We start from the raw sequence: 57,671 nt of genomic DNA on the forward strand, positions 1-57,671 counted from the left end.
TTCGGCACCCTGGGCTACGCCTTGCCGGCGGCCATCGGCGCCAAGCTGGCGATGCCGGGGCGCCCGGTGCTGGCGCTGGTGGGGGACGGCGGGGCGCAGTTCTCCAGCGCCGAGCTGATCGCGGCCCAGGAGGCCGGGCTGGGAGTGATTCTGGTGCTGTGGAACAACCACTGCTACGGCGAGATTCGCGACTACATGACCGCACGGGATATCGCCCCGCTGGGGGTGGACATCCTGACCCCGGACTTCGCCGCCCTGGCCCGGGCCAGCCACGTGCAATACCACCGCGTGAGTGCACGCGCAGCGCTGGGCGAATTGCTGGCCGGCCTGGCCGATACCCGGCAGCCGGTGCTGATCGAAGTGGACGCCCAAGCCTTTCTCTCGGCCTGACCCAACAGCCGCGAAACCACCTGGAGTTGTGTGCATGTCTCCCTACAAGCAATTTGCCCTCGATTGGGTCGAACGCCATCGCCAGCAGCTGTCGGACTGGCATCAGATCATCTGGCATTACGCCGAGCCGGCGTTTCGCGAATACAAGTCCTGCGCCTGGTACGTGCAGTTGCTGGAAGCCGAAGGCTTCACCGTGGAGCACAACAGCGGCGGCATGCCCACCGCCTTCTGCGCCACCTTCACCCAGGGCACGGGCCCGGTGCTGGCGACCTACGCCGAGTACGACGCAGTGCCCGGCAACTGCCAGGCGGCGACCACCCGCAAAATGCCCCGTGACGGCCTGTCGCGTTTTGCCCCGGGGCATACCGACCCGCATTCGGCCCTGGGCATCAGCGCCCTGGGCGGGGCCTTGGCGGCAAAAGCGGCGATGCTCGAATTCGGCCTGCAGGGCACCATCAAGTTCTTCGGCGAGCCGGCGGAAAAACTCCGCGCCTCCAAGCCGGTGCACGCGGCCAAGGGTTACTACGATGACCTGGACGCGGCCATCAGCTTTCACCCGACCTACATGCTGCCGCTGAACAACACCACCACCTGGAATACCCATTGCGGTATTGCCTACGCCTACATCTACAGCTTCACCTGCGACGACCCGCAAAACTGGATCGCCGCCGATCGCTACAGCCCGATCCCGCAAAACCACCTGGCCGCCCGGGCGCCGGGGGCCAACGACGCCCTGGTGCACTTCTACACCCTGAACGAAAGCCTGCGCCGTTCGACCCTGCCGTTCACCGGCCTGTGGAGCTACAACGAGGCCATCCTCACCGCCGGCCAGGCCACCGCCGACAACCTGCCGCCGCACCTGTCGCAGATCCAGTACCTGCTGCGCTGCGACTCCATCGAGCAGGCCGAAACCATCTCCCAGGTGATGGACAACAACGCCGCTGCGGCCGCCATGGCCACCGGTTGCCAATGGAAAAAAACCTGGGTCTGCAAGTCCCGCGGCGGGCTGCCCAACCATGTGCTGGCCCAGTCCACCTACGACAACCTGGCCGCCATCGGCGCGCCACGCTGGGATGAAGAGGCCTGTGCCATTGCCCGCGAGATCCAGGTCAACCTGGGCCTTGCGCCGATGGACAAACCCTTCCTGCCGGCCATCGAGGAATTGATCGACCCCCAGGAATGCGAGCGCCAGCTGCGCCTGCAAATGCCGGCCTGGCAGAACTACCTGACCTCCGACGACTACCCGGAATACACCTGGCACTGCCCCACCGTGCGCTTGCTGGTGGCCCGGCCGATGCTCGCCGCGCCGCCGGGCACGGTCTACCCGGACTGGGTTTCCAACGCCCTGGGCGGGATTGCCCAGACCATCGACCCGATGATCGATGTCGCGGCCAAGACCATTGCCTGCACCTTGCTCGACCTGTTCGGCGACGCCGACCTGCTGGGCGCGGCCAAGGCCGAGTTCGAACAGCGCACCGGCGGCGGGATTGGCGGCAGCCGCTGGCAGGCGCCGTTGCTGCCGGCGGACTTCAAGGCCCCGCACCGCTTCCGCTGGCCGGAGTACATCCGCACCGCGCGGGGCGAAGAGTGGTGGATTCCCGCCCGCGATGACGAATGACGGCGGGCTTGCGCCGCGCAAACAGAGCAACCAGGGGAGACACAGACGTGCCTGCAGCAGTGAATAAAAACAGTCCGGACACCCCGGTAGTCGCGATTGACGACTTGCACAAGAGTTATGCCGATCACCATGTCCTGAAGGGGATTTCGCTGCGCGCCAACGAAGGCGAAGTGGTGTCGCTGATCGGCTCCAGCGGCTCGGGAAAAAGCACCTTGCTGCGCTGCATCAACTTGCTGGAAGTGCCGTGCAGCGGCAGCTTGCGCATCAATGGCGAACAGGTGAAGTTGAAGACCAACGCCCGGGGCGTGGCGCAGATTGCCGACGCGCGCCAGGTGGAGCGGTTGCGTACCCGGCTGAGCATGGTGTTCCAGAGCTTCAACCTGTGGCCGCACCGCACGGTGCTGGAAAACGTCATCGAAGCCCCGGTATTTGTCTTGGGCGAAGACCGCAAGGAGGCCATCGCCCACGGCGAGCACCTGCTGGAGAAAGTCGGCCTGATCGACAAGCGCGACGTGTTCCCGGCCTTTCTTTCCGGCGGCCAGCAACAACGGGTGGCCATTGCCCGGGCCCTGGCCATGCGCCCCCAGGTGATGCTGTTCGACGAGCCGACCTCGGCGCTGGACCCGGAGTTGGTGGGCGAGGTACTGCGGGTGATCCAGGGCATTGCCGAAGAGGGCCGGACCATGATCCTGGTCACCCATGAAATGGCGTTTGCCCGGGATGTGTCGAGCAAGGTGGTGTATTTGCATCAGGGCCAGGTGGAAGAGGAAGGGCCACCGGCCCAGGTATTACTGGATCCGCGCAGCGAACGCTGCCGACAATTTGTGATGGCGCAGGACAACCGCTGACCTGGCTCAAACGGCCTGACCCAACAATAACAATCGATAAAACGAGGGTTTCATCATGAAAAAGACACTGTTGCTCCTGCTCCAGGCGTGCGTCCTGACATGCGCCGGCGCACCGGCTTTCGCCGCCGACAAGGTGGTGTTCGGCATCGCCCTGGAACCCTACCCACCGTTCTCCTACAAAAATGGCAGTGGCGCCTGGAGCGGGTTCGAGCCGGACATGATCAGCGCGGTGTGCGCGCAGATGCAGGCCGACTGCAAGCTCAATGAAATGGCCTGGGACGGGCTGATCCCGGCACTCAAGTCACAGCAGGTGGACGTGGTACTCAACTCGCTGTCGATCACCCCGGAGCGCAAGGAGGTGATTGATTTCACCCAGCCGTACTTCTTCACCCGCGCGCTGTGGGTGGCCGACGCCAGCCTCAAGGTCGAACCCACCCCCGAGGGCCTGAAAGGCAAGATCATCGGCGTGCAGGGTTCCACCACCCACTCGGCGTACATCAAGAAGTACTTCGGCGCCCACTCCACCGTGCGCTACTACAACGACCAGGACGACATCCTCGCCGACCTGCGCAGTGGCCGCATCGACATCTTCCTGGCCGATCAACTGGCGGTCGAGCCGCTGCTGGACAGCCCGGACAACGCGATGCTCGCCAGCAAAGGCGTGGCGCCCCTGGACCCACTGTTCGGCGAAGGCGTCGGCGCCGGTGTGCGCAAAGGCAACGATGCCCTGCGCGAGCGCCTGAACCTGGCCTTGCAGGCCCTGCGCGACAATGGCACCTACGAGAAGATTCGCGCCAAGTACTTCAAGACCGATATCTCGTCCCTTGAATAATCACGCTCTACAGGTCCATCCCCGGCAGGTGCGCTTATGACTGTTTCGGAAATCTACCGGCTGTTTTTTGCCGAGGGCTGGCTCCAGGCCCTGGCCCAGGGGATGGTGAAAACCCTGGGTATCTCCCTGGGCGCCTTTATCCTCGGGCTGGCCATCGGCTTGCTGGTGGCCATGGTCAAGCTGCGTGGCCCACGCTGGCTGGTGCTGTGCGCCAACTGCTACACCACGCTGTACCGTGCGGTGCCGGAGCTGCTGCTGATCCTGCTGCTGTATTACGCCGGCACCGACCTGATCAACCTGCTGATGGCCAAGCTGGGGCGGCCGGGGGTGGAGGTCAACGGGTTCATGGCGGCCATCGTGGTGCTGGGGATCGTCCAGGGCGCTTACTCCGGGGAGATCATCCGCGGCGCGATCCAGGCCATTCCCCATGGCCAGATCGAGGCGGCACGGGCCTATGGCATCAACCGCCTGTTGCTGCTGCGGCGCATCGTGCTGCCGAGCATGTTGCCGTTCGCCATCGCCGGGCTGTCGAACCTGTGGCTGGTGCTGGTCAAGGAAAGCGCGCTGATCAGCGTGGTCGGCTACAGCGAGCTGCTGTCGGCGGGGCGCCAGGCGGCGGCGTCGACCAAACACTACCTGCTGTTCTACCTCGCGGTAGCGGCGTTCTATTACCTGATCACGCTGGTCTCCAGCTCGGTGTTCCGGCAGCTCGAAGTGCGCTTCGAACGCTGGATGCCACGACACGTCTAGGAGGCGGGCATGGACTTCAACTGGCTGAACAACTTTTCCAGCGAACTGATCCGTGGCGCCTGGATCACCTTCCAGTTGCTGCTGATTTCCGGCGCCCTGGGGTTTCTGATGGCGGTCGGCGTGGCGTTGGGTCGCTTGTCGCGCAACCCGCTGCTGGCCAACGGGCTGCGTTTCTACACCAGCGTGTTGCGCGGCACGCCGCTGCTGGTGCAGATCTACATCCTCTACTACGGTGTCGGCAGCGTGTTTGCCAGCTTCCCGCTGATTCGCGGCAGCCTGTTCTGGCCGTACCTGCGTGAAGGCTTCTGGTACGTGGCCCTGGCCCTGACCTTGAGCGTGTCGGCCTATGTCGGCGAAGTGCTGCGCGGCGGTCTGCGCGCGGTGCCGCGGGGTGAGCTGGAGGCGGCCCGGGCCTATGGCATGCGGCCCTGGCTGGTGTTGCGTCGGGTGTGGATGCCTCGGGCCTTGCAGATGCTGCGCCCGACCCTGGCCGGGGAAAGCGTGATGCTGCTCAAGGCCACGGCCCTGGCGTCCACCGTGGCGGTCACCGACCTGCTGGGCGCGGCCAACCTGGTGCGTGCCCAGACCCTGCGGGTCTACGAGCCGCTGCTGGTGGTGGCGGTGATCTACATCATTCTGGCGATCGTGATCGAGCAGGCCTTCAACCGCATTGGCAAGACGCCACAGCGCCAGGCCTGAGATCTGAATTCATTTAAGCGTTGGCCGAGGGCCGGCGAGGAGTGGCTAATGCAGTATTCATCCGTGGTCAAACGCATCAGCGGCGAGACCGTCAGTGCCTGGGACATCCACTACGCAGCCTGCGACGCCCAGGAGCGCGGCGAGGATGCGATTGTGCTGAGCATCGGCGATCCGGACTTCGCCACCGACGAGGCGATCTGCGCCGCCGCCGTCCAGGCCCTGAAGGAAGGCGACACCCATTACACCCACGTGGTCGGTCGCCCGGCCCTGCGCGCGGCGATCGCCGCCAAGCAGGCGGCCTTGCTCGACTTGCCGGTGACGGCAGACAACATCGCGGTGGTCGCCGGCGCGCAGAACGGCTTGTATGCCACCGCCATGTGCCTCTTTGAGCAGGGCGACGAGGTTCTGGTGCCAGAGCCGATGTACCTGACCTACGCCGCCAGCATCCAGGCCAGCGGCGCGCGCCTGGTGTCGATCGCGCAGCCGGCGGCGGAGGATTTCCGCCTCAGCGTGGCGGCCCTCGAGGCGCAGATCACCGAGCGCACCCGGGGCATCGCCCTGGCCACGCCGAACAATCCCACCGGCAACGTCTACACCCTCGAAGAACTGGAAGCGGTGGCCCTGGTCGCCCGGCGCCATGACTTGTGGGTGATCAGCGACGAAGTCTATGGCCAGCTCACCTACGACCGGCCCCACCAGAGCGTGGCCACCTTGCCCGGCATGCTGGAGCGCACCGTGGTGCTCAACAGCCTGTCCAAGTCCCATGCCATGACCGGCTGGCGCGTTGGCTGGGTGGTGGCGCCCACCGAGCTGGTCGGGCACCTGGATAACCTGCTGCTGTGCATGCTGTACGGCTTGCCGGGGTTTATCCAGGCGGCGGCGCTGAAGGCGCTGGAGCTGGACGAACAGATTGTCGGCCAGGCCCGTGAGCTGTATCGCCGGCGTCGCGACCTGGTGGTGGCCGGCCTGGGCCAGTTGCCGCTGCTCAAGTGCAAGGTCCCGGAAGCGGGCATGTTCATGTTGGTGGACGTGCGCGGCACCGGGCTGTCGAGCACCGAATTCGCCTGGCAGCTGTTCCGTGCCACCGGTGTCTCGGTGCTCGATGCCAGTGCGTTCGGCGCCAGCACCGCAGGCTTTGTCCGGGTTTCGTTCACGGTTTCCGACACTGCCCTCAGCGAAGCCTGCCGGCGCATCGCACGCTTCGTCGAAAGCCTGGAGGCCGGCCGCTAGAGCCTGCCCCACCCCCGCTGACTGACTTCGTCCAACGGCGCGAAAACGCGCCGCAGGGCCTCCCTTTGCCTAGAAAAAAGCAGGTGCCGCACATGACAGCCATCGACAACTTCACATCGACCCACTCCAGCAGTGGGCTGTTTGCCGACCTGATCCTCGATAACGGAAGGATCCGTACCATGAACCCGGCCCAGCCCTGGGCTGAAAGCGTGGCGATTCGTGGCGGCCGCCTGATTGCGGTGGGCCTGCGCGGCGACGTGCTGCCGTTCAAGGGCCCGCTGACCCGGGTGCATGACCTGCAAGGAGCGTTCTGCATGCCCGGCCTGCACGATATGCACACCCACCCGGACCTGGCGCTGGCCCCGCGCTACAGCGACGACCTGGACGTGGGCATCGAAGACCCGACCCCGGAGCAGCTCAAGCAGGCGATCCTGGCCTATGCCGAGAGTCACCCGGGCGATGGCTGGATTCATGGCCAGTACTGGGTGCGCTACACCTTTCGCGAGGCCGGGCTGACCCCCGGGCGCGCCTGGCTCGACAGCATTCTGCCGGACCGCCCGATCGCGCTGCTCGATCGCATGTGGGGCACCATGATGGTCAACTCCCGGGCCCTGGAGCTGGCGGGCATCGACCGCCATACCAGCGACCCGCGCAACGGCTACCTGGAACGCGACGAACTGACGGGCGAACCCACCGGGCTGATGATCGACGGCGCCTACGCCATGATCCACGCCGCCATGCCGCCGACCCCGGTGGAGGTGCTGCGCCAGGCCTACCGCGATGGCGTGCACTTCCAGAGCGCCCGCGGCGTGACGGCCAGCAAGTACGTGCATGTCTGCGAGCAGCGCCTGCAAGCCCTCAAGGAACTCGACGACCAGGGCCAACTGACGGTCCGTATCGAAGCGGCCATCAGCTGGCAGGACGATATATTCCCGGTGCGCCGGCGCTGGGAGCTGCTCAGCGGCGAGCGGCACTATTACCGTAGCGCGCGGCTCAGTGCCAACGCGGTCAAGTTCCACTTTGATGGCACGGTGGAGCCGCGCTCGTCCTACCTGCTGACCCCCTGGCCGCAGGAAGCGAGCTGGCGCGGCAAGCTCAACCTGACGCCCGAGCACATCACCGACATGGTGGTCGACATGGACCGCCGTGGCCTGCGGGTGATTGCCCACTGCACCGGCGACGGCGCCTCCGACGTGTTCCTCGATGCGGTGGCCGAGGCGCGCCGGCGCAATGGTTTCAGCGGCATTCGCCATCAGTGCGCCCACAGCACCTTGCTGCACCCGGGCAACCTCAAGCGCTTTCGCGAGCTGGAAGTGATTGCCGAGTTTTCCCCGGCGGCCTGGTACCCGACGCCGTTCGCCACCGGCGCCCGTTCCGGCTACGGCCAGGAGCGCCTCAAGCGCATCTATGACTTCAAGGGCGTGCTGGCGGCGGGCGGTATTGCGGTCATGGGCACCGACTGGCCGGTGGCCTCGATCGACCCCTGGCTAGCACTGGAGACCATGGTCACCCGGCAGAACCCATGGAACCAGGAGCCTGACTGCTTCGGCGAACCGATCTCCCTGGAGCAGGCACTGCAAGTGGTGACCAGCAACGGCGCCTACGCCATGGGCCTGGAACACCTGACTGGCAGCCTGGAGGTGGGCAAGTCGGCGGACCTGATCGTGCTCGACCGCGACCTGTTCGCCCAGCCGGCGCGCAACTATATCCACCGCACCCAGGTGCAACTGACCCTGGTGGAAGGCCAACCGGTGTACGACTTGCAGGGGCTGTTCGATGACACCCCGCTGCAAGCCACCTGGCGCGGGAAACCGCCGGTATTGGAAGGAGAGGGGTCATGAACCGTATTGCCGTGACGGTGATCTGCGGCTTTCTCGGCGCCGGCAAGACCACCTTGCTCAACCGCATGGTCCAGCGCGACGACGCGGGGCGCCTGGCGGTGATCGTCAATGATTTTGGCGAGCTCAACATCGATGCGGCGATCATCGCCGAGGTGACCGACGCCGTGTACAGCCTGCAAAACGGCTGTATCTGCTGCACCGTCCAGGAAGACCTGCTGGCCCAGTTGGTCAGCCTCAGCCAGCTGAGCCCGCGCCTTACGCGTATCGTCATCGAATGCAGCGGGGTTTCCGATCCGCAGCGCATCCTGCAAACCCTGGCCTACCCACAGCTGCGCGCCCAGTTGCAGCTCGATGCGGTGCTCACCGTGGTCGACGGGGTCGGTTACAGCAGCCTGGAAGGGGAGTTTGCCCGCCTGTCCCGGGCCCAGGTCGCCTGCGCCGACCTGGTGCTGCTGAACAAGACCGATCTGCTCGCCCCGCAGGAACTGGCCCTGGTACGCAGCAAGCTGGGGGCGAGGGTGCCGGTGATCGAGACGGTGTACGCCGAACTGCCCGACAGCCTGCTGCTCAGCGACCGGGTCGAGGCCGGCTCATTGAAAATGCTCCCGGCCGCCACCCGCCACGACCAACTGTTCGAATCCTGGCTCTGGCAGAGCCCGCAAGCCCTGGACCCGGAGCGCTTTCGCCAGTGGCTGGCGCAGATCCCGCCGCAAGTATTCCGGGTCAAGGGCCTGGTGCACCTGCAAGGCATCCAGGCTCCCCAGTGGCTGCAACATGTCGGCCAGCGCAGCCAGTTCAGCGCCGCGCAAAACAGCGATGCACAGCAGGCGGTGCAACTGGTGTTTATCGCCCGTCGCGGCAGTGAACTGCGCGAAAGCCTGGGGCGCAGCCTGGAGGCGTGTTTGAGTGCGGCGTGAGTGGCAACCGCAGCGGCTGCAAGGGCGCTCGCGCGCCTGCTGTGGCCTTGTCCGGAGCCCTCGGAATTGATCGATTCCGGCGCCAATCGGACGGCGCCGAAATCCAGGCGCCAGGCGCCCATTTTGTTTCCTGAACAAAGCGTCAAGTGCCAACAAAATCTCCTCTTGCTGATGTAATGTGCTGCACCGTGAGTGTTGCCTCACGTGGGTGCAGGGCAGGCATATTTCGATGGTCGGAGGTTGTGTTGGGTATTAGGGATTGGTACTGGAATCGCCAGGTCCGGCGGCATGGTTTCAAGTTTGGCACCGCTGTTTCGACCATCGGCAAGCGAGCCACGCTCAAGCTGGAAGAAGGCGTACGCATGGGCAATGTCGACATCGACGTTCGAGGCGAGCTGTCGATCGGTGCCCATACCTACATCAGAAGTGACAGTTGCCTGCAAATGGTGACCTCGATCGGACGTTTCTGCTCGATCGGTGCCGGTGTGATCCTTGGCCAGGAGAAAAACAACCACCCTGCGGACTGGCTGAGCACCCACCCCTTCCAGTACACCGATACCGCCTGGCAATACGACGCGCACATCGACTTCGGCACCATCGGCAATGACGTCTGGATCGGGCGCGACGCCATGGTCCTGGAGGGCGTCAACGTCGGCACCGGGGCGATCATCGCCACTCGCGCCCTGGTCACTCAGGATGTACCCCCTTACGCCGTGGTGGCCGGGGTGCCGGCCAAGCTGATCCGCTACCGCTATTCAGCGGAAATGATTGATCGCCTGCTGGCTTCAAAGTGGTGGGAGCGGGACATGTCGCAACTCAAGGACCTGCCCCTCAACGACCCGGCCTCCTGCCTCGAGCAACTGCCACAGCTGGCGCCAGCCAACTACCGACAGATCCAGCTGACCTGCAAAGGGTGCAAAGTGCTGCGCTGATGGTGTTGCAAAGACCAATCCCAGAAACACATAGGACCGAACGCGTGACTCTTGACCAGTTGTTTGAGTATTGGCGGGTTGAAGTATCCAACAAGAAGAAAGTGGGCAGCCGGATCGGCCTGATCTCCAACATGCTCCGGCGGGTCAGGCGAGACAACAAACTGCGCTTCCTGTTTTCTTTCCGGCTTGCCCAGTACCTGCATGGACGGGGCGGATTCTGGGCTGCGCGTGCACGTCGGATGCAACAAAAACTCAACCTCAAATACGGGGTCGATATCGATCTGGGCGCAGACATCGGCCCGGGGCTGCGCATTGCGCATCTACCCGGAGTGGTGATTTCCGGCCATGCAAAGATCGGTCGGAATTTCTTTATCCGGCAAAATACGACGGTCGGAATCAAGACCCTCGGCCTCGATCACTACAACCTGAGGATCGGTGACAACGTCAGCGTCGGTGCTAACAGCTGCATCATCGGTGACGAACTGGTGGTGGGGGATAACGCCACCATCGGCGCGATGTCCCTGGTCAACAAAGACGTCCCCGCCAATTGCACCTTTTACAACGAGCGCAAGACCCAGATCCGGCCTTTGCGGTAAATGCGCTGGCATCCGTTGGAATGGGCAGGGGAGCTGGGTGCCGAGTGTTCTGCGAGCTTTGCTGGAAGCACGTTTGAACGCTGGAAACGCAACCTCCAGATACACGAAAGCCGCGCAATGCGCGGCTTTTTATTTGGTGGGCCCACACGGACTTGAACCGTGGACCAAAGGATTATGAGTCCTCTGCTCTAACCAACTGAGCTATAGGCCCTCAGTAGGCGGCGGATTATAACGATGGATTCTCGGCTGTGCTATCCGAAAAATCTGAAACGCCCATCTGCAGAAAGGTCGCGGCGAACTCATCGGCGCATAGCGGCAGGCTGACGATGTAGCCCTGGATCTGTTCGCAGCCTTCGGCGCCGAGGAATGCCTGTTGCTCGTGGCTTTCGACGCCTTCGGCGATCACTGTGAATTGCATGCTGCGGCCCAGGGCGATGATGGCGCGCACGATCGCTACGTCATGGGGGTCGTCCGGCAGGCCACGGACAAACGACTGGTCGATTTTCAGGAAGTCCAGGGGCAGGCGCTTGAGGTAGCTGAGCGAGGAATAACCAGTGCCGAAGTCGTCGATCGCCAACTGGACCCCCAGGCGCTTGAGTTGGTGCAGCACCTCCAGCGCTTCTTCGGTCTGGCTCATGATGAAGTTCTCGGTGATCTCCAGCTGCAGGAAGCCCGGCCGCAGGTGGTTGTCCTTGAGCAGTTGTTCGATGCGCCCCAGCAGGTTGGGCTGGCGCAGCTGGGCGCCGGCCAGGTTCACCGAGAGCGGGCCGAAGGGCGCATAGCGCTCATTCCAGGCCGACATCTGCTGGCAGGCCTGCTCCAGCACCCAATCGCCGATCTGCAGGATCATGCCGTTTTCTTCGGCCAAGGGGATGAAGTGCTCCGGAGGCACGTCGCCAAACGTCGGGTGCCGCCAGCGAAGCAGCGCCTCGGCGCCGACCAGTTCCTGATCGATAAGGCTGATCTTGGGCTGGTAGTATAGGGACAGTTCGTTGCGCTCGATGGCACGGCGCAATTCTTGTTCCAGGGCGACCCGCTCGCTGGCCTGGGCAGTCAGGTCGCGGGTGTACCTTTCCACCCGGTTGCGGCCTTTGGCCTTGGAGCGATACATCGCCGCGTCGGCGTTTTTGATCAGTGTGGCAACGTCGGTGCCGTCCTTGGGGTAGAGGCTGGTGCCGATGCTGGCACTGATGAAGAACTCATGTTCCCCGGCCTGGAAGGGCGCGCTGAAGCAGTTCAGAAGCTTGCCGGCGATATGGTCGGCATCGCTGGCTTGCTGCAGCCCGGGCAGGAGAATGATGAACTCGTCGCCGCCCAGGCGCGCCACGGTATCGATGTCGCGCAGTTGCTCCTTGAGGCGTACGGCAATGCCCTTGAGCAAAAGATCGCCGACCGGATGGCCGAGGCTGTCGTTGATGTGCTTGAAGCGGTCGAGGTCGAGAAACAGCACCGCGCCCTGGCTGCCGTTTTCCTGCTGGCCGTTGAGTGCGGTCAGCAAGCGGCTTTCGAACAGGGTGCGGTTCGGCAGGCCGGTCAGCGGGTCGTGGTGGGCTTGGTAATCGAGCCGTGCCTGGGCGTGCTTGAGGCTGGAGATGTCGGCGAATACTGCGACGAAATGGGTGATCGATTGCTCCTTGTTGCGCACGGCACTGATGGTCAGCCAGCTGGGGTACAGCTCGCCGTTCTTGCGCCGGTTCGAGATCTCGCCCTGCCAGTGCCCTTCTGCCGTCAGCTGGTACCACATGGCGGCGTAGAAGGCGCTGTCGTGCAGGCCGGACGCCAGCAGGCGCGGCGTGTGGCCGAGGGCTTCGGTTTCGCTGTAGCCGGTGATTTCGGTAAATGCCCGATTGACCGCGCTGATGTGTTGCTGGGTGTCGGTGATCAGTACCCCTTCGGCGGTGCTCTCGAAGACGGTGGCGGCTTGCTGGAGCTTTTCCTGCATCAGGTGGCGTTCGGTGATATCGCGGGCGATGGTCAGCATGCAGTCTTCGTTGCCGATGGGCAGGGGGCGGCTGGACAGCTCGCACAAGCGGATCTGCCCGTCGTTGCGCCGGATATGGCAGCTGAAATCCCGCACGTAGCCATCGCGGTTCAGCAGCTCGAGCATGTGTTTGCGCTCGTTGAGGTTGACCCAGATGCCCAGGTCCAGGGTCGAGCGATCCAGGGACATGGCGCTGTTGAATCCGGTGATGCGGCTGAAGCCTTCGTTGACCTCAATCAGCAGCCCGTCGCGCTGGCGGCTCAACAGCAAGCCGTCAGGCGAGGCGTGGAAGGCCTTGGCGAACTTCTCCTCGGAGGTCTGCAGCAATTGCTGGGTCTCCTTGAGCCGACTGATATCGCGCACCACCACTACCAGCGCCGGGGTGGTGTCGAGGTCGAAGGGTTCGGCGGAAATCAGGCCGGTGAACAACTGGCCGTTGTGCCGGCGAAAGGGCATCTCCAGGTTGCGGATACTCCCGGCTTGCAGGCGCAGCAGCAGGCCCGGCCCGACGCCCTGGATGCCCCAGATATTGAGGGTAGAGGCGGTCTGGCCGAGCACCTGTTCGGCGCGCAAGCCGATCTGTTCTTCGAAGGCTTTGTTGACCTCCAGCAGGCAGCCGTCCGACAGCCGCGCGATCACCAGGATGTCCGGGCATTGCTGGAACACCGAGGCGAACTTCTGCTCGGACAGGCGCAAGGCTTCCTCGGTATGCTTGGCTTCGCTGATATCGATCATCAGCCCGCGCATCACCGGTTCGTGGCCATGCTCGATCAGGCTGACGATGTCCCGTACCCACAGGCAGCGGCCATCGGCGGTGATAACCCGGTAGTCGAGGCTGTGATCACGTCCGGCGAGCACTTCGTGGTCGCAGAAGGTCTGGGCCCGGGTCAGGTCGGCGGGGTGGATGATGTTGCGCCAGAATCCCGGAATCAGCCAATGGGACAGCGGGTAGCCCAACAGCGCCTCGGCGTGGGGCGAAACGTAGCTGTAGGTGTAGTCGCTGATCCGTGCTTCCCAGGCAATGGCCGACAGGCTCTCCACCAGGCCGCGGTAGTGGTACTCGCTGCTGCGCAGCTGCTGCTCGAGGGCCACGCGCCGGGAGATCTCAGAGCTCAGGCGGCGGTTGATGCGGATCACCACCGCCAGTATCGCGAACAGCAACAGCACGGTGGGCAGGCCGTAGACCAGCAGGTCTGACCAGAACGACCGGTGATCCAGCACATTGCCCACCCAGTGTTCCTGGATCACGCTGATTTCCGCAGGGGTGAGGTCGGCCAGGACCTTGTCGAGAATGCCGATCAGGATATTTTCATCCCGTGGCGCGCCCATCGCCAGTTGATAGCGGTAGGGGGTTTCTCCGCTGACATACAGCCCATCCAGCTTGAGTTGCCGCAGGCTCCAGATGCTTGAGGCGAGGTCGCTGACGACCGCGTCGACCTGGTCGGTGGCAAGGGCCTGCAGGGCCGAGCTGACATTGGGCAAGGCCACCAGATTCAGGTCCGGATGGTGGGTGCGCAGCAGTTCATGGGGCGCATAGTTTTCCACCACCGCGATCTTCAGGCCGTAGAGCTCCCTGAGGTTGTGGGGCTGGGCGCCACCCTCATGGGCGAGAATCACGATGGGAAAGTCGAGGTAAGGCCGGGTAAAGGCCAGGTAGGTCTGGCGCTCCGGGGTCGACATAATCCCCGGCAACAGGTCCAGCTTGCCCTGTTTCGCCTGTTCGAGAACGGCGGTCCAGCTGACCGGTTCGATCGGGTTGAGTTTTATCTCCAGGCGGCTCTGGATCAGGCTGATGTAGTCAGCGGCCAGGCCCTGGTAGCGCCCGTCCTCGTCGCGATACTCGAACGGCGGCCAGGAGGCGTCGACGCCCAGGCGCAATGTGGGGTGGGCCGCCAGCCAGTCACGCTCTTCATCAGTGAGAGTCAACGCGCCAGCCGTAGCGGTCCAGGCAAGCAGCGACAGCAGAAGCACGGCCGGCAGTCTGGGCATAACCGTCTCGTTATGGCACGGGGAATGTTTCGAGTGTAGACGGCAACGCGAGGCGGGGAGGGGGAGGGAAATTTAATCTGCGTAAAGCAAAACCCCCAGCAGGGCTGGGGGTTTTGGTATCACTCGTCGAGGAAGGAGCGCAGATGCTCGCTTCTCGTCGGGTGGCGCAGCTTGCGCAGCGCCTTGGCTTCGATCTGACGAATCCGCTCACGGGTAACGTCGAACTGTTTACCAACTTCCTCGAGGGTGTGGTCGGTATTCATGTCGATGCCGAAACGCATGCGCAGGACCTTGGCTTCACGGGCAGTGAGGCCGGAGAGTACTTCGCGAGTCGCTTCTTTGAGGCTCTCAACAGTGGCGACATCGATTGGCGACTGCATGGTCGAGTCTTCGATGAAGTCACCCAGATGGGAGTCTTCGTCATCACCGATCGGGGTTTCCATGGAGATCGGCTCTTTAGCGATCTTCAATACCTTGCGGATCTTGTCCTCAGGCATTTCCATGCGTTCGCCCAGCTCTTCCGGGGTCGGTTCGCGACCCATTTCCTGCAGCATCTGCCGGGAAATACGGTTGAGCTTGTTGATGGTCTCGATCATGTGCACCGGAATACGGATGGTGCGGGCCTGGTCGGCGATCGAGCGAGTGATCGCCTGACGGATCCACCAGGTGGCATAAGTCGAGAACTTGTAACCGCGACGGTATTCGAACTTGTCCACAGCCTTCATCAAGCCGATGTTGCCTTCCTGGATCAGATCGAGGAATTGCAGGCCACGGTTGGTGTACTTCTTGGCGATGGAGATCACCAGACGCAAGTTCGCTTCAACCATCTCTTTCTTCGCGCGGCGGGCCTTGGCCTCACCGATCGACATGCGACGGTTGATGTCCTTGATCTCGGCAATCGTCAGACCGGTTTCGGTCTCAAGCGCAGTCAGCTTCTGCTGGCAGCGGATGATATCGGGCTGCAGGCGACCAATGGCTTCGGCGTATTTGCTTTTGCCTTTGGCCAGCGCGTCGGTCCAGCTTTCATCAACTTCGTTGCCCGGGAACTGGCGCAGGAAGTCGGCACGCGGCATGCGTGCATCACGAACGCACAGTTGCATGATCGCGCGCTCTTGTTGACGCAGACGATCCAGGGCACTGCGAACACGCTCGACCAGGCCTTCGAATTGCTTCGGAACCAGTTTGATCGGCATGAACAGCTCAGCCAGGGCCAACATCTCGGCAATTGCCTGCTTGTTTGCGCGGCCGTGCTTTTTCAGCGCCTTGCGGGTGATTTCCATCTGGTCGGCCACGGCGCCAAAGCGCTGTGCAGCGATGACCGGATCAGGACCGCTTTCGGTTTCTTCTTCGTCGTCACTGGCTTCGGCGTCATCTTCTTCGGTGTCATCGTCCGCTTTCGCGGCCTTGGCATCGACAGGCGGTGGCACTTCTGCAGCAGGCGGCGCGATGCCGTCGTCCGGGTCGATATAACCACTGAGGACGTCGGACAGGCGGCCACCTTCGGTGGTGACGCGAGTGTACTCGGAGAGAATGTGATCAACCGTGCCAGGGAAGTGCGCAATCGCGCCCATCACTTCACGGATACCCTCTTCGATACGCTTGGCGATTTCGATTTCGCCTTCACGTGTGAGCAGCTCTACCGTACCCATTTCACGCATATACATGCGCACAGGGTCAGTAGTGCGACCAATGTCGGTCTCAACCGCTGCCAACGCAGCAGCAGCTTCTTCAGCTGCGGCTTCGTCGGTATCGGCGTCGGCCAACATAAGGGCGTCCGCATCCGGAGCACTCTCGTGTACGGGGATCCCCATGTCATTGATCATGCGGATGATGTCTTCCACCTGCTCTGGATCTGAAATATCCTCAGGCAGGTGATCGTTGACCTCTGCGTAAGTCAGATACTTCTGCTCACGACCCAGGGTGATCAACTCTTTGATACGAGACTGCTGTTGCGCTTTTCCGGACATAACACCCTATCCACTGAAGGTCTTGGCGGGCAAAAAACAAGCCGAGGATTATACCTGAGCTATGACCTCACGCGCCAGTTGAGGTCGGGCTTGATGCGGGAACATTGCGTCTTAAAAGCTCAAGTAGTTGGACTTTCTCCTCGCCACTCAAGTCACTTTGACGCGATTTCCTTAGAAGTTGCTCTAAAACACGTTCGCGTTGACGAACCGATAAACTGTTAATGGTGTCGAAAAACTGTTGTTCAAGGTTATCGCCGTCAATCAGCCACTCCTTTTCTGCCAGCGCCTTGAGCAGGCGACCCTGTTCGGTGCCGTGCCAGCGCGCCATGAGTTGATGTATAGAGCGTAGCTTAGGATTTTTCTGTACGGCTTCGATCAGCGCCACCAACAACTGAGTATTGGTGTTGTTGTCATCGGCAAAATGTCCGGCATCTTCAACTTTTTCCGCCAGTTGCGGGTGATGCAACAGCGTACGCAGCGCCGAAAGGGTCGGTGGCTCGACTGCCGCCGGGATGCGCGGACCGCGAGGCTGGTCGCGATCGCCTTGGCGTTTGCCCTTGGCATTCTTGTCCCAGGGCTTGTTTTCCCACTTCTTGCCGCCACCACTCTTTTTCGGGGTCCACTCCTGCTGGGGCGCGTAGGCCTCCTGCGGTTCGTGGTAATCGGCGTAATCGGGCATGGCGTCGTAATTGATGCCGGCGTCGTAGGCAGGCGGCGCTTCTTGCGGCGCGCTATGTACCAATTGGCTCATGGCTTCGTTGTTGAGGCCGGTGATTTCGCTGAGGCGCTGGCGCATCAGGGTGCGCAGATTGGCCCCTGGAACCTTGTCGATCAACGGTGACGCCAGGGTGGCCAAATGGGCCTTGCCTTCAAGCGAGCGCGGATCGGCTTCATCGATCAACTGCTGGAAGAAATAATCGGCCAGCGGCTGGGCGTGCTGATTGATGCGGGCGCGGAAGGCATCCGTGCCCTCGGAACGCACCAGGGTGTCCGGATCTTCGCCTTCGGGCAGGAAAAGAAAGCGCGCGCGGCGCCCATCCTGTAGACACGGCAGCGCCGCTTCGAGTGCGCGCCAGGCGGCCTTGCGCCCGGCCTGGTCGCCGTCGAAGCAGAACAGAACGCTGGGCACCACGCGAAACAGGCGCTTGAGGTGTTCTTCGCTGGTGGCGGTGCCCAGGGTGGCAACGGCATTGCGCAACCCCTGCTGGGCCAGTGCGATCACGTCCATATAGCCCTCGACGACAATGATCTCGTCGAGGTTGCGGTTGTTCTTACGGGCTTCGAACAGGCCGTAGAGTTCCTGTCCCTTGTGGAAGACCGGGGTTTCTGGCGAGTTCAGGTACTTCGGTTTGTCATCGCCCAGCACCCGGCCGCCGAAGGCGATGATCCGGCCACGGCTGTCGCGGATCGGAAACATCACCCGATCGCGGAATCGGTCGTAGCGCTTGCCGGTTTCGGCATTTTCGATCAGCAGCCCGGCATCGATCATGGCCTTTTGCTGCAAGGTGTCGCTGCTCAGGTGCTTGAACAGGTTGTCCCAGCCGGGCGGGGCGAAACCCAGGCCAAAATCGCGGGCGATCTCGCCGGTCAGGCCGCGGCCTTTCAGGTAGTCGACGGCAGCTTTGCGCGCGGGGTGGCTCTTGAGTGCCTGACGATAAAAATCCGCGGCTGCGGTGAGCAGCGGGTACAGCGGCGAGTCAGTCGGTTGCCGCGGTTTGTGCGGCCGACCGCTTTCCTCGCGGGGGATTTCCATGCCGGCGGCTTTGGCCAGTTCTTCGACCGCCTGGGGAAAGTCCAGGTTGTCGTGGTCCATGATGAAGCCGAGGGCATTGCCGCCGGCGCCGCAGCCGAAGCAGTAGTAGAATTGCTTGTCGGGGCTGACGCTGAAGGACGGGGTTTTTTCTTTGTGGAACGGGCAACAGGCCGTGTAATTCTTGCCTGCTTTTTTCATTTGCACGCGCGAGCTGACAACATCGACGATGTCGGTGCGGTTCAGAAGGTCGTCAATAAAGCTCTGGGGAATTAGCCCGGCCATGGCGTTCTCGTCATCACTGCGCGAAAGCGTGAATTGAACCGGCGCGAAGGCGTCGAAACAGGGCCGTCATGAGGCGCAAACGCAGTGCGGCTCGACCATCTGTCGTCGGCTTGATCGCTGTCGGGAAGTGTATCTGCCGAAAGTTCACTGACGTTAGTTCCAATCAGTAATCGACTATTCGAAGATGTTGCTCTGAGTCCGACTGCGGCCCGTGGGAGGCCTCGGATAGCTCATAAGCGGGCGCTGGAGAAGGGCGCCTTGGGCTGATCGTCTGTAGGAAATCAGAAAAAGTGTGCTCGTCAGTAGCCTTGGAAGGCTCGTCAGAAGAGACGTGCACCGCTGGCAAGAAGCCAGGTCTGACGTGGTGAAGCAGGTTGTCTCGGTCGCATGGGCGGCTTTGACAGTGAAGCATCAAGCGATATCCGCAAATGCCATTAGCCCGGCTGAGGGCCGGGCTTGGCAGAAGCTTGCAGCGAACGTCTGTGTATTAGTACAGACGAACGGCGCGGCGCTGTTCGCGCTGAACTTTCTTGGCGTGACGCTTAACAGCGGCTGCTGCTTTACGCTTACGCTCAGAAGTCGGCTTCTCGTAAAATTCGCGGCTACGAACTTCAGCCAGAACACCGGCTTTTTCGCAGGAGCGCTTGAAACGACGCAGAGCTACGTCGAAGGGTTCGTTCTCTTTAACTTTGACGGCTGGCATCCAGAGCTACCTTCATTCATTACCGGGGTCAACGTTCTCGTCGCAAAAATCACGGCTGAGGTCGTCGGTTTTTAAGGGTTGCGGATGTTAACCCCTCATCGCTCGGAATGCAAAGCCTCTGATCGAAAACCGCTGGTCGGGCGCGGGAGTGGCGACTATTATGCGCGCCTTCGAATTTAGCCTCTACAAGGCGCAAACCCATGCTAGTACTGGGATTAGAAACCTCCTGCGACGAGACCGGCGTCGCGCTCTACGACAGTGAGCGCGGGCTTTTGGCCGATGCGCTGTTCAGTCAGATCGACCTGCATCGGGCCTACGGCGGCGTGGTGCCGGAGCTGGCTTCGCGCGATCACGTCAAGCGCATGCTGCCGTTGATTCGCCAGGTGTTGGCGGAAGCCGACTGCGTGCCGACCGAGATCGACGCCATTGCCTACACCGCCGGCCCGGGACTGGTCGGAGCCTTGCTGGTCGGGGCTTCCTGTGCTCAGGCGCTGGCGTTTGCCTGGGGCATTCCGGCCCTGGGTGTGCATCACATGGAAGGCCATTTACTGGCACCGATGCTGGAAGAACAACCGCCGGAGTTTCCGTTCGTCGCTTTGTTGGTTTCCGGTGGGCATACGCAGCTGGTTCGGGTCGATGGGATCGGTCAATACGAACTGCTGGGCGAGACCCTGGACGATGCTGCAGGCGAAGCGTTCGACAAGACGGCAAAGATGATGGGGCTCAATTATCCGGGTGGCCCGGAGATTGCGCGTCTGGCGAATCAGGGCGTGGTCGGACGCTTTGTCTTCCCGCGGCCGATGACCGATCGTCCGGGCCTGGAGTTCAGCTTCAGTGGCTTGAAAACCTCGGCGCTCAATACCTGGCAGCAACGCGTCAGTGCTGGGGACGACGGCGAGCAAACCCGTTGCGACATCGCGCTCGCGTTCCAGCAGGCGGTGGTGGAAACTTTGACCATCAAGTGCAAGCGTGCGTTGAAGCAGACTGGTTTCAAGCGCCTGGTGATCGCCGGCGGCGTGAGTGCCAACAAAGCCCTGCGTGAGTCGCTGGAAAAAATGCTCGGGGATATGAAGGGCCATGTGTATTACGCCCGCCCCGAGTTTTGCACCGATAACGGCGCGATGATCGCTTTTGCCGGCTGTCAGCGGTTGCAGGCCGGGCAGCAGGAAAGCCTGGCGATCAGCGTGCAGGCTCGCTGGCCCATGGAGCAACTGACGCCCTTGTAGGGCGTTAGGGGTGATGCCGGTCAGCGAACTTGAGCGGTTTTCACCGGATGATTCAGAAATGCCGTTCGCGCCCGGCAAACAGGTCGCGTAAATTGCCCCGGTGGCGCCAGACGATCAGCAGTGTGAGCACGCTCATCGGCAGCAGCGCTTCCGGTTCCTGCCAGGCCAGTAACGGCAAGGTCAGGGGCGTGGCGATCAGAGCGGCCAGCGAGCTGGTGCGGGTCAGGTAGAACGCCAGGGCCCACGCGGCCATGGCCAGCAGGGCGGCTGGCGGGTAAAGCCCGAGCAGCATGCCGGCGGCGGTGGCGACACCTTTGCCGCCACGGAAGCGAAAGTACAACGGGAACAAGTGGCCGAGAACGGCGCACAGGCCAATCCAGGCTTGTTGTTGCAGCGAAAGGCCTGCCACGGCGGCGATCAGGACGGGCACGAGCCCTTTGCACAGGTCGCCGAGCAAGGTCAGGACGGCGAGTTTCTTGCCGGCCAGACGCAGCATGTTGGTGGCACCGGCATTGCCCGAGCCACTCATTCGCGGATCGGGGTTGCCCGTCAGGCGGCTGAGCAAAATGGCGAAGGACAGAGAGCCGAGCAGGTAGGCGAGGATCGCCAGTAACCAAAACATGCTAACTATTCCGGGCGAGGACGCCCTGATTCTAACGGCGCATTGCGCCCTTGTCGTGCTGCGGAGAAGAGTGCTTGGACAGAGTGTTTATCGAAGGCCTGGAAGTCGACACCGTGATCGGTGCCTATGACTGGGAGCGCGGCATCCGTCAGTGCCTGCGTCTGGACCTGAGCTTTGCCTGGGATAACCGCCCGGCAGCCGCAGGTGACGACCTGACCCTCGCGCTCGATTACGCAAGCGTCTCGTCGCGCATTCAAGCCTTCGCCGAGCAGGCGCAGTTCCAGCTGGTCGAAACCTTTGCCGAGCGTCTGGCCGAGGTGTTGATGAGCGAGTTTCATATTCCTTGGCTGCGCCTCAAGCTGACCAAGCCCGGCGCAGTTCCCGCCGCCACCGGTGTTGGCGTGGAGATCGAGCGCGGATGTCGCTAACTCAGGTTTTTCTGGGGCTCGGCAGCAATATCGAGCGCGAAACCCATTTGCAGGCCGGGCTCGACGCTTTGGCCGCGTTTCTGCAGGACATGCGCTGCTCGGCGGTGTTCGAGAGCCAGCCGGTGGGGATCAAGAGTGGTCCGTTTTTCAACCTGGTGGTGTCGGCCTTCACGGATTTGCCGCTGAACGAGCTGGATCGCCGTTTGAAATTCATTGAGGCGGATAACGGCCGTTATGCTCCCGATCGCATAGGCCTGCCGCTGGATATAGACGTGCTGCTGTATGGCGATCTGGTCGGCAACTTCGATGGCCTGATCCTGCCCCGTGCAGAAATCCTGAAAAATGCCTTCGTACTCTGGCCGTTGTCGCTGATGGCGCCCGAGCGCCTGCATCCGGTTGCCGGGCAGAGCCTGGGCACGCTTTGGCGGGAGTCGCAGATCAATCAGGCCCTGGCGCCCGTGGCCTTTGAGTGGCGCGGTGTGCAACTGACGCCGCCAGGGCTCTGATCGCCTCTGGCTTGGCGGTGACGGACCTGCTGGCGGGCAGGTCTGCCAGCCCTGTGCTCAGGGCGCGTGTTGTTCCTTGTAGGCTTTCAGGGCTTTGAGGCGTTCCAGTCTCAGGGCTTCCCCCAGCTTCGGCCCCTTGAACCCTTGTTCCAGCAGCGGTTGTACCGCGACCGCGCGTGCGGCATTGGCGGCGCCGCGCAGGTAGTCGGCCTGCGGGTAGGTGCGTGATTCCAGGCCAAGACGCCCTCGGGCGTCCATTTCGCAGGCGGCGATAAACTCCTCGAAGCGCTGCGGGCGGCGGTAGATGTCGAAGCTTTGCAGCAGTTCCAGCAGGGTCGAGGCCCGCAGTTCAAGGGCGCGATGACCATGGGTGTGATATTGGCCGACCAATAGCGCCAGTTCCTGGCAGTCCCGGGGCACCTTGAAGCGCTCATTGATGGCCTTGATCGGCGCCAGCCCCTTTTGCTCATGGGCGATGTGCTGCGGCCACTCATCCTGTGCCGTCAATCCTTTGCCCAGGTCGTGCAACAGGCAGGCCCAGCGCACCGTCAGCGGCTGCTGATGCTGCGCGGCCTGTTGCAGCACGCTCAGTGTATGCACGCCGGTGTCGATTTCCGGGTGATGCGCTTCAGGCTGAGGAACGCCGAACAGGGTGTCGACCTCGGGCATCAGCACCTTGAGGGCGTCGCAATCGCGCAGCACCTGGATAAATACCTGAGGCTGGTTTTCCATCAGGGCGCGGGAGATCTCCTTCCAGCTGCGTTCAGCGGTCAGGGCTTGGAGCTCGCCTGAGGCGCTCAGTTGGCGCATCAGTTCCAGGGTCTCTGGCGCAACGGTGAAACCCAGGTCGGCGTAGCGCGCAGCGAAGCGGGCAACTCGCAATACCCTGAGGGGATCTTCGGCGAACGCGGAGGAAACATGACGCAACAGGCGGGCTTCCAGATCCTGTTGGCCATGATAGGGGTCGGTCAGCACGCCCTGGGCATCCTCTGCCATGGCGTTGATGGTCAGGTCGCGCCGAATCAGGTCTTCTTCGAGGGTGACTTCGGGGCTGGCATGAAAGGTAAAGCCGCCGTAGCCGCGGCCGCTTTTGCGCTCGGTGCGCGCCAGGGCATATTCTTCGCCGCTTTTAGGGTGCAGGAATACCGGAAAGTCAGCCCCGACCGGGCGAAAGCCCTGGGCCAGCATTTCTTCGGTTGTCGCGCCTACCACCACCCAGTCGATATCGGTGACCGGTTTGCCGAGCAGGCGATCGCGCACTGCGCCGCCGACCTTGTAAATCTGCATAAAAAACCTCCGTTAGCCCGACAGGATAACCCTTGCGTCGAACTTCCGGAGGTCTGATCTCGGCTTAAAGATGGATGACGGCCAAGTCCAAGCGGCCGTAGTCACCTTCGCTGTGCTCGCTCCTGGGCGGTACGTGGTGGGTTTTCATGACCTGGTCGCCCTGCAGGGTTTCCAGGTGAATGTCGAACCCCCAGAGACGGTGCAGATGCTTGAGCACCTCATCCGTGGAGTCGCCCAGCGGCTTGCGGTCATGTTGCTGGTGACGCAGGGTCAGCGAGCGGTCGCCGCGGCGGTCGATGCTCCAGATCTGCACGTTGGGCTCGCGATTACCCAGGTTGTATTGCGCGGCCAGGGTTTCGCGGATGGTCCGATAGCCCCCTTCATCGTGGATGGCCGGCACCAGCAGGTCATCCTTCTGGTCATCATCGAGGATGCTGAACAGTTTCAGGTCACGGATCACCTTCGGTGACAGGTACTGCAGGATAAAACTTTCGTCCTTGAAGCTGCTCATGGCGAACTTGATGCTCGACAGCCAATCGGTCCCGGCCAGGTCCGGGAACCAGTGACGGTCCTCGTCGGTGGGTTCCTCGCACATACGGCGAATATCGCGATACATAGCGAAGCCCAGGGCGTAGGGGTTGATGCCGCTGTAGTAGGGGCTGTCGAAGCCGGGCTGCATGACCACGCTGGTGTGCGAGGTCAGAAACTCCATCATGAAACCGTCGGTCACCAGGCCTTCGTCATACAGGTCGTTCATCAAGGTGTAGTGCCAGAAAGTCGCCCAGCCTTCGTTCATCACCTGGGTCTGGCGTTGCGGGTAGAAGTACTGGGCGATCTTGCGCACGATGCGCACGATTTCCCGCTGCCAAGGCTCCAGCAGTGGCGCATGTTTTTCGATGAAATAGAGGATGTTTTCCTGAGGTTCGGCGGGGAAGCGCGCATTGTCCTTGTCGCTGTATTTGTCCGCGCCTTTGGGAATGGTGCGCCACAGGTCGTTGATCTGCTTCTGCAGGTGTTCTTCACGGTCCTTCTGCCGCCGCCGTTCCTCTTCGGCAGAAATCGGGTACGGGCGTTTGTAGCGGTCGACGCCGTAATTCATCAGGGCGTGGCAGGAGTCCAGCAGGTCTTCCACTGCGTCGATGCCGTGCCGCTCCTCGCACTGCATGATGTACTGCTTGGCGAACACCAGGTAATCGATGATCGAACTGGCGTCGGTCCAGGTGCGGAACAGGTAGTTGCCCTTGAAAAAGCTGTTGTGGCCATAGCAGGCGTGCGCCACCACCAGGGCTTGCATGCAGATGGTGTTTTCTTCCATCAGGTAGGCGATGCAGGGGTCCGAGTTGATCACGATCTCGTAGGCCAGCCCCATCTGGCCGCGGCTGTAGGATTTTTCGGTGCTGAGGAAGTGTTTGCCGTAGGACCAATGGTGATAACCCAGGGGCATGCCGACCGACGCATAGGCGTCCATCATCTGCTCGGCGGTGATGACCTCGATCTGGTTGGGGTAGGTATCCAGGGCATAGCGGTCCGCGATACGGCTGATTTCGCGGTCGTAGGCCTGGATCAGCTCGAACGTCCATTCGGAGCCGGTAGAGATGGGCTGACGTTTCTGCTCTCTGGCGGTCATGTCACTAACCTGCGCTGGAAGAGTTCACGGAAGACCGGATAGATATCTCCGGCCGAGACCAATTGCTGCTGGGCGAAGGTGTCAGAAAAGGCGTCGGCGATTCGCTCGTATTCGAACCACAGGGCCTGGTGTTCACGTGGGGTTATTTCCACGTAGGTGTAGTACTGCACGAAGGGCATGATCTGATTGATCAGGATATCCCGGCAGATCGGTGAGTCATCGTTCCAGTTATCGCCGTCCGACGCCTGGGCTGCGTAGATGTTCCACTCGTTGCTCGGATAGCGCTCGGCCATGATCTCCTGCATCAGCTTCAGGGCGCTGGAAACGATAGTGCCGCCGGTTTCCCGGGAGTAGAAGAACTCCTCCTCGTCGACTTCCCTGGCGCTGGTGTGGTGACGAATGAACACGACGTCGATCTTGTCGTAGTTCCGCTTGAGGAACAGGTACAACAGGATGAAAAAGCGCTTGGCGATGTCCTTGGTCGCCTGGGTCATGGAGCCGGAGACGTCCATCAGGCAGAACATGACAGCCTTGGAACTGGGGTTGGGTTGCTTGACCAGCAGGTTGTACTTCAAGTCGAAGGTGTCGAGGAACGGTACGCGATGGATGCGCGCGCTGAGTTTCTCGATTTCCGCTTCCAGTTCCTGGATATCGCCGAAGTTGTCCGGCTCTTCCCGCTTTAGTCGGGCCAACTCCTCCTTTGCTTCCCGTAGCTTGGCGCGGCTGCTGCCGGACAGGGCGATGCGCCGTGCGTGGGCCGAGCGCAGGGTGCGGATGATGTTGATGCGCGACGGGTTGCCTTCGTTGCTGATGCCGGCGCGTACGGTCTTGAAGGTGTCAGTGCCGGTCAGGTTGCGTTTGACCAGGTTGGGCAGTTCCAGGTCCTCGAACATGAACTCGAGGAACTCCTCCTGGGTAATCTGGAACACGAACTCGTCCATGCCTTCGCCGGAGTTGCCGGCCTTGCCCGGACCTTTGCCGCCGCCGCCCCCTTGCGGGCGGGCGATATGCTCGCCGCTGGTGAATTCCTTGTTGCCGGGATGCACCACGGTCTGTTTGCCGCCGCGGCCATGGTGAAGCACCGGCTCGTCGATATCGCGACCGGGAATGCTGATTTGTTCGCCATGCTCCATGTCGGTAATGGAGCGGCGGCTGACGGCCTCTTCGACGGCCTTTTTGATGTGGTCACGGTAGCGCCGCAGGAAACGCTGGCGGTTTACCGTGCTCTTGTTCTTGCCATTGAGACGTCGGTCTATCACATAGCTCATGGTGGCCCTCCGGGCAGCTTCAAGTTGTGAGCTGCAAGCTGCAAGCAGAAGCGACTACCGGATGTCCGGTTCACACACTTCTTTCTTACAGCTTGTAGCTAGAAGCTTGCAGCTGCGTCACTGCGACTTCCGGACCCGTAGGTACCATTCGGAAAGAAGCCGTACCTGTTTGTCGGTGTAGCCGCGCTCGACCATGCGTGTGACGAAGTCGTTGTGTTTCTGCTGGTCCTCTTTGCTGGCCTTGGCGTTGAAACTGATGACCGGGAGCAGGTCTTCGGTGTTGGAGAACATTTTCTTCTCGATAACCACCCGCAGTTTTTCGTAGCTGAGCCAAGTCGGGTTTTTGCCATTGTTGTTGGCGCGGGCCCGCAGTACGAAGTTGACGATCTCGTTGCGGAAATCCTTCGGATTGCTGATGCCCGCCGGTTTTTCGATTTTTTCCAGTTCTTCGTTCAGTGCCACGCGATTGAGAATCTCGCCGGTTTCCGGGTCGCGATACTCTTGGTCCTGGATCCAGAAGTCGGCGTAGAGCACATAGCGGTCGAAGATGTTCTGTCCGTACTCGCTGTAGGACTCGAGGTAGGCGGTCTGGATTTCCTTGCCGATGAATTCGATGTAGCGCGGTGCCAGGTATTCCTTGAGGAAGCGCAGGTAGCGTTCCCGGGTTTCGGCCTGGAATTGCTCCTGTTCGATCTGCTGTTCCAGCACGTACAGCAGATGCACCGGGTTGGCGGCGATTTCATGGGGGTCGAAGTTGAACACCTTGGACAGGATCTTGAAGGCGAAGCGGGTCGAGAGCCCGTTCATCCCTTCATCCACCCCGGCGTTATCCCGGTATTCCTGGATCGACTTGGCCTTGGGATCGGTGTCCTTGAGGTTTTCCCCGTCGTAGACCCGCATTTTGGAGTAAATGTTGGAGTTTTCCGGCTCCTTGAGGCGCGAGAGCACGGTGAACTGCGCCAGCATCTTCAAGGTGTCGGGCGCGCAATGAGCCTTGGCCAGGGAGCTGTTGAACAGCAGTTTGTCGTAGATCTTGATTTCATCGCTGACCCGCAGGCAGTACGGCACCTTGACGATGTAGATCCGGTCGATGAAGGCTTCGTTGTTCTTGTTGTTGCGGAAGGTGTGCCACTCCGATTCGTTGGAGTGGGCCAGCAGGATCCCGGTGAACGGGATCGCTCCCAGGCCTTCGGTACTGTTGTAGTTGCCTTCCTGGGTGGCGGTCAGCAGTGGGTGCAGCACCTTGATCGGTGCCTTGAACATCTCCACGAACTCCATCAGGCCCTGGTTGGCCCGGCACAGGGCGCCAGAGTAGCTGTAGGCGTCGGCGTCGTTCTGGGGGAATTCTTCCAGCTTGCGGATATCGACCTTGCCCACCAGTGCCGAGATGTCCTGGTTGTTTTCATCACCGGGCTCGGTCTTGGCCACGGCGATCTGGTTGAGGATCGACGGATAGAGTTTGACCACCCGGAACTGGCTGATATCACCGCCGAACTCGGCGAGCCGCTTGGTGGCCCAGGGCGACATGATGGTGTTGAGGTAGCGCCGAGGAATGCCGAAGTCTTCTTCGAGGATGGCGCCGTCTTCAGTAGCGTTGAACAGCCCCAGGGGCGACTCGAAGACCGGTGAGCCCTTGATCGCGTAGAAGGGCACCTTCTCGATCAGTTGTTTGAGTTTTTCCGCCAGGGATGACTTGCCGCCGCCCACCGGGCCGAGGAGGTAGAGGATCTGTTTCTTCTCTTCCAGGCCCTGAGCGGCATGGCGGAAGTAGGAGACGATCTGATCGATGCATTCTTCCATTCCGTGGAAGTCTTCAAAGGCCGGATAGCGGCGGATCACCTTGTTGGAAAAGATCCTCGACAACCTCGAATTGGTCGACGTGTCGAGCAGTTCGGGCTCGCCAATGGCCAATAGCAGGCGCTCGGCGGCGGAGGCATAGGCGCTTCGGTCCTTTTTGCATAGCTCCAGGTATTCCTGCAGCGAGAACTCTTCCTGGCGTGTGGATTCGAAGCGTTGTTGGAAGTGGCTAAAAATACTCATGACGTCACCTCGCTCGATACGTGGAGCCGTCGCCGGATCAGTCAGTCAAGTGCTGGCATGCAACTGAAAGTCCAGTTGCTGTTTACCCCCCAGAACACTTTCAAAGCTATCTACCTTGAAAGCTAGTACCGATGACCCGTGCGCCGGTGTACCGGCTCTCCCCTGATTTGGATGGCCTGAGGCTAAGGATAGTTCGGAATCCGGGAGGTAAAGGCGAGATGAGTAATTAGTTGCGACTGACCGTTCGTCTGCCGCTGCCCAGCCCGCGTAGCACGCGGGCTAGAGCCTGGAAAAAAATTATTCGGCTTGGCCTTGGGCGGTTTCGGCCGGGTAGGTGGTGCGCCACAGCTCGAAGCCGCCGTCCAGGCTGTAGACGTCGGAGAAACCCTGGCTGACCAGGTAGGCCGCGGCGCTCTGGCTGGAGTTGCCGTGATAGCAGACCACGACCAGTGGGGCGTCGAGATCGGCGCCACGGATAAACTCACTGATGGAGTGGTTATCCAGGTGCTGTGAGCCACTGATGTGGCTCAGGGCGTAGGTCTGTGGATCGCGGATATCGACCACGACCGCGCCCTGTTCGCGCAGCGACTGGGCCTGATCGGGGGGGATGCGTTTGAATTCACTCATGGCGGGCTCCTGGGGCCTGAACAAAGGCGCGGTCTAGTGCTTGGCCGTGACCGGCTGTGGCGCTATCGGGTTGGGGGGTGAGGGCTGCTGGCTGGCATGGCCCTGGGTATCGCAGGCGCATTGCAGGCGGGCGCCGGTGTCGACATTGAGCAGTGTCATGGCGCCGCCCCAGACGCAGCCGGTGTCGAGGGCAAAGATGCCGGGCTCGTCGCATTTGCCTTCCAGGGCTGCCCAGTGTCCGAAAATGATTTTCGTGTCTTTGCTCTTGCGCTCTTTATAGCTGAACCAGGGGGCGTAGCCGGGAGGCGCGGTATCCACACCTTCCTTGCCTTTGAGGTCGAGCTTGCCCTCGCTGGTGCAGAAACGCATCCGGGTGAAGTAGTTGGTAATCACCCGCAGCCGGGTCACGCCGTGCAGGTCGCTGTCCCATTTCGCTGGCTCGTTGCCGTACATGCCATCCAGATAAGGCTGGAACAGGTTGTCGTCACGCAGTGCCTCTTCGACTTCTGCGGCGCACTTGAGGGCTTTCTTGATTGACCACTGTGGCGCAATGCCTGCGTGGACCAGGGCAATGTTGCGCTGTTCGTCGTAGTGCATCAGCTTTTGCTGGCGCAGCCACTGCATCAGCTCCGGGCAATCGGGGGCTTCGAGGATCGGACGCAGGGTGTCGGATTTTTTCAGGCGCTCGATATTGCGCCACGCCGCCAGTAAATGCAGGTCGTGATTGCCCAGTACACAGACCAGCGACTCACGCATGCCATACAGAAAGCGCAGGGTTTCCAGGGATTGCGGGCCACGGTTGACCAGGTCTCCCACCAGCCACAGGCGGTCCCGGGTTGGGTCGAAGGCCACCTGTTCAAGCAGGCATTTCAGCGGTTCGAGGCAGCCTTGCAGGTCGCCAACGGCGTAAGTCGCCATCAGTGCAAGGCTCCGGGCACCGCCAGGCGAAAGGGCGCGATGACAGCATCAAAGTGTTGCCCGTCGTCGGCGAGCATTTGATAGGTGCCCTGCATGGCGCCGACCCGGGTGGTCATCACCGTGCCACTGCTGTAGGTGTGGCTTTGGCCCGGGGCGATCAGCGGCTGCTGGCCGACGACGCCGGCGCCGCGAACTTCCTCGACATGGCCATCGCCATCAGTGATGACCCAGTGCCGCGAGAGCAGCTTGGCTGCCAGCAGCCCATGGTTCTCGACGGTGATGGTATAGGCGAAGGCAAAGCGATTTTGCTCGGGTTGGGATTGTTCTGCCAGAAAGCGGGTGACGACGCTGACGTCGACCTGATAGCGAGGATCGGACATGCAAGAGGCCTTAAAAGCAAGCGGGGCGCGGGACAAGACGGATGAGACTCAGTCTAGGCCAAGTATCGGGTAGTAAACCAGACATCGCGCCTGGCGTCCTACCCGATAACGCTCATGGCGTGTCAGCTGGCGCTTGGGTTATCCACAGGCTGCTCGCTGAGCTTGTCGGCCAGGCGCACGAACGCGGCCAGGTCGAGCTGCTCCGGACGCAGGCTGCCGTCGACGCCGGCGGCTTCGATTTCGGCGCTGGTCAGCAGGGCCTTGAGGGTGTTGCGCAAGGTTTTGCGGCGCTGGTTGAAGGCTTCGCGGACGATGCGCTCCAGCAGGCGGTGATCCTTGGCCGGGTGCGGTAGCACGGCGTGGGGCACCAGGCGCACGATCGCCGAGTCGACTTTCGGTGGCGGGTTGAACGCGCCCGGACCGACGTTGAACAGGTGCTCCACGCGGCAGTGGTACTGAACCATGATCGACAGCCGTCCCCAATCACCGCCACCCGGGCCGGCAGCGAGGCGCTCCACCACTTCTTTTTGCAGCATGAAGTGCATGTCGCGAATCAGGCTGGCGTTCTGCAGCAGGTGGAAGATCAGCGGGGTGGAGATGTTGTAGGGCAGGTTGCCGACTACCCGCAGGCTGTTGGGCTCGGCGCCCAGGGACTTGAAGTCGAACTTCAGCGCATCGCCCTGATGCAGGCTGAAATTGCTCTTGCCGGCGAATTGCTGGTTGAGGATCGGGATCAGGTCCTTGTCCAGTTCAACCACGTCCAGTTGCGCGCCGCTGTTGAGCAGGCCTTCGGTCAGTGCCCCTTGGCCCGGGCCGATTTCCAGCAGGCGGTCGTCGGGCTTGGCATGAATCGAACGCAGGATGCGATCGATGACGCCAGCGTCGTGCAGGAAGTTCTGGCCGAAACGCTTGCGCGCCCGGTGTTGGTAATGCTCGGTCATATACGGGTCTCGGCCATCTGGTAGGCGGTTTCCAGGGCGACCTGCAGGCTGCCGGTGTCGATCCTGCCGCTGCCGGCCAGGTCCAGGGCGGTGCCGTGGTCGACCGAGGTGCGGATGATCGGCAGGCCGAGGGTCACATTGACTGCCGCGCCGAAGCCTTTGTACTTCAGCACAGGCAGGCCCTGGTCGTGGTACATCGCCAGCACTGCGTCGCAATGCTCCAGATATTTGGGGGTAAACAGAGTGTCGGCGGGCAACGGACCACGCAGGTCCATGCCTTCGGTGCGCAAGCGCTCTAAGGTGGGTTCGATAATGTCTATTTCTTCATGGCCCAGATGCCCGCCTTCGCCGGCATGAGGGTTGAGCCCGCAGACAAGAATGCGTGGCTGGGCGATGCCAAACTTGTGGCGCAGGTCGGCATGCAGAATTCGGGTGACCCGTTCCAGGCGTTCGCTGGTGATGGCGTCGGCAATCTCGCGCAGCGGCAGATGGGTGGTCACCAGGGCTACGCGCAGGCCGTGGGTCGCAAGCATCATCACCACTTGTTCGGTGTGGGTCAGGTCGGCCAGAAACTCGGTATGCCCGGAAAACGCAATGCCGGAGTCGTTGATCACGCCTTTGTGTACGGGGGCGGTGATCATCCCGGCAAAATGCCCGTCCAGGCAGCCTTGGCCCGCGCGGGTCAGGGTCTCCAGGACGAACGCGGCGTTGGCCTGGTCCAGTTGGCCGGCAACCACCTTGTTTTGCAGTGGCGTGTCCCAGACATACAGGCTGTTGGCCGGAGCCGGGACGTCTGGCAGGTTCGCCAGGGTGACCGGCAACAGGTCGACAGCCACACCCAGCTGCGCGGCCCGCTCAAGGAGCAGGTCGCGGCTGGTAATGGCGATCAGGGGGTGCGGCTGGGGTTGCGAGGCGAGCAGCAGGCACAGGTCAGGACCAATGCCGGCCGGCTCGCCGGGTGTCACAGCGAAACGCTGGGGTTTCACTGTGCAGCCTGGTCGGCGCCAGGGAGTTTGATCTCGACGTAGGCTTCGTCACGGATCTGACGCAGCCAGGTCTGCAGCTCTTCGTCGTATTTGCGGTTACGCAGTACGGTCATCGCTTGCTGCTCACGGGCCTGGCTGGTGCTGTCGGTGGCGCGACGGCCAAGGACTTCCAGTACGTGCCAGCCATAGGGGCTCTTGAACGGCTTCGACAGCTGACCTTGTGGGGTCTTGGCCATCACTTCACGGAACTCTGGAACCAGGGCGTTCGGGTCGATCCAGTTCAGATCGCCACCGTTGAGTGCCGATCCCGGGTCTTCCGAATAGCTTTTTGCCAGTTCGGCGAAGTCTTCACCGGCTTCGATCCGCTCGTAGAGCTTCTGCGCCAGGCGCTTGGTCTCTTCTTCACTGCGAATTTCGCTTGGCTTGATCAGGATGTGGCGCACGTGCACTTCATCGCGCACCTGGTTGCCGCCACCGCGTTTTTCCAGGAGCTTCAGGATAATGAAGCCGCCAGGTGTGCGTGCGGGTTGGGTGATGTCGCCCACAGCCATGCTGCTCAGCTCACGGTCGAACGGAGGCGGCAGTTGCGCCGCCTTGCGCCAGCCCATGTCGCCGCCTTCCAGAGCGTTGTCGCTGCCGGATTTGGCAATTGCCAATTGGGCGAAGTCTGCGCCTTGCTTGAGTTGCTGATAAACATCCATCGCCTGGCGCGCAGCATTCTGAATGGCTTCAGAGTTGGCGCTTTCCGGGGTCGCAATCAGGATGTTGGCCAGGTGCAGCTCTTCGGAGAGTTGCATCTTGCCCAGGTCCGATGCCAGGAAGTTTTTCACTTCCTGTTCGGAAACCTGGATGCGCTCGGCTACCCGGCGTTGGCGAACACGGCTGATGATCATTTCGCGACGAACCTGGTCACGGGCGTCTTCATAAGACAAGCCATCGTGAGCCAGTGCGGCGCGGAACTGATCGATCGTCATGTTGTTGCGTTGGGCGATGGTGCCGATGGCCTGGTTCAGCTCTTCATCGGTAATGCGGATGCCCGAACGTTCGCCGATCTGCAGTTGCAGGTTTTCGACGATCAGGCGTTCCAGTACCTGTTGTTCCAATACGCTGGTCGGCGGCAGGCCGGCGCCACGCTTGGCGATGGTCTGCTGCACTTCATGAACCCGCTGGTCCAGCTGGCTTTGCATGACCACGTCGTTATCAACGATGGCCACGACCTTGTCGATGGATTGCACCGCGGCGTTGGCCGCGGTACCCAGGAACAGCGCGCCCAGCATCAGCGGGCGCAGACAATCAGAAAGCTTGGTCTTCACGTTCACGATAACCTTGGATGCCTTTGTCGAGGAAGCTCTCTACCTTGGTACCAGTCAGCCCGCCCAGCCCTTTGAGGACAATTTGCAGGAAGAGGCCGTGGTCGCCTTTTTCGTTGAGAGGAGCGATCTGCGTGTATTCGTCGTTGGAAACCCAGTAGCGATTGATCAGGCGCAGTTTCCAGCAGCAGTTGTCGTACTCGAAACCACCGAAGGCTTCCAGGGTACGGTTGCGGGCATAGTCGTACTGCCAGCGGCTGATGAGGTTCCACTGCGGGACGATCGGCCACATGACGGAGAAGTCATGTTGCTGGATCTTGTAGTAGTCCTTCACGAAGTTCTCTTCGCCCGGGGTACCGTAGTCGCCACCGAATTGCCATTTGCCGGTCAACTGGTTGTAAACCACCTGGTCGTTGCGATAGCGATAGCCGGCGTTGATGACCTTGTTCGGGTTGTCTTCGGGCTGGTAGTGGAACATCGCGCTGCCCGAGCGTGGGCTGTGGCTGTCCGGGTCCCAGTTGTAGTCGGCGGTTGCGCGCCAGTCGCGGTTGAAACGGAACTCGTAGTCCATGGCGATAGGCGACACATTGGACTGCGCGTCGGCGCGATCCTTGGCGACCACACCCGGCAATTGAACTTCGCGGTCCTTGAAGTACAGGGCCTGGCCGACGGATACCCGTTGACGTTGGAAGCCGTTTTCTTCGATCCAGCGGCTGGTCACGCCCAGCGACAGTTTGTTCTCGTCGCCGATGCGGTCGGAGCCGGCGAAACGGTTGTCACGAAACAGCGAGGCATAGTTGAAGCTGTATTCGCTGGTGTCGAACACCGGAATATCGTCCTGGTCCTTCTCGGGAACATAGAGATAGAACAGGCGTGGTTCCAGGGTCTGGTTGTAGGTCTTGCCGAACAACTGGGTGTTGCGATCGAAATAAAGGCCGCTGTCGACACTGGCGATCGGGATCGCACGGTCTTGGGAACTTTTGAATTTCTGGCCCGCGGTGGCCATTTGCGACTTGCCTGTGCCATCCAGGTCAAGGTCGTACTTGGTGTACTGGTACTTGAGCTTCGGCGTGACATAGCCGTAGGTCCAGTTCAGCGGCAGTTCGACGCTAGGAGACGCATTCAAACGCGTACCGTTGGCGCGAGTCAGGCCCGTGACATAGGTATCCAGGCGACGAGTGGAGAGGCCGCCTTCGTCGGTGAACATGCCATTTTGCAGGTCACGTTCAAACCGGACCGCTTCAGTTTCATAAGCGAAGTTCACCCCGCCTGGGTGGTAAGGCAATGCACCAGTGAAGGTGATTTGCGGCAGACGATTGTAAGGCGTGATCTGGGAAACGGTGGCCAGCTCATAAGCCTGGGCATTGACGCGCGCGGTGTAGTTATCGCCGCGGTAGGTCACTGCGCCCTGCTGATTCACGAAGCTTTGACTTTCGACGCCGATCTGGTCGGTCTGCAGATCCTGGAAGTAATACGGATCGCTGATCTTGGTGTAGTCGACCTCGGTCAGGACGCGAGAGTCCAGGCCACCCTTGTGCTGCCAGTTGAGCATGTAGCGCGTCTTCTCGTAATCGGACTGCTGGCTACGCTCGTTGTTGTCGTCGTTGAGGTAGGCACCACCGAACTGTCCTTCGCTGGACTTGGTCAGGTAGCGGAACTCGCCTTCCATCAACATGCCGCGCTTGCTCATGTAGCGCGGGTACAACGTGGCATCGTAGTTGGGTGCCAGGTTGAAGTAGTACGGCGTGACCAGGGTAAATCCGCTTTCACCGCCGCTGCTGAAGCTTGGCGGCAGGAAGCCGGACTGGCGACGGTCATCGATCGGGAAGTAAATGTACGGCGTGTACAGGACCGGGATGTCTCTGACGCGCAGGGTCACGTTGGTCGCGGTGCCGAAGCCGGTGGCCGGGTTCAAGGTGATGTTGTTGCCCTTGAGCTGCCAGGCGTTGCTGTTCGGCTCGCACGTCGTGTACGTACCATCCTTGAGGCGGATGATGGCGTTTTCCGCACGCTTGGCGTACAGCGCGTTACCGCGAACCCGCGATTTGTGCAGCACGTATTCGGCGTTGTCGACCTTGGCTTCACCGGTGTCGAGCTGGACTTCAGCGTGATCGCCGACCAGCAGCGCGCCGTTGTCGCGTACCCGAACGTTGCCGTTCAGTTCGCCACGGTTCTCGGCTTGATACAGGCTGGCTTCGTCAGCCTCGGCCTGCATGTTGCCCTGGCGCATGACCACGTCACCGGCGAGGGTGGCAACCTGCTCATCCTGCTGATAACGCGATGCCTTGGCGCCGATAAAGGTCGGGGCGTCACTTTTATTCGTCTTGTCATTCATGCCAGGACGAATTGGTTCGATATAGCTACCAGAGCAGTAAGGACCGGTCTCAGCCAATTGGGCAGGGGTCAGCTTCTCCCGCGGTACCCAGTCGAGGTGACTGTAGTCGGCGCTGCGAGCCTTGAGGCCACGGCCTTTGGCTTCGGTAACCAGCACCGGCTTGTCACCGGCTTCTGCGGTGGAGCCGCTGTCCGTCGGGGTCGGGCTGCTGGAGCTGACCGAGCTGGCGTCATGCACCGGCCGCGGCGGCAACTGGGCCGAGTTGGTTTTCGGCGCACAGTCCCAGGCACCGGAAGCAGAGACTGAGCAGTCATACTGTTCCGCGGCGACCACGAATGAAGTGGCTAGAGGTTGCAGGGCCAGCAAACTGCCGGTAACCAACAACGGAAATTTTTTACGAAACGCGGGGGATTTCAATGCCATCTTATTAGTCCGGGCTTCCTGCGTGCCATCTGCCCGCGGTGTGGGCCGCACGCCTCTCGATGGTCTGAAAAAGATGCTGGATAATAAAGCATGACCCGCTTGACGGCTAGCGCCGTCGGAGACCCTTGCAATGCCTGACCAAGATGTACGCTTGCAACACCTGAAAGTTTGGCTCGATGAGCAGTTGGCGATCGTTTATGCCGCCCATGGCTGGGGTGCCGTACCCCCGGCCACATTGACTGCAGCCAGCAGCGACGCGAGTTTCCGCCGGTATTTCCGCTGGCAGGGGGAGGGGCGCAGCTTTGTGGTGATGGATGCGCCGCCGCCCCAGGAAAACTGCAAACCCTTCGTGGATATTGCTCATTTGCTGGCCACATCCGGCATAAATGTGCCGAAAATTTATGCCGAGGATTTACCGCGCGGTTTTCTTTTGCTCAATGACCTGGGTCATCAGACCTACCTGGACGTGATCAACGAAGAGAATGCCGACGCCTTGTTCAAGGATGCGCTGGCGGCATTGCTGGCTTTTCAGCAGCTGCCGATGGAGGCGCCGTTGCCCAGCTACGATGTCGCCTTGTTGCGCCGCGAGCTGCAATTGTTCCCCGAGTGGTACGTGGGGCGCGAGCTGGCGGTGGAGCTGGACCCGCAGCAGCAAGCGCAGTGGCAGCGGGTCAGCCAGGTGCTGATCGACAGTGCCCTGGCCCAGCCCAAGGTCCTGGTGCATCGCGACTATATGCCGCGCAACCTGATGCTGAGCCAGCCAAATCCCGGCGTGCTGGACTTCCAGGACGCGGTCTACGGCCCCGTGACCTACGATGTCACCTGCCTGTTCAAGGACGCCTTCCTCAGTTGGCCTGAGGCCCGGGTGCGTGGCTGGCTCGAAGACTATTGGCAGCAAGCCGGTCGTGCCGGAATCCCGGTGCACGCCGTTTTTGAAGACTTCCTGCGCGCCAGCGACCTGATGGGCGTACAGCGTCACCTCAAGGTGATCGGGATTTTCGCGCGGATCTGCCATCGCGATGGCAAGCCGCGCTACCTGGCCGATGTGCCGCGCTTCTTCGCTTATATAGAAGCGGTGGTGGCGCGTCGGCCTGAACTGGCGGAACTGGGCCAGTTGTTGGCCAGCCTGGGGCGTTCGCCTGGAGCCGCGCAATGAAGGCAATGATTCTTGCGGCCGGCAAAGGCGAGCGCATGCGCCCGTTGACGCTGACTACCCCCAAGCCCCTGATTCGCGTGGCCGGTGTGCCGCTGATCGAGTATCACCTGCGGGCGTTGGCCGCGGCAGGTTTTACCCAGGTCGTGATCAACCATGCCTGGCTGGGGCAACAGATCGAAGACCACCTGGGCGATGGCTCGGCGTTCGGGCTGAGCATTGCCTATTCGCCAGAGGCCGAGGCCCTGGAGACCGGCGGCGGAATCTTCCGCGCCCTGCCGTTGCTGGGGACTGAGCCGTTCCTGGTGGTCAATGGCGACATCTGGACTGACTATGACTTTGCCACCTTGCGCCAGCCGCGTCCCGGCCTGGCTCACCTGGTGATGGTGGACAACCCGCCCCATCACCCGGGAGGCGGTGATTTCTGCCTGGAAAACGGCCTGCTGCATGACGCGACGCCCGGCGCCGAAGCCCTGACCTTCAGTGGTATTTCGGTGCTGCACCCCGAGCTGTTCGCCGACTGCGTGCCCGGTCCGTTCAAGCTGGCGCCGTTGCTGCGCCAGGCCATGGCCCGCGGCCAGGTCAGCGGCGAGCACATGCAGGGCCGCTGGGTCGATGTCGGCACCGTCGAGCGCCTGGCACAGGTGGAACAATTGCTAGAAGCGAGTCGCTGATATGTGGTGGCCAGGGACTCTGATCGGAGCCGGAGCGGGCTATGCCATAGCCAGTATTCCGGGGGCCATATTGGGTGCGCTGTTGGGCCAGGCGCTGGACCGGCGCCTGCAACTGCACAGCTGGGCGCAACTGCGTGAGCGCCTGGGCGGGCGCCCGGCGCTGCGCAACGATGAACTGCTGTTTGTCTTGCTCGGGCGCCTGGCCAAGAGCGATGGCCAGGTGGTGGATGGCCATATCCAGCAGGCGCGCCAGGAAATGCGCGCGCTGGACATGAACGAGTCGGCGCAGCGCCGGGCCATTGCCGCGTTCAACCGGGGCAAGTCGGGCAACGACTCCCTGCGCGGCTACCTGCGGCGCCTGAGCGCGCAGCCGCATGCCACCGAGGGCGTGTTGCGAGCTTGTTGGCGCATGGTCTGGGCTGACGCGCGGGCCAGCAGCGCCGAGCGCGAGTTGATTCAACTCTGGGGCAAGTGGCTGGGGTGGACGCCGCAGCAGGTGCAGGCACTGGCGGCAGATTACGAGCCGGCCAGAAAGCCTGCGCTGAGCAGCGCCGGGGCGTATCAGGAAGCGCTGCGGTTACTCGGCGTATCGACCACCAGTGAACCGGCCCAGATCAAGCGCGCTTACCGGCGCCTGCTCAGTCGCCACCATCCGGACAAGATTGCCGGCAGCGGCGCCGGACCGGCCCAGGTACGTGAAGCCACGGAGAAAACCCGTGAATTGCACAGTGCCTATACGCTGATCCGTGAACGTCGGGACTTCCGCTGAAGCAATCGCCATCGCGGCCGCGATGGCGCCAGGCTCAGTCGGCGACGGGCTGCGGGCTCAGCCAGCCGCGGATGCGGCGAAAGAGCTGCTCCTGCTGCGCCGCGCTGTTGCCGGGCAGGGCCTTGAGGGCGATCTGGGTAAAGGCCGAAGTCTTCTGCCGTTTGCTGGCCTGGAGTCGCTCGAGGGCGGCTTTTTGCGCCAGGGCCGTGTCTTTATAGAAGAAGTCTGCGGTCGCCAGCTTCAGGGTCGGGGTCAGCTCGGCCAACTGCGGCTTGGCGTTGCTCGGCACCTGGGCGGCGACCATGACGAATTTCTGCACCTGGGAGGGCTGCTTTTCACTGAGGTAGCGCGCGGCCCAGTAGGCGCCCGTACCGTGTCCGAGGAGGACGATGCTGCGGGCATTCTGCTGCTCGGCAAAGGCCAGGGCGGCATCGATCCGGGCGAAGATCCGCTCGGCATCGGCCTTGCTTTGTTCTTCGCTGCTTTCGGCCACCGCGCGATCGGCGATATCGGCTTCACCGCCAGCGGCCTGCTCGATCGGCTTGGCCTCGGTGCTGGCGTCCTTGCTGCTGGTGTCCTTGGTCGGCGGCGCCGGCGCGGCTTCGACGATGCGCGGCGTGCTGGCCTCGCTCGACAGGTCTGGCAGGGTCAGGCTCAGGCTGGACCATTGGACATCCGGCAATTTGTTGCGCAGCGGAGCGATTGCTTGCGGCCAGTCAGCCGTTTCGCCGGCGCCCGGGACGATAATCACCGCGCCCTGGGGCTCGCTGGTGTTGGCCGGTTTCCACAGGGCGAGGAAGGTGTCGCCGCCGGCCTGCAGTTGCTGTTGTTCCTGTTGCGGAATACGGCGCTCCAGGGCGAGCGCATCTTCCTGGCTACGCTCCAGCAAGGGTTGGCGTTCGGCGGGTTTTTCCTGGGCCGCCTTGTCGCCGGCAGCAGGCGCCGGATCGGCAGCCTGGACGGAAAGGGCACAAGGCAACAGCAGCGACAGGCACAATGCGTTCAGTGCCGAGCGGTAAACGAAGGGCATCGGAGATTCCAGGCCAGAAGTAATTCCGGCAGCCTAATGGGTTGGTCAGTATTTGTCAGTGTGCGAGAGTTCGGATGATGCTTTTTCGCTGTCTGTTGGTTATCGGCTGGCTGAGTTTTCCCTTGATGGGCGGGGCGGCTCCTGCGCCCCATGTGCCTGCGGCCAACCTGAGTGCCGGGCAGCGCGAATGGCTGGTCCAGCACCCTGAGCTGCGGGTCGGCGTGGTGTTGCAGGCGCCCTTCGCTCAATACGACCGGCGCTTGCAGCGGTTGTCCGGGGTCAACGTCGAGTTGATGCAGTGGGTGGGCCGGGCGCTGCAGGTCGAGCTGAGCTGGCGCAACTTCCCGGATCAGGCGCAGTTGGAGAGGGCGTTGCGCGAAGGCGAGGTGGACCTCGCGCCAGGCCTGACCCAAACCCCCGCCGGCCTGCGCCTGTGGCAATTCAGCGACCCTTATATGCGGGTCCCGCAATTGGTGGTCGGCGAACGCCAGGGCGCCGGCGCGGTGGAACTGGAGAAACTCGACGCCCAATCACGGGTCGCTGTGCGCATGCCCGGTGCCGTGGCCGACTACCTGCGGGCCACTTATCCCAACCTGAATCTGCAAGGGGTGCCGCTGGAGCGCCAGGCCTTGCAACTGCTGTTGAGTCAGCAGGCGCGCTATGCGGTGATCGATGAGGCCCAACTCAGCCGCTTGTCCAGCGAGCCGGAGTTCGCCGGCCTGGCGGTGGTCGGTGATATCGGTTTGCCGCAATTGCTGCGGGTCGCCACGCGCCGGGACTGGCCGGAGCTGGCCGGCATTATCGAGCGCGCGCTGCATGCCATTCCCGCCCGGGACATCGAGCAGTTGCACAATCGCTGGCTGCAGCCGCAATACCCACGGCTGGCCGAGTCCCCGGGGTTCTGGCAGAACCTCAGCCTGTTGTTCGCGCTGCTGTTTTTCACCTGCCTGGGGATCCTGTTCTGGCAGCGGCGCCAACAGCGTGGGCTGGAGCAGCGCCTGCTGGCAGCCCGGGCCGACATCGCCCTGCGTGAAACAGCCGAAGAGGCGCTGCGCCTGACCCAGTTTTCCATCGACCAGAGCACCGTGGGCATTCTCTGGGTCAATTGGGACAGCCACGTTCGCTATGCCAACCGGGCCGCCGAAGACATGCTCGGCTACCCTGCCGGCGGGGTCATCGACCGCCCGCTGATCGACTTCGAGCCCACCCTGCACATGGACCGTTGGCTCGGCTTGTGGAAGCGTGCCCGGGCCAGCGAAGGGGCTGCGCAAAGTTTTGAAACCCGCTGCGTGCGTGCCGATGGCAGCATCCTGCCGGCCGATGTGTCCCTGAGCTTCCTGCGTTTTCGCGACAGCGAGTACCTGGTGGTTTACCTCAACGACGTCACCGAGCGCCGTCGGGCCTTGGCCGCGTTGCAGGAAAGCGAGGCGCGGCTGCAAGGCATCGCCGCCAATGTGCCGGGGCTGGTGTTCCGCCTGGAGCGGGCGCCGGTCACCGGGCAGATCGATTTTGCCTACATCAGCGAAGGCAGCGAGAGCCTGGTGGGTTACGCCCCAGCGGTACTCAGCCAGCGCGATACCGGATTGCGCAGCCTGGTCCATCCGGACGACAAGGCCAGCTACCACCGGACCCAGGACCTGGCCCTGGACACCGACAGCGACTGGTCCTGGCAGGGGCGGATTCTTACGCGTCAGGGCGAGCAGCGCTGGGCCGAGATCAAGGCTGTGACCCGGCGCCTCGACGATGGCGCCTTTGTCTGGGACGGCATCGTCTGGGACATCAGCGAAAGCAAGCGCATCGAACTGGAGCTGGCCGCCTCTCGCGAACAACTGCGGGAGCTGTCGGCGCACCTGGAAAGCGTGCGCGAAGAGGAAAAGGCCCGTATTGCCCGTGAGGTGCATGACGAGCTGGGGCAGATGCTGACGGTGCTCAAGCTGGAAACCTCGATGTGCGAGCTGGCCTATGCCCAGCTCGATCCTGGCCTGCATGAGCGTCTCAACAGCATGAAGCGCCTGATCGCCCAGTTGTTCCAATTGGTCCGCGATGTGGCCACGGCCCTGCGCCCGCCGATCCTCGACGCCGGCATTGCCTCGGCTATCGAATGGCAGGCCCGGCGTTTCGAGGCGCGCACCCAGATCCCGTGCCTGGTGCAGGTGCCGGATAACCTGCCCTTGCTCAGCGATGCCAAGGCCATCGGTTTGTTTCGGATCCTGCAAGAGGCCCTGACCAATGTCATGCGCCATGCCCAGGCGCATACTGTCGAACTGAGCCTGGTGCTTGAGGGCAACGAGTTGTGCATGAGCATCAGTGATGACGGCCAGGGTTTCGTGGTCGACTCCGGCCGCCCCACGTCCTTCGGGTTGGTGGGCATGCGTGAACGGGTGTTGATCATGGGCGGCAGCCTGGACTTGCACAGCGAGCAGGGCGAGGGCACGTCCCTCACCGTTCGCGTGCCGCTGGACCCATAGGCCGTGACGCCTGCAACGATCGCCCTGATAAAGAGGAGAAACGAGTGATCCGTGTACTGGTAGCCGAAGACCACACCATCGTGCGTGAGGGCATCAAGCAACTGATCGGCCTGGCCAAGGACCTGACGGTGGTGGGGGAGGCGAGCAACGGCGAGCAATTGCTCGAAACCCTGCGCCACGTTCCCTGCGAGGTGGTGCTGCTGGATATCTCCATGCCCGGGGTCAACGGCCTGGAAGCGATTCCGCGGATTCGCGCGTTGCACAATCCACCGGCGATCCTGGTGTTGTCGATGCATGACGAAGCGCAAATGGCGGCTCGCGCCCTTAAAGTCGGCGCCGCCGGCTATGCCACCAAGGACAGCGATCCTGCGCTGCTGCTGACCGCCATTCGCAAAGTCGCGGCGGGCGGGCGTTACATCGACCCGGACCTGGCCGACCGCATGGTCTTCGAAGTCGGCCTGACCGATTCCCGGCCCCTGCATTCGCTGCTCTCGGAGCGCGAGTTTTCAGTGTTCGAACGCCTGGCCCAGGGCGCCAACGTCAACGACATCGCCCAGCAACTGGCCCTGAGCAGCAAGACCATCAGCACCCACAAGGCGCGGCTGATGCAAAAACTCAACATCACCTCCCTCGCCGAACTGGTGAAATACGCCATGGAGCACAAACTGCTCTGACGAGCCCCTCGCCGCCCCAAAGGGCGACATACCCATTTGCGACATCCCCGCCTCAGGGCTTTTGCCTGTTCTTGCCGCTTACAGCGTGTCGCTAACCGCTGCGCTTACCTATCCCCGCCATCCTTGTAGGGCAATCCCTACAAGGAACCTTCCAGGCACCTGAGGCCAATCTCTCCTACCCCCCGATTTGCGGGGCCTGTGGCCTCCACTAGGCTTAGTCCACAGCAGTCCTATATATGAAGAACACAAAGGTGCGGGTATGAGCGAGGTCGATTCAAGCGCTGGGGCGAGTGATGTTCTGGTCAGCTTTCGTGGAGTGCAAAAGAGCTACGACGGCGAGAACCTGATCGTCAAAGACCTCAACCTGGAGATTCGCAAAGGCGAATTCCTCACCTTGCTCGGGCCTTCCGGCTCCGGCAAGACCACCAGCCTGATGATGCTGGCCGGTTTCGAGACCCCGACCGCCGGCGAGATCCAGCTGGCCGGTCGCTCCATCAACAACGTGCCGCCGCACAAGCGCGACATCGGCATGGTGTTCCAGAACTACGCGCTGTTCCCGCACATGACCGTGGCCGAGAACCTGGCTTTCCCGCTCTCGGTGCGTGGCCTCAGTAAGACCGACGTCAGCGAACGGGTCAAACGCGTGCTGAGCATGGTCCAGCTCGATGCCTTCGCCCAGCGCTACCCGGCGCAACTCTCCGGTGGCCAGCAACAGCGGGTGGCCCTGGCCCGGGCGCTGGTGTTCGAGCCGCAACTGGTGCTGATGGACGAACCCCTGGGGGCGCTGGACAAACAGCTGCGTGAACACATGCAGATGGAGATCAAGCACCTGCACCAGCGCCTCGGCGTGACCGTGGTCTACGTGACCCATGACCAGGGCGAAGCCTTGACCATGTCCGACCGGGTGGCGGTGTTCCATCAAGGCGAGATCCAGCAGATCGCCCCGCCGCGCACGCTTTATGAAGAGCCGAAGAACACCTTCGTCGCCAACTTCATCGGTGAAAACAACCGCCTCAATGGCCGCCTGCACAGCCACACCGGTGATCGCTGCGTGGTCGAGCTGGGCCGTGGCGAGAAGGTCGAGGCGCTGGCGGTCAACGTCGGCCAGATCGGCGGCCCGGTCACCCTGTCCATCCGCCCGGAGCGCGTGAGCCTCAACGGCTCCAGCGAAAGTTGCGTTAACCGCTTCTCGGGAAGGGTGGCGGAATTCATCTATCTGGGCGACCACGTCCGGGTTCGCCTGGAAGTCTGCGGCAAGACCGACTTCTTTGTGAAACAGCCGATTGCCGAGCTCGATCCTGCGCTGGCGGTGGGCGATGTGGTTCCGCTTGGCTGGCAGGTCGAGCACGTTCGCGCGCTCGACCCACTTCTAGAGGCGCATTGATCGCCCCCTTGCTTCACCAACCCTGCACGTGGAGAACACAATAAATGTTGAGATCCCTGAAATTCACCGCCCTGACCCTGGGCTTGATGGGTGCGGCAAACGCGATGGCGGCAGGTCCGGACCTGACCGTGGTGTCCTTTGGCGGCGCGAACAAGGCGGCCCAGGTCAAAGCCTTCTACGCCCCGTGGGAAGCGGCAGGTCACGGCAAGATCGTGGCGGGCGAATACAACGGCGAGATGGCCAAGGTCAAAGCCATGGTCGACACCAAAAGCGTGTCCTGGGACCTGGTCGAGGTTGAGTCGCCTGAACTGTCCCGTGGTTGCGACGAGGACATGTTCGAGCAACTGGACCCGGCGCTGTTCGGCAAGTCTGAAGACTACGTCAAAGGCGCGATTCAGCCGTGCGGCGTGGGTTTCTTCGTTTGGTCCACCGTGCTCGCCTACAACGCCGACAAGCTGAAGACCGCGCCCACCAGCTGGGCGGATTTCTGGGACACCAAGCAGTTCCCGGGCAAGCGTGGCCTGCGCAAAGGCGCCAAGTACACCCTGGAATTCGCCTTGATGGCCGACGGCGTGGCGCCCAAGGACGTCTACAAAGTGCTGGCCGGCAAAGATGGCCAGGACCGTGCCTTCAAGAAACTCGACGAACTCAAGCCGAGCATCCAATGGTGGGAAGCCGGTGCCCAGCCACCGCAATACCTGGCCTCGGGTGACGTGGTCATGAGCTCGGCCTACAACGGTCGGATCGCCGCGGTACAGAAAGAAAGCAACCTCAAGGTGGTGTGGAACGGCGGCATCTACGACTTCGACGCCTGGGCCATTCCACGTGGCCTGGACAAGGCCCGTGCAGAAGCGGCGAAGAAATTCATCGCGTTCTCGGTCATGCCGCAGCAGCAGAAGACCTACTCGGAAAACATCGCCTACGGCCCGGCCAACACCCAGGCCGTGCCGTTGCTGCCCAAGGACGTGCTGAAAGACATGCCGACCACCCCGGAAAACATCGCCAACCAGGTGCAGATCGACGTCAGCTTCTGGGCTGACAACGGCGAGCAGCTGGAACAGCGCTTCAACGCCTGGGCGGCCAAGTAAGGCACCGTGCAAACGCGGCGTCACCCCAGGGTGACGTCGCCATTGTTTAAAGATTTGCGGAGTTTGTCATGGCCATCACCGTTCCCCTGAACGAGGTCACCAGCCCCACCTTGAAGCAGCGCCTGGCACGTGCCGAGCGGGTCAATCGCTGGAAGGCGCAGGCCCTGATCGCGCCCCTGGTGCTGTTTCTGCTGCTGGTGTTCCTGGTGCCGATTGTGGCGCTGCTGTACAAAAGCGTCGGTAACCCGGAAGTGGTCGGTGGCATGCCGCGTACCGTGGCCGCGGTGACCAGTTGGGATGGTCGCGGCCTGCCGGCCGAGCCGGTGTACCAGGCCTTGAGTGAAGACCTGGCTGAGGCCCGCAAGAATCAAACCCTGGGCGATCTGTCCAAGCGCCTGAACATGGAACTGGCCGGCTATCGCAGCCTGCTGACCAAAACCGCCCGCGCCTTGCCGTTCAAGGAGCAGCCGGCTTCCTACAAGGAAGCCCTGGAAGCCCTGGACGAGCGTTGGGGCGACCCGGCCTACTGGCAGGCGATCCGCCGCAACACCAGTAGCCTGACACCGTATTACCTGCTGGCGGCCGTCGACCATCGGATCGACGACCTCGGCGAAGTGGCTCCGGCGACCCCGGACCAGTCGATCTACCTCGATATTTTTGCCCGCACCTTCTGGATGGGCCTGGTGATCACCGCCATCTGCCTGGTGCTGGCTTATCCCCTGGCGTACCTGCTGGCCAACCTGCCGGCGCGCAAGAGCAACCTGTTGATGATCCTGGTGCTGCTGCCGTTCTGGACCTCGATCCTGGTACGGGTGGCGGCCTGGATCGTGCTGCTGCAATCGGGCGGGCTGATCAATGGCGCCCTGCTGGCTATGGGCGTGATCGATAAACCGCTGGAGCTGGTGTTCAATCGCACCGGGGTCTACATCTCCATGGTGCACATCCTGCTGCCGTTCATGATTCTGCCGATCTACAGCGTGATGAAAGGCATCTCGCCGACCTACATGCGGGCGGCGATCTCCCTGGGCTGCCATCCGTTCGCCAGCTTCTGGCGGGTGTATTTCCCGCAGACCTATGCCGGTGTCGGCGCCGGTTGCCTGCTGGTGTTCATCCTGGCCATCGGCTACTACATCACCCCGGCGCTGCTGGGCAGCCCGAACGATCAGATGGTCAGCTACTTCGTCGCCTTCTACACCAACACCAGCATCAACTGGGGCATGGCGACCGCACTGGGTGGGCTGCTGCTGTTGGCGACCATCGTGCTCTATCTGATTTACAGCTGGCTGGTAGGCGCCAGTCGCCTGCGCCTGAGCTAAGGAGAGAATCGAAATGCTGAGCCCTTACATGTCGCCCGTCGAGCGGGTCTGGTTCTACAGCTTGCGCATTCTCTGCGGGCTGATCCTGCTGTTCCTGATTCTGCCGGTGCTGGTGATCATCCCGCTGTCGTTCAACTCGGGGAGCTTTCTGGTGTACCCGTTGCAGGGTTTTTCGCTGCACTGGTACCAGGACTTCTTCGCCTCCGCCGAATGGATGCGCGCCCTGAAAAACAGCATCATCGTCGCCCCGGCGGCCACGGTGCTGGCGATGATTTTCGGCACCCTGGCAGCCATCGGCCTGACCCGCGGCGACTTCCCGGGCAAGGCGCTGGTGATGGCGCTGGTGATCTCACCGATGGTGGTGCCGGTGGTGATCATCGGTGTTGCCAGCTACCTGTTCTTCGCGCCGCTGGGCATGGGCAATAGCTTCTTCTCGCTGATCGTGGTGCACGCGGTGCTGGGCGTGCCCTTTGTGATCATCACCGTGTCGGCCACCTTGCAGGGGTTCAACCACAACCTGGTGCGGGCGGCGGCCAGCTTGGGTGCATCGCCGCTAACGGCGTTTCGCCGGGTGACCTTGCCACTGATCGCGCCGGGGGTGATCAGCGGGGCCCTGTTCGCTTTTGCCACCTCGTTCGATGAAGTGGTGGTGACTCTGTTTCTCGCCGGCCCGGAACAAGCCACCCTGCCACGGCAGATGTTCAGCGGCATCCGCGAAAACCTCAGCCCGACCATCGCCGCGGCGGCAACGCTGCTGATCGCCTTCTCGGTGGTGCTGTTGCTGACCCTGGAATGGCTGCGCGGGCGCAGTGAGAAGCTGCGTACCGCACAAGTCTGACCCGCTCGGCGGCCTTGGACCAAGGTCGGGGCCGCCACGCAACACCTGCCTGCCGATCAGCCGTAAACTTCGCGTCCCACAAGCCGACCGCGGAGTCCCGGGTGAACTTCAACGATGCCAGTTTCGAAGAACTGCTCAATGCCCTGCATGACGGTGTCTACATCACCGACGGCCAGGGCAAGACCCTCAAGGTCAACCAGGCCTACGAACGGCTGACCGGCTTGAGCGGCGCCGAGTTGCTCGGGCGGCAGATGCAGGAACTGGTCAAGTCCGGGCTGATTTCCCAGTCGGCCTCGTTACGCGTGTTGCAGGACGGCAAGCCGACGTCGGTGATGCAGAGCCTGAGCCAGGGCAAAAAACTGTTGGTCAGTGCCACGCCGATCCTGGCGGCCGACCAGAGCATCCGCTACGTGGTCAGCACCGTGCGCGACATGACCGAACTGTTGCGCATGAAGCGCGAGCGCGACGAGTTGCAACAGCTCAAGCAACTGCGCAACAGCACCGCCCGGTTGCACGCCGGCCAGCGCGACAACCTGCTGCAATCCCCCTTGATGGCCGACCAGGAAGTCTCCGGGCGGGTGTTCGCCCTGGCGCGGCAGGTGGCCGACTGCGATGTGAAGGTGTTGCTCCAGGGCGAGACCGGTGTCGGCAAGACCCTGGTGGCGCAATACATTCACAACGCCAGCGGGCGCGCCCGCGAACCCTTCCTGGCCCTCAATTGCGGGGCCCTGCCGGAAAACCTGATCGAGGCCGAGCTGTTCGGCTACGCCCCGGGGGCCTTTACCGGTGCCGGCAGCAAGGGTAAGCGCGGGCTGCTGGAGTTGGCGCACAACGGCACGTTGTTTCTCGATGAAATCGGCGACCTGCCGCTGGCGGTGCAGGTCAAGCTGCTCAAGGTGATCGAGGAAAACCGCTTTATCCCGGTGGGCGGCCTGGAACTCAAGGAAGTCGATGTGCGCATCATCAGCGCCACCCATCACGACCTCAAGCAACGGGTGGCCGAGGGCAAGTTCCGCGCCGACCTGTACTACCGGTTGAATGTGGTGCCGATCATGATTCCGGCATTGCGCGAGCGCAGCGAGGAGGTCGGGCCCTTGCTCGAGTACTACCTGCAGCACTTCAACCAGCGTTATCAGCGCCAGGCGCAATGGAGCCTGGAAGCCCTCGACCTGCTGGGGGAATACGCCTGGCCGGGCAATATCCGCGAGCTGATCAACGTGGTCGAGCGCCTGGTGGTGACCTGCAGCAACCCGCTGATCGAAGCCCTGGACCTGCCCGAGGAAATCATCGATGTGCAGGCGCGCAACACCGATGACAGTCGCTTGCCGCTGCGCAAGGTGCTGGAGAACGCCGAGCGCCAGGCCATACGTTCAGCCTTGCAGCTGCACAAGACCACTCGCCTGGCGGCCAAGGCGCTGGGGGTGAGCCAGGCCACGGTGGTGCAGAAGATGAAGCGCTGGGAGCGCTCTGATTAGATTGCTGATCAAAGGCCCTGCGGTTGATTAGAAAACCAATCGCAAGCGCCCGGTCATTTGCCCATCGCACCGCCGCAGGCCTTGATCTACAAGGCCTGCGACATCTTGGCACAGCTTTCGCTCTATAGCGTTCGAGCCCTTCGGAGAGCCGCCCCTGCGCGGCTCTTGCCACAACAATTAATCAAGGCCGAGCTGATGAGTATTTCCGCGTTCAAAATTGCCAACAAACTGATTACCGGCCAGGGCGCCATCGAGCAACTGGCCGGCGAACTGACGCGCCTCAAGATCAACCATCCGTTGATCGTCACCGATGCGATCCTGGTCAAGTCCGGCACCGTCGACCTGGCCCTGGCCCAGTTGGGCGGGCGCCAATACGGGATTTTCGATGAGGTCAAACCCGAGCCCGAGATCGCCATCGTCGAAGACTGTGCCCGGGCCTATCGGGCTGGCGCCCACGATGGCCTGATCGGCGTGGGCGGCGGCAGCGCCATCGACATCGCCAAGGCGGTGGCGGCCTTTGTCGGCCATGACGGCCCGCTGGAGGCGCTGTTTGGCGTCGACCAGGTGCCGCGCAAGGGGCCGCCGCTGATTGCCATTCCCACCACGGCCGGCACCGGTTCCGAGGTCACCAATGTGGCGATCCTCTCCGACAAGGCGGCGCAACTGAAAAAAGGCATCGTCAGCGACTACCTGCTGCCGGACGTGGCCCTGGTCAGCCCGCAGATGACCTTGAGCTGCCCGCGCAGCGTAACCGCCGCCAGCGGGGTGGATGCCCTGGTGCATGCCATCGAGTCCTACCTGTCGGTGAATGCCTCGCCGATCACCGATTCCCTGGCCCTGGGGGCGATCCGCCTGATAGTCAAGGCGCTGCCCAAGGCCTACGCCAACCCGGCCAACCTACAGGCCCGGGAAGACATGGCCACCGCCAGCCTGATGGCCGGCATGGCCTTCGGCAATGCCGGGGTCGGCGCGGTACATGCCCTGGCCTACCCGCTGGGCGGGCGTTTCAATATCGCCCACGGCGTGAGCAATGCCTTGCTGCTGCCCTATGTCATGGCCTGGAACAAAATGGCCTGCGTCGAGCGCTTTCGCGATATCGCCGAGGCCATGGGCGTGCCCCTGGCGGGCCTGAGCGAGCAGCAGGCGGCCAGCCTGGCGGTGGAGGCGATGGCCGAGTTGTGCGCCGCCGTGGATATCCCCACAGGCATGCGCAGCTTCGGCGTGCCCGAAGAGGCGATCCCGGCCATGGCCCAGGAAGCCGCCGGCATCGAGCGCCTGATGCGCAACAACCCGCGCCAGCTCAGCGCCGCCGATATCGAGCAGATCTACCGCGCCGCGTACTGATCGACCCACGCCCGTGGCGGTCCGTGCCGCTGCGGGCGGTTTTACACCGCAACCAATACCAATAAGACAGGTGCAGTTGATGCCAACCCCTTCCGATACGCGGCACGAGTCGCCGTACATACCCCTTGGCCCGTTCAAGGTGCGTTTACCCTTCATCCACTACAAGTTCGAACTGCCGGATTACCTGCAAGGCCTGTTGATGTGCGCCGTCGACCTGGCGGCCATTCCGCTGATGACCGAATTTCTCGGCATGCCGTTCGAAATCGCCCTGGCCGTGGTGATGCTCAATGGCCTGCTGTACCTGGCCCACCACCTGCTGGGCGACCCCGTGGTGCCGGGCTGGATCACCCCGGCGGTGCCGTTGTTGATGGCCTACTGTGCGCAGTTCCCCATGGGCCCGGAGCGTGTCCATGCCTTGATTGCCTTCCAATTGATGCTCGGGGTGTTTTCCATTGCCCTGGGGGCCACCGGCATGGCGCGCAAGGTGGTGGGGTTCGTGCCCTCGGCGATCAAGTCGGGGATCATCGTCGGCGCCGGCATCAGCGCGGTCACGGCGGTGTTCCAGGTGGGCGGCAAGTTCGACAGCCTGCCCTGGACCATTTCCATCGCCATCGGCATTGCCTTCTACCTGATCTTTTCCCAGCACTTTGCCCAGCTCAAGCTGCGCAACCGCTTCTGGTGGAACTTCGCCAAGCTCGGCATCCTGCCGATCATTCTGCTGGCGGTGGTGATTGCGCCGCTGTTTGGCGAGGCGCCGTGGCCGACTATCCAATGGGGCTTCAGCAAGCCGGACTTCATGGGCCTGTGGAGCAACTACACGGTGTTCGGCCTGGGCATGCCGCCGCTGTCGATGTTCATCACCGCGCTGCCGACCATGCTGGCGGTGTACATCATCGTGTTCGGCGACGTGCTCAGTGCCAAGGTGCTGCTGGACGAGGCCGAGCAGATCCGCAAGGACGAGAAAATCGATTACGACCCGGACCGCTCGCACCTGATCTTCGGTGGGCGTAACGCCTTCATGAGTATTTTTGGCCCGGACATCGCCATGTGCGGCCCGAAGTGGGCGGCGATGCTGGTGGTGGTCATCGAGCGCTTCAAGGGCGGGCCCAAGGCCATGAAGTCGATCTATGGCGGTATGGGTTCGTTCCGCTGGGGCACCAATACCGGCCTGCTGTTGCTGCCGGTGGTGACCCTGGTGCAGCCGATTCTTGGCGTGGCCCTGGCCTTGACCTTGCTGATCCAGGGCTATGTCAGCGTGCGCCTGGGGATTCTCGAAGCGCGCAGCCAGCGTGACCTGGGGATTGCCGGGGTGATCGGCGCAGTCCTGGCGATCAAGGGCGCCAGCTGGGGGTTTGCGATTGGCGTGGTGCTGTGCCTGCTGATCTACGGCAAGAACTTCTTCAAGGGCGAAAACGACAAGACCTTCAGCAAGGACCTGAACAGCGCCGATGCGCCGCCAGCGACCGGCGAGCCTACGGCCAGCGCAGCCGCGGTGCAACGCCAGGCGGCCCGCGAACCGGTCTAGGTGACGGTGCGGCTCGCCCCGTGACCGGCATTAGCCGGCAGCATGGCGAGCCGAACTGACAAACCCCGATCCCCAGCTACTCTTTGTGCCAGCTCCCATCGTTATAAGAGGCTGCGCCCATGAGTCTTTCCTCGTTCAAAATCGCTCACAAACTGCTCACCGGCGCTGGCGCCATCGAGCAGTTGTCCGCCGAACTGACCCGCCTGGATGTGGATAACCCGCTGATCGTCACCGACGCCGCACTGGTCAAGTCCGGCACGGTGCAGCTGGCGCTGGCGCAATTGGGCGAGCGCAGCTACGAAATCTTCGACCGGGTGCAACCGGACCCGGAAGTCGCCATCGTCGAAGACTGCATGCGGGTCTACCGCGAGGGCGGGCATGACGGCCTGATCGGCCTGGGCGGCGGCAGTGCGATTGATATCGCCAAAAGCGTCGCGGCGTATGCCGGTTATCACGGCGCCCTGGCGGACCTGTTCGGCGTGGACCAGGTGCCGCGCAAGGGGCCGCCGCTGATTGCGATCCCGACCACGGCCGGCACCGGTTCCGAGGTGACCAATGTGGCGATTCTCTCCGACAAGGCGGCGCAACTGAAAAAGGGCATCGTCAGTGATTACCTGCTGCCGGACGTGGCCCTGGTCAGCCCGCAGATGACCCTGACCTGCCCGCGCAGCGTGACCGCCGCCAGCGGGGTGGATGCCCTGGTGCATGCGGTGGAGGCCTACCTGTCGCTGAACGCCTCATCGATCACCGACGCCCTGGCCATCGGTGCTATCAAATTGATTGCCAAGGCGCTGCCCAAGGCCTACGCCCACCCGGCCAACCTGCAGGCCCGGGAAGACATGGCCACGGCCAGCCTCATGGCCGGCATGGCGTTCGGCAATGCCGGGGTCGGCGCGGTGCACGCACTGGCGTATCCGTTGGGCGGGCGTTTCAATATCGCTCACGGCGTCAGCAACGCCTTGCTCCTGCCCTATGTCATGACCTGGAACAAAATGGCCTGTGTCGAGCGTATGCAGGATATCGCCGAAGCCATGGGGGTGAAGACCGCCCACCTGAGCGCCCTGGAGGCTGCCGACAGCGCGGTGGCGGCGATGACCCAATTGTGCGCGGCGGTGGAGATTCCCCTGGGGTTGCGCAGTTTCGGCGTGCCGCAAGAGGCGATCCCGGCCATGGCCCAGGAAGCGGCGGGCATCGAGCGTCTGATGCGCAATAATCCTCGCCAACTGAGCCCTGCCGATATCGAGAAGATCTATCGCGCAGCCTACTGATCATCGCGGCCACGGTGTGCGCCCCAAAGCATGAGGTATACAATGCGCGCCACCGTGATTCTGCTCAAAAAAGGTGCGTCATGCAGCCCTTCGTAATTGCTCCGTCGATTCTCTCCGCCGATTTCGCCCGCCTGGGTGAGGAAGTGGACAACGTTCTCGCCGCCGGCGCCGACTTCGTGCACTTCGATGTCATGGACAACCACTATGTGCCGAACCTGACGATCGGCCCGATGGTGTGCGCCGCCCTGCGCAAGTACGGCGTTACCGCGCCGATCGATGTGCACCTGATGGTCAGCCCGGTGGATCGCATCATCGGCGACTTCATCGAGGCCGGTGCGACCTACATCACCTTCCACCCGGAAGCCACGCTGCACATCGACCGTTCCCTGCAGATGATCCGCGAAGGCGGTTGCAAGGCAGGCCTGGTGTTCAACCCGGCCACTTCGCTGGATGCACTCAAGTACGTGATGGACAAGGTCGACATGGTCCTGCTGATGAGCGTCAACCCGGGCTTCGGCGGGCAGAAGTTCATCCCCGGCACCCTCGACAAGCTGCGCGAAGCGCGGGCCTTGATCGATGCCTCCGGACGCGACATCCGCCTGGAGATCGACGGCGGGGTCAACGTCAATAACATCCGTGAAATTGCCGCCGCTGGCGCTGATACCTTTGTGGCCGGATCGGCGATCTTCAACACGCCGAACTATCAGGAAGTGATCGACAAGATGCGCTCCGAACTGGCGTTGGCTCGTTCATGAGCGGATTTGAGCAGTTGTTCCCCGGGCGCCTGCCACGGCTGGTGATGTTCGACCTCGATGGCACCCTGGTCGATTCGGTGCCTGACCTGGCGGCGGCCTTGGACGACATGCTGCTCAAACTGGGGCGCCCGCCCGCCGGCATCGATTCGGTGCGCGAGTGGGTCGGCAACGGCGTGCAGATGCTGGTACGCCGGGCCCTGGCCAACAGCCTGGATCCCGAAGGCGTCGATGACGTCGAAGCCGAACACGCCCTGGAGCTGTTCAATGTGGCCTATGAGGATGGGCATGCGTTGACCGTGGTCTATCCCGGCGCGCGGGAAACCCTCAAGTGGCTGCACAAGCAGGGCGTGGAGATGGCGCTCATCACCAACAAGCCGGAGCGTTTTGTCGCGCCGCTGCTGGATCAGATGAAGATCGGCCGGTATTTCCGCTGGATCATCGGCGGCGATACCCTGCCGCAGAAGAAGCCTGACCCGGCGGCGCTGTTTTTCGTGATGAAGATGGCCAGTGTCCCGGCGTCGCAATCGCTGTTTGTCGGGGATTCGCGCAGCGATGTGCTGGCTGCCAAGGCCGCCGGGGTCAAGTGCGTGGCCTTGAGTTACGGCTACAACCATGGCCGGCCGATTGCCGAAGAGTCGCCAGCGCTGGTGATCGACGACCTGCGCCAGCTAATTCCCGGTTGCCTGGATCCTGCCGCTGAGATAACGTTGCCCGACGCTGTTCCATCCCCTCCTGGAAACTCCATCGTGGTGGTCACTCGCAAACTCTGGATGAAAGTCATCAAGGCCCTGGCCCGCTGGCGTTGGCGCGCCTGACTTTTTCTGGCCGGCTCTTCGCCGGCACGTTTGCATACCTGACTGTTAGACCCTCAAGCCACGAGGCACCTCATGATCCGTGAAGAATTCTTGCGTTTGGCCGCTGCCGGCTACAACCGCATTCCGCTTGCCTGCGAAACCCTGGCCGACTTCGATACGCCGCTGTCGATCTACCTGAAACTGGCCGACCAGCCCAACTCCTACCTGTTGGAGTCGGTGCAGGGCGGCGAGAAGTGGGGGCGTTACTCGATCATTGGCCTGCCGTGCCGCACCGTGTTGCGGGTGCATGACCACCAGGTCAGCGTGACCCACGACGGCGTCGAGATCGAAAGCCTCGAAGTGGCCGACCCGCTGGCCTTCGTCGAAGAATTCAAGGCGCGCTACAACGTGCCGACCATCGCCGGCCTGCCGCGTTTCAACGGCGGCCTGGTGGGGTATTTCGGTTATGACTGCGTGCGTTATGTGGAGCGGCGTCTGGGCAAGTGCCCGAACCCGGATCCGCTGGGGGTGCCGGACATTCTGCTGATGGTGTCCGACGCCGTGGTGGTGTTCGACAACCTGGCAGGCAAGATGCACGCGATCGTGCTGGCCGACCCGGCCCAGGACGATGCCTACGAGAAGGGCCAGGCTCGCCTGCAGGAATTGCTGGCGCAATTGCGCCAGCCGATCACGCCGCGTCGCGGCCTGGACTTCAGCCAGCAACAGGCGGCTGATCCGGTGTTCCGCTCCAGTTTTACCCAGGGCGATTACGAGCGTGCGGTCGACGCCATCAAGGAATACATCCTGGCCGGTGACTGCATGCAGGTGGTGCCGTCGCAACGCATGTCCATCGACTTCACGTCGGCGCCGATCGATCTGTATCGCGCGCTGCGCTGCTTCAACCCGACGCCTTATATGTACTTCTTCAATTTCGGCGACTTCCACGTGGTGGGCAGTTCGCCGGAAGTGCTGGTGCGGGTCGAAGACAACCTGATCACCGTGCGACCGATTGCTGGCACCCGCCCGCGTGGCGCCACTGAAGAGGCGGACCTGGCGCTGGAAGAGGACCTGCTGTCTGACGACAAGGAAATCGCCGAGCACCTGATGCTGATCGACCTGGGCCGCAACGACACCGGTCGGGTCTCCGAGATCGGTTCGGTGAAGCTCACCGAGAAGATGGTGATCGAGCGCTATTCCAACGTGATGCACATTGTTTCCAACGTCACCGGGCAACTGAAAGCCGGGCTGACCGCCATGGATGCGCTGCGGGCGATTCTGCCGGCGGGCACCCTGTCCGGGGCGCCGAAGATTCGCGCGATGGAAATCATCGACGAACTGGAGCCGGTCAAGCGTGGCGTCTATGGTGGCGCGGTGGGTTATTTCGCCTGGAACGGCAACATGGACACCGCGATTGCGATTCGCACGGCGGTGATCAAGGACGGTGAACTGCATGTTCAAGCCGGGGGCGGCATTGTCGCCGACTCGGTGCCGGCATTGGAGTGGGAAGAGACGCTGAACAAGCGCCGCGCGATGTTTCGCGCCGTTGCGCTCGCTGCACAATCCCCCGCGTCCGATGCCTGAGGAGCTTTTACTATGTTGCTGATGATCGATAATTACGACTCCTTCACCTATAACGTCGTGCAGTACCTCGGCGAGTTGGGGGCGCAAGTCAAAGTGGTGCGCAACGACGAACTGACCGTGGCGCAGATTGAAGCGCTCAAGCCCGAGCGGATCGTGGTGTCTCCAGGCCCGTGCACGCCGACCGAGGCTGGCGTGTCCATCGAGGCCATCAAGTATTTCGCCGGCAAACTGCCGATTCTCGGGGTGTGCCTGGGCCACCAGTCCATCGGCCAGGCCTTTGGCGGTGACGTGGTACGGGCCCGGCAAGTGATGCACGGCAAGACCAGCCCGGTGTTCCACAAGGATCAGGGTGTCTTCCGCGGCCTGAACAATCCGCTGACCGTGACCCGCTACCACTCGCTGGTGGTCAAGCGCGAAACCTTGCCCGACTGCCTCGAGCTGACGGCCTGGACACAACTGGAAGACGGCTCCGTCGACGAGATCATGGGGTTGCGCCACAAGACGCTGAATATCGAGGGTGTGCAATTTCACCCCGAGTCTATTCTCACCGAGCAGGGCCACGAGCTGTTCGCCAACTTTCTTAAACAGAGCGGCGGCACGCGCTAAGGACTTTCCATGGATATCAAGACTGCCCTGAGCCGTATCGTCGGCCATCTGGACCTGAGCACGGACGAAATGCGCGATGTCATGCGCGAAATCATGACCGGTCAATGCACCGATGCGCAGATTGGCGCCTTCATGATGGCCATGCGCATGAAAAGCGAGAGCATCGACGAAATCGTCGGCGCGGTCTCGGTCATGCGTGAGCTGGCAGACAAGGTCGAACTGAAAACCCTCGACGGTGTGGTCGACGTGGTCGGCACCGGCGGCGATGGGGCCAATATCTTCAACGTCTCCACCGCGTCCTCGTTTGTGGTCGCCGCCGCCGGTTGCACCGTGGCCAAGCACGGTAATCGTGCAGTTTCCGGCAAGAGCGGCAGTGCCGACCTGCTGGAAGCGGCCGGGATCTACCTGAACCTGACCCCGGTCCAGGTGGCGCGCTGCATCGATAACGTCGGTATCGGCTTTATGTTCGCCCAGTCGCACCACGGTGCGATGAAGCACGCCGCCGGGCCGCGCCGCGACCTGGGGCTGCGTACCCTGTTCAATATGCTCGGCCCGCTTACGAATCCGGCCGGGGTCAAGCACCAGGTGGTCGGGGTGTTCAGCCAGGCCTTGTGCCGTCCGTTGGCCGAAGTCTTGCAGCGTCTGGGCAGCAAGCATGTGCTGGTGGTGCATTCCCA

General features: G+C 62.4%; 49 protein-coding genes and 1 tRNA gene (1 of these 50 running past the window's edge). 32 read left to right on the plus strand and 18 right to left on the minus strand.

All coding sequences use genetic code 11. The features are described 5' to 3' along the window. The 11 genes from CF161_RS04815 to CF161_RS04865 all read left to right on the plus strand — a co-directional run. The coding region (locus CF161_RS04815; protein WP_020295441.1) for a thiamine pyrophosphate-dependent enzyme at nucleotides 1-390 on the plus strand (390 nt) is incomplete at its 5' end. A gap of 34 nt (nucleotides 391-424) precedes the next feature. Continuing rightward, nucleotides 425-2,008, plus strand: coding sequence for a hypothetical protein (locus tag CF161_RS04820; RefSeq protein WP_020295442.1), 1,584 nt, complete (start codon nucleotides 425-427; stop codon nucleotides 2,006-2,008). A 59-nt stretch (nucleotides 2,009-2,067) separates the two neighbouring features. Beyond that, nucleotides 2,068-2,856, plus strand: a complete 789-nt coding sequence (locus CF161_RS04825) for an ABC transporter ATP-binding protein (protein ID WP_020295443.1) — start codon at nucleotides 2,068-2,070, stop codon at nucleotides 2,854-2,856. A 55-nt stretch (nucleotides 2,857-2,911) separates the two neighbouring features. Next, nucleotides 2,912-3,688 (plus strand): transporter substrate-binding domain-containing protein, encoded by a 777-nt coding sequence (locus tag CF161_RS04830; RefSeq protein ID WP_020295444.1) that lies wholly within the window; start codon nucleotides 2,912-2,914, stop codon nucleotides 3,686-3,688. A gap of 36 nt (nucleotides 3,689-3,724) precedes the next feature. After that, complete coding sequence (locus tag CF161_RS04835; protein WP_020295445.1) at nucleotides 3,725-4,438, plus strand: ABC transporter permease; 714 nt, start codon at nucleotides 3,725-3,727, stop codon at nucleotides 4,436-4,438. 9 nt (nucleotides 4,439-4,447) lie between these two features. Then, the gene (locus CF161_RS04840) at nucleotides 4,448-5,137 is read left to right on the plus strand and encodes an ABC transporter permease (protein WP_020295446.1); all 690 of its coding nucleotides are present in this window, start codon (nucleotides 4,448-4,450) and stop codon (nucleotides 5,135-5,137) included. A gap of 48 nt (nucleotides 5,138-5,185) precedes the next feature. Then, complete coding sequence (locus CF161_RS04845; protein WP_020295447.1) at nucleotides 5,186-6,367, plus strand: pyridoxal phosphate-dependent aminotransferase; 1,182 nt, start codon at nucleotides 5,186-5,188, stop codon at nucleotides 6,365-6,367. A gap of 92 nt (nucleotides 6,368-6,459) precedes the next feature. Beyond that, nucleotides 6,460-8,208, plus strand: coding sequence for an amidohydrolase (locus tag CF161_RS04850; RefSeq protein WP_020295448.1), 1,749 nt, complete (start codon nucleotides 6,460-6,462; stop codon nucleotides 8,206-8,208). Continuing rightward, nucleotides 8,205-9,125 (plus strand): GTP-binding protein, encoded by a 921-nt coding sequence (locus tag CF161_RS04855; RefSeq protein ID WP_020295449.1) that lies wholly within the window; start codon nucleotides 8,205-8,207, stop codon nucleotides 9,123-9,125. Before CF161_RS04850 ends, CF161_RS04855 begins: the two co-directional genes overlap by 4 nt. 245 nt (nucleotides 9,126-9,370) lie before the next feature. Further along, entirely contained in the window at nucleotides 9,371-10,057 is a 687-nt protein-coding gene (locus CF161_RS04860; RefSeq protein WP_043228658.1) for a CatB-related O-acetyltransferase, read from the plus strand. 44 nt (nucleotides 10,058-10,101) lie between these two features. After that, entirely contained in the window at nucleotides 10,102-10,653 is a 552-nt protein-coding gene (locus CF161_RS04865) for a serine acetyltransferase (protein WP_020295451.1), read from the plus strand. Between the two features lie 134 nt (nucleotides 10,654-10,787). On the opposite strand, the gene CF161_RS04870 is transcribed toward CF161_RS04865, so the two are convergent. From CF161_RS04870 to rpsU, 5 genes are all read right to left on the minus strand, one after another. Next, nucleotides 10,788-10,864: transfer RNA gene (locus CF161_RS04870), tRNA-Ile, on the minus strand. Nucleotides 10,865-10,879: 15 nt separating this feature from the next. Next, entirely contained in the window at nucleotides 10,880-14,623 is a 3,744-nt protein-coding gene (locus CF161_RS04875; protein ID WP_020295452.1) for an EAL domain-containing protein, read from the minus strand. Nucleotides 14,624-14,742: 119 nt separating this feature from the next. Continuing rightward, nucleotides 14,743-16,590, minus strand: a complete 1,848-nt coding sequence (gene rpoD / locus CF161_RS04880) for an RNA polymerase sigma factor RpoD (RefSeq protein WP_020295453.1) — start codon at nucleotides 16,588-16,590, stop codon at nucleotides 14,743-14,745. 67 nt (nucleotides 16,591-16,657) lie between these two features. Continuing rightward, nucleotides 16,658-18,625, minus strand: a complete 1,968-nt coding sequence (gene dnaG, locus CF161_RS04885) for a DNA primase (protein WP_020295454.1) — start codon at nucleotides 18,623-18,625, stop codon at nucleotides 16,658-16,660. 487 nt (nucleotides 18,626-19,112) lie between these two features. Continuing rightward, the gene (rpsU, locus tag CF161_RS32080) at nucleotides 19,113-19,328 is read right to left on the minus strand and encodes a 30S ribosomal protein S21 (RefSeq protein WP_002551877.1); all 216 of its coding nucleotides are present in this window, start codon (nucleotides 19,326-19,328) and stop codon (nucleotides 19,113-19,115) included. 200 nt (nucleotides 19,329-19,528) lie between these two features. Between rpsU and tsaD the strand changes: the two genes are divergently transcribed. Then, a complete protein-coding gene (gene tsaD / locus CF161_RS04895) occupies nucleotides 19,529-20,554 on the plus strand; it encodes a tRNA (adenosine(37)-N6)-threonylcarbamoyltransferase complex transferase subunit TsaD (protein WP_020295455.1) in 1,026 nt (341 codons plus the stop codon). 52 nt (nucleotides 20,555-20,606) lie between these two features. On the opposite strand, the gene plsY is transcribed toward tsaD, so the two are convergent. After that, nucleotides 20,607-21,176 carry a glycerol-3-phosphate 1-O-acyltransferase PlsY gene (plsY, locus tag CF161_RS04900; protein ID WP_020295456.1) on the minus strand — a complete coding sequence of 190 codons (570 nt, stop codon included), beginning with the start codon at nucleotides 21,174-21,176 and terminating at the stop codon, nucleotides 20,607-20,609. A gap of 74 nt (nucleotides 21,177-21,250) precedes the next feature. On the opposite strand from plsY, the gene folB reads away from it, so the two are divergent. Next, the gene (folB, locus tag CF161_RS04905) at nucleotides 21,251-21,604 is read left to right on the plus strand and encodes a dihydroneopterin aldolase (protein WP_020295457.1); all 354 of its coding nucleotides are present in this window, start codon (nucleotides 21,251-21,253) and stop codon (nucleotides 21,602-21,604) included. Beyond that, entirely contained in the window at nucleotides 21,595-22,110 is a 516-nt protein-coding gene (gene folK / locus CF161_RS04910; RefSeq protein ID WP_020295458.1) for a 2-amino-4-hydroxy-6-hydroxymethyldihydropteridine diphosphokinase, read from the plus strand. Before folB ends, folK begins: the two co-directional genes overlap by 10 nt. A 57-nt stretch (nucleotides 22,111-22,167) precedes the next feature. Here folK and CF161_RS04915 read toward each other — a convergent pair whose 3' ends face one another. The 11 genes from CF161_RS04915 to CF161_RS04965 form a co-directional block, all read right to left on the minus strand. Next, nucleotides 22,168-23,397, minus strand: coding sequence for a multifunctional CCA addition/repair protein (locus CF161_RS04915; RefSeq protein ID WP_020295459.1), 1,230 nt, complete (start codon nucleotides 23,395-23,397; stop codon nucleotides 22,168-22,170). Between the two features lie 64 nt (nucleotides 23,398-23,461). Beyond that, the gene (locus CF161_RS04920) at nucleotides 23,462-25,024 is read right to left on the minus strand and encodes a SpoVR family protein (RefSeq protein ID WP_020295460.1); all 1,563 of its coding nucleotides are present in this window, start codon (nucleotides 25,022-25,024) and stop codon (nucleotides 23,462-23,464) included. Next, nucleotides 25,021-26,292 (minus strand): YeaH/YhbH family protein, encoded by a 1,272-nt coding sequence (locus CF161_RS04925; RefSeq protein ID WP_020295461.1) that lies wholly within the window; start codon nucleotides 26,290-26,292, stop codon nucleotides 25,021-25,023. Before CF161_RS04925 ends, CF161_RS04920 begins: the two co-directional genes overlap by 4 nt. 117 nt (nucleotides 26,293-26,409) lie before the next feature. Continuing rightward, complete coding sequence (locus CF161_RS04930; RefSeq protein ID WP_020295462.1) at nucleotides 26,410-28,332, minus strand: PrkA family serine protein kinase; 1,923 nt, start codon at nucleotides 28,330-28,332, stop codon at nucleotides 26,410-26,412. A gap of 297 nt (nucleotides 28,333-28,629) precedes the next feature. Beyond that, entirely contained in the window at nucleotides 28,630-28,959 is a 330-nt protein-coding gene (gene glpE / locus CF161_RS04935) for a thiosulfate sulfurtransferase GlpE (protein WP_020295463.1), read from the minus strand. A gap of 33 nt (nucleotides 28,960-28,992) precedes the next feature. After that, entirely contained in the window at nucleotides 28,993-29,877 is an 885-nt protein-coding gene (locus CF161_RS04940) for a symmetrical bis(5'-nucleosyl)-tetraphosphatase (RefSeq protein ID WP_020295464.1), read from the minus strand. Continuing rightward, a complete protein-coding gene (gene apaG / locus CF161_RS04945; RefSeq protein WP_020295465.1) occupies nucleotides 29,877-30,257 on the minus strand; it encodes a Co2+/Mg2+ efflux protein ApaG in 381 nt (126 codons plus the stop codon). The genes CF161_RS04940 and apaG overlap by 1 nt, the downstream gene beginning before the upstream one ends. Nucleotides 30,258-30,379: 122 nt before the next feature. Then, nucleotides 30,380-31,198, minus strand: coding sequence for a 16S rRNA (adenine(1518)-N(6)/adenine(1519)-N(6))-dimethyltransferase RsmA (gene rsmA / locus CF161_RS04950; protein WP_020295466.1), 819 nt, complete (start codon nucleotides 31,196-31,198; stop codon nucleotides 30,380-30,382). Then, nucleotides 31,195-32,184: a 4-hydroxythreonine-4-phosphate dehydrogenase PdxA gene (gene pdxA / locus CF161_RS04955; protein WP_020295467.1), complete on the minus strand. Its 990-nt coding sequence runs from the start codon at nucleotides 32,182-32,184 to the stop codon at nucleotides 31,195-31,197. Before pdxA ends, rsmA begins: the two co-directional genes overlap by 4 nt. Beyond that, the gene (gene surA / locus CF161_RS04960) at nucleotides 32,181-33,497 is read right to left on the minus strand and encodes a peptidylprolyl isomerase SurA (RefSeq protein WP_020295468.1); all 1,317 of its coding nucleotides are present in this window, start codon (nucleotides 33,495-33,497) and stop codon (nucleotides 32,181-32,183) included. The genes pdxA and surA overlap by 4 nt, the downstream gene beginning before the upstream one ends. Then, complete coding sequence (locus tag CF161_RS04965) at nucleotides 33,478-36,252, minus strand: LPS-assembly protein LptD (RefSeq protein WP_020295469.1); 2,775 nt, start codon at nucleotides 36,250-36,252, stop codon at nucleotides 33,478-33,480. Before CF161_RS04965 ends, surA begins: the two co-directional genes overlap by 20 nt. Nucleotides 36,253-36,382: 130 nt before the next feature. On the opposite strand from CF161_RS04965, the gene CF161_RS04970 reads away from it, so the two are divergent. Genes CF161_RS04970 through CF161_RS04980 form a run of 3 tightly spaced genes read left to right on the plus strand, consistent with a single transcriptional unit; the run spans nucleotide 36,383 to nucleotide 38,848 of the window. Then, the gene (locus tag CF161_RS04970; RefSeq protein ID WP_020295470.1) at nucleotides 36,383-37,408 is read left to right on the plus strand and encodes an aminoglycoside phosphotransferase family protein; all 1,026 of its coding nucleotides are present in this window, start codon (nucleotides 36,383-36,385) and stop codon (nucleotides 37,406-37,408) included. Continuing rightward, entirely contained in the window at nucleotides 37,405-38,079 is a 675-nt protein-coding gene (murU, locus tag CF161_RS04975; RefSeq protein WP_020295471.1) for an N-acetylmuramate alpha-1-phosphate uridylyltransferase MurU, read from the plus strand. Before CF161_RS04970 ends, murU begins: the two co-directional genes overlap by 4 nt. A 1-nt stretch (nucleotide 38,080) precedes the next feature. After that, a complete protein-coding gene (locus CF161_RS04980; RefSeq protein WP_020295472.1) occupies nucleotides 38,081-38,848 on the plus strand; it encodes a TerB family tellurite resistance protein in 768 nt (255 codons plus the stop codon). 34 nt (nucleotides 38,849-38,882) lie between these two features. Here CF161_RS04980 and CF161_RS04985 read toward each other — a convergent pair whose 3' ends face one another. After that, nucleotides 38,883-39,878: an alpha/beta hydrolase family protein gene (locus CF161_RS04985; protein ID WP_020295473.1), complete on the minus strand. Its 996-nt coding sequence runs from the start codon at nucleotides 39,876-39,878 to the stop codon at nucleotides 38,883-38,885. 74 nt (nucleotides 39,879-39,952) lie between these two features. On the opposite strand from CF161_RS04985, the gene CF161_RS04990 reads away from it, so the two are divergent. The 15 genes from CF161_RS04990 to trpD form a co-directional block, all read left to right on the plus strand. Continuing rightward, nucleotides 39,953-42,346 (plus strand): PAS domain S-box protein, encoded by a 2,394-nt coding sequence (locus CF161_RS04990; RefSeq protein ID WP_043228661.1) that lies wholly within the window; start codon nucleotides 39,953-39,955, stop codon nucleotides 42,344-42,346. Between the two features lie 44 nt (nucleotides 42,347-42,390). Beyond that, complete coding sequence (locus tag CF161_RS04995; RefSeq protein ID WP_020295475.1) at nucleotides 42,391-43,020, plus strand: response regulator transcription factor; 630 nt, start codon at nucleotides 42,391-42,393, stop codon at nucleotides 43,018-43,020. A gap of 259 nt (nucleotides 43,021-43,279) precedes the next feature. Further along, nucleotides 43,280-44,404: an ABC transporter ATP-binding protein gene (locus tag CF161_RS05000; RefSeq protein WP_020295476.1), complete on the plus strand. Its 1,125-nt coding sequence runs from the start codon at nucleotides 43,280-43,282 to the stop codon at nucleotides 44,402-44,404. Between the two features lie 44 nt (nucleotides 44,405-44,448). Beyond that, nucleotides 44,449-45,492 carry an ABC transporter substrate-binding protein gene (locus tag CF161_RS05005; protein ID WP_020295477.1) on the plus strand — a complete coding sequence of 348 codons (1,044 nt, stop codon included), beginning with the start codon at nucleotides 44,449-44,451 and terminating at the stop codon, nucleotides 45,490-45,492. Nucleotides 45,493-45,560: 68 nt separating this feature from the next. Next, complete coding sequence (locus CF161_RS05010; RefSeq protein ID WP_020295478.1) at nucleotides 45,561-46,808, plus strand: ABC transporter permease; 1,248 nt, start codon at nucleotides 45,561-45,563, stop codon at nucleotides 46,806-46,808. 13 nt (nucleotides 46,809-46,821) lie between these two features. After that, entirely contained in the window at nucleotides 46,822-47,646 is an 825-nt protein-coding gene (locus tag CF161_RS05015; RefSeq protein WP_020295479.1) for an ABC transporter permease, read from the plus strand. 101 nt (nucleotides 47,647-47,747) lie between these two features. Next, the gene (locus CF161_RS05020; protein WP_020295480.1) at nucleotides 47,748-49,121 is read left to right on the plus strand and encodes a sigma-54-dependent Fis family transcriptional regulator; all 1,374 of its coding nucleotides are present in this window, start codon (nucleotides 47,748-47,750) and stop codon (nucleotides 49,119-49,121) included. Between the two features lie 195 nt (nucleotides 49,122-49,316). Beyond that, nucleotides 49,317-50,465 (plus strand): iron-containing alcohol dehydrogenase, encoded by a 1,149-nt coding sequence (locus tag CF161_RS05025; protein WP_020295481.1) that lies wholly within the window; start codon nucleotides 49,317-49,319, stop codon nucleotides 50,463-50,465. A 79-nt stretch (nucleotides 50,466-50,544) separates the two neighbouring features. Then, entirely contained in the window at nucleotides 50,545-51,990 is a 1,446-nt protein-coding gene (locus CF161_RS05030; protein ID WP_020295482.1) for a hypothetical protein, read from the plus strand. A gap of 119 nt (nucleotides 51,991-52,109) precedes the next feature. Further along, the gene (locus tag CF161_RS05035; RefSeq protein WP_020295483.1) at nucleotides 52,110-53,258 is read left to right on the plus strand and encodes an iron-containing alcohol dehydrogenase; all 1,149 of its coding nucleotides are present in this window, start codon (nucleotides 52,110-52,112) and stop codon (nucleotides 53,256-53,258) included. A gap of 80 nt (nucleotides 53,259-53,338) precedes the next feature. Then, the gene (rpe, locus tag CF161_RS05040; protein WP_020295484.1) at nucleotides 53,339-54,013 is read left to right on the plus strand and encodes a ribulose-phosphate 3-epimerase; all 675 of its coding nucleotides are present in this window, start codon (nucleotides 53,339-53,341) and stop codon (nucleotides 54,011-54,013) included. After that, nucleotides 54,010-54,828: a phosphoglycolate phosphatase gene (locus CF161_RS05045; protein ID WP_020295485.1), complete on the plus strand. Its 819-nt coding sequence runs from the start codon at nucleotides 54,010-54,012 to the stop codon at nucleotides 54,826-54,828. The genes rpe and CF161_RS05045 overlap by 4 nt, the downstream gene beginning before the upstream one ends. 72 nt (nucleotides 54,829-54,900) lie before the next feature. Further along, on the plus strand, nucleotides 54,901-56,388 hold the full coding sequence (trpE, locus tag CF161_RS05050) for an anthranilate synthase component I (RefSeq protein ID WP_020295486.1): 1,488 nt from the start codon (nucleotides 54,901-54,903) through the stop codon (nucleotides 56,386-56,388). Nucleotides 56,389-56,400: 12 nt separating this feature from the next. Then, a complete protein-coding gene (locus tag CF161_RS05055) occupies nucleotides 56,401-56,994 on the plus strand; it encodes an aminodeoxychorismate/anthranilate synthase component II (RefSeq protein ID WP_020295487.1) in 594 nt (197 codons plus the stop codon). A 9-nt stretch (nucleotides 56,995-57,003) separates the two neighbouring features. Further along, nucleotides 57,004-57,671: the 5' portion of an anthranilate phosphoribosyltransferase gene (gene trpD / locus CF161_RS05060; protein WP_020295488.1), read on the plus strand. 382 nt of this gene lie beyond the right edge of the window; the window shows 668 of its 1,050 coding nt (coding positions 1-668); the start codon lies at nucleotides 57,004-57,006; its stop codon lies off the right edge, out of view.

The organism is Pseudomonas sp. CF161 (genome assembly GCF_000416215.1).
Taxonomy (GTDB): Bacteria; Pseudomonadota; Gammaproteobacteria; order Pseudomonadales; family Pseudomonadaceae; genus Aquipseudomonas.

Excerpts from the sequence above, each read along its gene's own strand:
- CF161_RS04820 (WP_020295442.1), top strand. The coding sequence starts at position 425 with ATGTCTCCCTACAAGCAATTTGCCCTCGATTGGGTCGAACGCCATCGC.
- CF161_RS04830 (WP_020295444.1), top strand. The coding sequence starts at position 2,912 with ATGAAAAAGACACTGTTGCTCCTGCTCCAGGCGTGCGTCCTGACATGC.
- CF161_RS04835 (WP_020295445.1), top strand. The coding sequence starts at position 3,725 with ATGACTGTTTCGGAAATCTACCGGCTGTTTTTTGCCGAGGGCTGGCTC.
- CF161_RS04840 (WP_020295446.1), top strand. The coding sequence starts at position 4,448 with ATGGACTTCAACTGGCTGAACAACTTTTCCAGCGAACTGATCCGTGGC.
- CF161_RS04845 (WP_020295447.1), top strand. The coding sequence starts at position 5,186 with ATGCAGTATTCATCCGTGGTCAAACGCATCAGCGGCGAGACCGTCAGT.
- CF161_RS04850 (WP_020295448.1), top strand. The coding sequence starts at position 6,460 with ATGACAGCCATCGACAACTTCACATCGACCCACTCCAGCAGTGGGCTG.
- CF161_RS04855 (WP_020295449.1), top strand. The coding sequence starts at position 8,205 with ATGAACCGTATTGCCGTGACGGTGATCTGCGGCTTTCTCGGCGCCGGC.
- CF161_RS04875 (WP_020295452.1), bottom strand. The coding sequence starts at position 14,623 with ATGCCCAGACTGCCGGCCGTGCTTCTGCTGTCGCTGCTTGCCTGGACC.
- rpoD (WP_020295453.1), bottom strand. The coding sequence starts at position 16,590 with ATGTCCGGAAAAGCGCAACAGCAGTCTCGTATCAAAGAGTTGATCACC.
- dnaG (WP_020295454.1), bottom strand. The coding sequence starts at position 18,625 with ATGGCCGGGCTAATTCCCCAGAGCTTTATTGACGACCTTCTGAACCGC.
- rpsU (WP_002551877.1), bottom strand. The coding sequence starts at position 19,328 with ATGCCAGCCGTCAAAGTTAAAGAGAACGAACCCTTCGACGTAGCTCTG.
- tsaD (WP_020295455.1), top strand. The coding sequence starts at position 19,529 with ATGCTAGTACTGGGATTAGAAACCTCCTGCGACGAGACCGGCGTCGCG.
- plsY (WP_020295456.1), bottom strand. The coding sequence starts at position 21,176 with ATGTTTTGGTTACTGGCGATCCTCGCCTACCTGCTCGGCTCTCTGTCC.
- folK (WP_020295458.1), top strand. The coding sequence starts at position 21,595 with ATGTCGCTAACTCAGGTTTTTCTGGGGCTCGGCAGCAATATCGAGCGC.
- CF161_RS04915 (WP_020295459.1), bottom strand. The coding sequence starts at position 23,397 with ATGCAGATTTACAAGGTCGGCGGCGCAGTGCGCGATCGCCTGCTCGGC.
- CF161_RS04920 (WP_020295460.1), bottom strand. The coding sequence starts at position 25,024 with ATGACCGCCAGAGAGCAGAAACGTCAGCCCATCTCTACCGGCTCCGAA.
- CF161_RS04925 (WP_020295461.1), bottom strand. The coding sequence starts at position 26,292 with ATGAGCTATGTGATAGACCGACGTCTCAATGGCAAGAACAAGAGCACG.
- CF161_RS04930 (WP_020295462.1), bottom strand. The coding sequence starts at position 28,332 with ATGAGTATTTTTAGCCACTTCCAACAACGCTTCGAATCCACACGCCAG.
- glpE (WP_020295463.1), bottom strand. The coding sequence starts at position 28,959 with ATGAGTGAATTCAAACGCATCCCCCCCGATCAGGCCCAGTCGCTGCGC.
- CF161_RS04940 (WP_020295464.1), bottom strand. The coding sequence starts at position 29,877 with ATGGCGACTTACGCCGTTGGCGACCTGCAAGGCTGCCTCGAACCGCTG.
- apaG (WP_020295465.1), bottom strand. The coding sequence starts at position 30,257 with ATGTCCGATCCTCGCTATCAGGTCGACGTCAGCGTCGTCACCCGCTTT.
- rsmA (WP_020295466.1), bottom strand. The coding sequence starts at position 31,198 with ATGACCGAGCATTACCAACACCGGGCGCGCAAGCGTTTCGGCCAGAAC.
- CF161_RS04965 (WP_020295469.1), bottom strand. The coding sequence starts at position 36,252 with ATGGCATTGAAATCCCCCGCGTTTCGTAAAAAATTTCCGTTGTTGGTT.
- CF161_RS04970 (WP_020295470.1), top strand. The coding sequence starts at position 36,383 with ATGCCTGACCAAGATGTACGCTTGCAACACCTGAAAGTTTGGCTCGAT.
- murU (WP_020295471.1), top strand. The coding sequence starts at position 37,405 with ATGAAGGCAATGATTCTTGCGGCCGGCAAAGGCGAGCGCATGCGCCCG.
- CF161_RS04980 (WP_020295472.1), top strand. The coding sequence starts at position 38,081 with ATGTGGTGGCCAGGGACTCTGATCGGAGCCGGAGCGGGCTATGCCATA.
- CF161_RS04985 (WP_020295473.1), bottom strand. The coding sequence starts at position 39,878 with ATGCCCTTCGTTTACCGCTCGGCACTGAACGCATTGTGCCTGTCGCTG.
- CF161_RS04990 (WP_043228661.1), top strand. The coding sequence starts at position 39,953 with ATGATGCTTTTTCGCTGTCTGTTGGTTATCGGCTGGCTGAGTTTTCCC.
- CF161_RS05000 (WP_020295476.1), top strand. The coding sequence starts at position 43,280 with ATGAGCGAGGTCGATTCAAGCGCTGGGGCGAGTGATGTTCTGGTCAGC.
- CF161_RS05005 (WP_020295477.1), top strand. The coding sequence starts at position 44,449 with ATGTTGAGATCCCTGAAATTCACCGCCCTGACCCTGGGCTTGATGGGT.
- CF161_RS05010 (WP_020295478.1), top strand. The coding sequence starts at position 45,561 with ATGGCCATCACCGTTCCCCTGAACGAGGTCACCAGCCCCACCTTGAAG.
- CF161_RS05015 (WP_020295479.1), top strand. The coding sequence starts at position 46,822 with ATGCTGAGCCCTTACATGTCGCCCGTCGAGCGGGTCTGGTTCTACAGC.
- CF161_RS05025 (WP_020295481.1), top strand. The coding sequence starts at position 49,317 with ATGAGTATTTCCGCGTTCAAAATTGCCAACAAACTGATTACCGGCCAG.
- CF161_RS05030 (WP_020295482.1), top strand. The coding sequence starts at position 50,545 with ATGCCAACCCCTTCCGATACGCGGCACGAGTCGCCGTACATACCCCTT.
- CF161_RS05035 (WP_020295483.1), top strand. The coding sequence starts at position 52,110 with ATGAGTCTTTCCTCGTTCAAAATCGCTCACAAACTGCTCACCGGCGCT.
- rpe (WP_020295484.1), top strand. The coding sequence starts at position 53,339 with ATGCAGCCCTTCGTAATTGCTCCGTCGATTCTCTCCGCCGATTTCGCC.
- CF161_RS05045 (WP_020295485.1), top strand. The coding sequence starts at position 54,010 with ATGAGCGGATTTGAGCAGTTGTTCCCCGGGCGCCTGCCACGGCTGGTG.
- trpE (WP_020295486.1), top strand. The coding sequence starts at position 54,901 with ATGATCCGTGAAGAATTCTTGCGTTTGGCCGCTGCCGGCTACAACCGC.
- CF161_RS05055 (WP_020295487.1), top strand. The coding sequence starts at position 56,401 with ATGTTGCTGATGATCGATAATTACGACTCCTTCACCTATAACGTCGTG.